Genomic DNA, 57,671 nt, shown 5'->3' with positions numbered 1-57,671 from the left:
CATTCCAGAACCTCGAACAACCTGGCTAAAGTATTATTGAAATTCTACTGGAAAAAGGAAGTTGAGTTTACAACAGATCCTGCCGTACCAACTGATGCTTTTGTTTTGATTGGTGACAGGACCTTTGGTAAAAAAGAAGATTTTGCCTACGCTTACGATATGGGCGAGGAATGGAAAAACTTTACCGGACTGCCATTTATGTATGCCGCCTGGGTGGCCAATAAAGAAATTCCGAAAGAATTTAAAGACGAATTTAATACCGCTTTAAAATTTGGTTTAGACCATAGAAAAGAAGTATTGCAGGAGTTGCCGGCATCTCCAAATTTTGACCTGGAAGACTATTTGTACCACAAACTCCAGTTTGAGGTAACGGACGACCGTAAAAAAGCATTAAATCTGTTCCTTACTTATATTGACGAACTTGAAAAAGTTACTTTGTAACCCAAAAGCAATCTAATGAGATTGCTTTTTTAGTTATTAAGATGCTGAACCCCTTTTAGTATCTTAATAACGATTAAAAAGTGCCCATTTATTATTATATATGTTTAATTGAGTCTATAAAATAGATATTTCTTTAATATTTTACTTTTGTAGATCTTATAAGCATGTCTTTTTTGGCAATCGTTACAAGCACAGTCGTCTGCTGGATGTACGCAATGGCAGCCCTTTGCGCAACCATCTGGATATCTATTGTATAACATGTTTATTTCCCATTGATTTGGTGTTCTCATTACTGCAATTTTTAGTTAATCGGCTCGATATATATTTGTTTCCCCCAAAGCTGTAAATCTGCAACCGGTAGATAAGGATGTTCAAAAAGCAGGTCAATTTCTTTTCTTATTTCCCGAATGGCATTTACATCGGTTGTTCTGATTCGGGTTTCATGATTAAATTGAGTACCGCTCTGGGTAAAGTTTAATGAGCCCATATATGCAATCTGATCATCAATTAAGTAAATTTTACTGTGAATTAAAGATGTTTTTTCGTCGGCTACGTATACCTTAAATGGAAATAACTGTGTGTAATAATAGGAGTATATTCGGAGCTTTTTTATTTTGGTTTTGTATAATCTTCGGATTAAGAAAATGATAATAATAGGTGTAAAACCAAAAAACACATTAACATCCCTGAAATAATAGGTCAAGATAATTAATAGGGCTATTAAACTAAAGCCAATATAATAAAGACGGTTTGTAAAATTAATCCACTTATCTCTAATTTTTTGTTTCTGAACGTCCGTATTACGATTTTGAATAATCAGTTTATAGATATTTTTTTCACGATCGCCATAAAAATCTTCTATGTTATTTGTCGTAATTAATTTGATATCAATGTTGTTGTCTTTTAGGTAAATCAACTCTGAAATCAAATAAGGTGATAAAAAAGGTGAAACGATCTTGATTGAACGCTTTGCAGCTTTCATATCATTCATAAGCTTTTTGCCCGCACCGCTTCCAATATAGACATCACAAAGAGCATTATTGTAAAACATATCAAAAATGAGGGGTAGTTTGATCAGATTAATTAATTTACAGCCCTCGAAAAATAAATTTAAGAAAATTTCCTTGATTTTATTAAAAGTCCAATTTTAGATGTTTAAGCGTGCCTTTAGAAACAGGCCCATTGTTCATAAACCTGATTGAAGTGGTAGCTCCCGATTGAAAAGAGGGACTACAAGCAAAAAGCAGGGCTGTAGTACCCGAAATGTTCAGGACCCTTCATTTCCAAAAAATGGTTAACTGTATAAACTGGAGCAGAGGGGGCAATTGTTCAGATTGGCTTACCGTGATAGCTTACGATTAACCGATTTAAACAGTTAACCGATTAACCTTTCTATTTTAAACAATTTCTCAACTTTTCAACAAAACAGCCATAGAATGCTTATTCGTATTATCTTTATGGCTTTTGTAAATTAATTTCAGTTTTGGCTAAAGACACGAATAAAGAAACCCCGTTAATGCAACAATACAACGCCATTAAAGCGAAGTATCCGGGTGCACTTTTACTATTTAGGGTTGGCGATTTTTATGAAACCTTTGGCGAAGATGCCATTAAAACGGCACAGATTTTAGGTATAGTGCTCACCCGAAGGGGTACAGGGCCTAATGGCGGCGCATTGGAACTGGCAGGTTTTCCGCACCATTCGCTGGATAATTACCTTTCTAAACTGGTTAGGGCAGGTCAGCGGGTTGCCATATGCGATCAGCTCGAAGATCCTAAAAGTACTAAAACTATTGTTAAACGTGGTGTAACCGAGTTAGTTACCCCTGGCGTGGCCTATGGCGATAATATTGTCAATCAGAAATCGAATAATTTTTTGGCCTGCGTTTTCTTTGACAAAACACAACTGGGCATTTCATTTTTAGATATTTCAACCGGCGAATTTTTAATTGCACAGGGCAATAGCGATTATATTGATAAACTTTTACAGGGCTTTAAACCTACAGAGGTTATTTTTCAAAAATCGAAACGGCAGGCTTTTACAGAAAATTTCGGCGATCGTTTTTATACTTTTGGTTTAGACGAATGGCCTTTTACTGCCGATTTCGGTAACGAAACCTTGATGAAACACTTTGAGGTTTCGTCTTTAAAAGGTTTTGGGGTGGAGCGCTTGCAGAGTGGAATTGTTGCCGCTGGTGTTATTTTACATTATTTGGGCGAAACTGAGCACCGTAACCTGCAGCACATCAGTTCGATAAGCCGCATTGAAGAAGATCGTTACATGTGGTTAGACCGCTTTACCATCCGTAACCTGGAGCTGGTGAATTCGGCAAACGATAATGCGGTAACTCTTTTTGATATTTTGGACCACACCTGTACCCCAATGGGTGCGCGTTTGCTGCAAAAATGGATTATCATGCCTTTAAAAGAACTTAAACCCATCCAGGAACGCCTTGGGATGGTAGAGTATTTTGTTGGTCATGAAGAACTGCAGGGTGAATTTTTAAATAATATTAAACAGATCGGCGATTTAGAGCGGCTGATCTCAAAAGTAGGCCTGCAGCGTGTGGGGCCAAGGGAACTTGTGGCCTTAAAGCGTGCATTGTACCATATCGAAGCCGTTAAAAAATTAGCTGCCGATTCTAAAAACCCTTTCCTGATTAAAATAGCAGATCAGTTGAACCCCTGTTTGGCAATCAGGGAAAGAATTGAGCGGGAATTGCAGGCCGAACCCCCAGCTTTGCTGATTAAAGGGAATGTAATCGCCGACGGTGTTGATGAGGAATTAGACCGTTTGCGTAAAATTGCGTTCGGTGGGAAAGATTACCTGGTGCAGATACAGAAGCGTGAAGCAGAAGCCACTGGTATCCCGTCCTTAAAAATAGCTTTTAATAATGTTTTTGGGTATTATTTAGAGGTTACCCATACCCATAAGGATAAAGTACCGGATGGATGGATCCGCAAACAGACGCTGGTAAATGCCGAACGTTATATTACACCTGAACTTAAAGAATATGAAGACCAGATTTTAGGTGCTGAAGAAAAAATACAGGCCATTGAAATCCGGCTATATAACGAATTGATGTACGAAACGGCCAGTTACATCAAGCCTATACAACTCAATTCTTTTTTAATTGCCCAGCTGGATTGTTTATTGTGTTTTGCACAACTGGCTGCTAAAAACCATTATAACAAACCAAAAGTTACCGAAAATAAGGTGCTTGATATTAAAGGCGGTCGACACCCGGTAATTGAAAAACAGTTGCCCGTGGGGCAGGAGTACATCACCAATGATGTATACCTGGATACCGATAGTCAGCAGATTATTATGATCACCGGCCCCAACATGGCGGGTAAATCGGCTATTTTAAGGCAAACGGCCTTAATCGTGCTGATGGCACAAATGGGGTCATTTGTACCTGCAAAAGATGCTGAAGTAGGCCTGGTAGATAAAATTTTTACCCGCGTAGGTGCTTCTGATAATATATCGTCAGGAGAAAGTACCTTCATGGTGGAAATGAATGAAACAGCAAGCATATTAAACAATATTTCAGATAACAGTTTAATTTTACTGGATGAAATTGGCCGTGGAACCAGCACTTACGATGGTATTTCAATTGCGTGGGCCATTGCAGAGTTTTTGCACCAACACCCTACATCGCGACCGAAAACGCTTTTTGCTACCCACTACCATGAACTGAACGAGCTGGCTAACACCATGCCACGTATTAAAAACTTTAATGTTTCGGTAAAGGAGATGGCCAATAAAGTAATCTTTTTACGTAAACTGGTTCCGGGCGGAAGCGAGCATAGTTTTGGTATACATGTAGCAAAAATGGCAGGTATGCCGCCAAAACTGATCGGCCGTGCCAATGAAATACTGAAAAAACTGGAGATAGACCGTACAGAAGGACAAAGTATAAAAGACAGCATCAAAAAAGTACAGAATCAGGCTTATCAGTTACAGATGTTCGCTATTGACGATCCTATCCTGGTGAAAATCCGCGATACATTGAACAATCTGGATGTAAATGCATTGACACCGGTAGAAGCACTGTTAAAACTGGATGAGATACAGAGATTGATTAAGAATTAGAAAGGTTGTAGGGGGGAGGGTTTAAGGCATAAGGTTTTAAATCTTACCACATACAACGATTATACTATACGATGGAAAGAACTTTAAACCTTACGCCTTTTACCTTACGCCTCCAAAGGAATATATTCTTTTTAATAGTAATTGTATTTTTCCTTTCATCCTGCGGAACAAGAAAATATACCGTTAAAAGTGATACCAAAGCCTCTAAAGCGGCCGATGCAATGGCCAATTTAAGAAGCAAAGCGCTTTACCGATTTATTAATGAGTGGACAGGAGTGAAGTACCGTTTCGGTGGATTGGATAAAAATGGTATTGATTGTTCGGGTTTTGCCTTTTTATTGGAAAAAGAAATATATGGGGTTACAATTCCCCGCATTTCGCGCGAGCAGGCCAATGTGGTGAGGCGTAAAAATTTCGATAATTTAAAGGAAGGAGACCTGGTGTTTTTCTCTTTTGGCGGTAATGATGTTGATCATGTAGGTGTTTACCTCAACAGTGGTTTTTTCGTACATGCCAGCACTACAAGGGGCGTAATTGTTGATGACCTGACTTTACCTGCCTATCAGCGGGTACTGGTTAAATCGGGATCGGTTAATTAATATTTGTTTGTTCATGTCATTCTGAATGTAATGAAGAATCTTTCCTTTTAGAGTAATTTAGAGTAAAGAAAAGATTCTTCGCTTTGCTATCAATGATGTTATTTTGTAGTCGCCTATTAATGAGTGAATTGTGGTGTTGTGTGTTTCCGTGTAGCTAGGCCATAATACAGTACTCCGGCTAGGACTAATAAAACACCCCGTCCTGCGGACACCCCTCTGAAAGAGGGGAATTGCATATCGCATAAGACCAATAATTAAATGTCACTTATATTGATTTTTATACAATAAATTATCCCTCAGAATGACAAAGAACAATAAAACAAATCTTTTCATTTTTCGTTATCTCTTTATGCGTATATTTCTTTTAATCTGCTTATCTTTAATAAGTTATTCGTTAAGTGCGCAGGTAAAACTGCTTACACTTGATGAACTGGATAAACGCTTAACTGCCGGAAAAGATACTACCTATGTCGTTAACTTCTGGGCCACCTGGTGTTCGCCGTGCGTAGCAGAGTTGCCGAATTTCGAGAAATTGCGCCTGTCCAATTTAAAAAAACCGGTTAAGGTGCTTTTGGTAAGCCTTGATTTTAAATCAAAATTGCAAAAAGAGGTCATCCCATTTGTACAGCGCAATAAGATTAATGCTGAAGTATTTCTACTGAATGAGCCCGATCAGCAAGCATATATAGAAAGAATTGACAAAAAATGGTCGGGTGCAATTCCTGCTACCTTGTTTGTAAACAAGAAAACCAGGCATTTTTACGAGAAAGAATTTACAGAAAAGGAACTGGAAAATACTTTGCTAAACTTAAAATAGATCGTGATGAAAAGATTGATTTTAATAGCTTTTATGCTAATTTCAGGAGTTGTATTGGCTCAAACTGAGGGTTATCAAGTGGGTGATGTGGTAAAAGATTTCTCGTTGAAGAATATAAACAACAAAAATGTTTCACTCGCCGATTATAATGATGCCAAGGGGTATATTATCGTTTTTACCTGTAATACCTGTCCGGTTGCAAAAGCCTATCAGGATCGTATTGCGGCATTAAATGCCACTTATGCAGCTAAGGGTTATCCTGTTGTAGCCATCAATCCAAACGATGCAGGAGCCGTTCCGGCAGAAAGTTTTGAAAAGATGCAGGCTTTGGCAGCTGAAAAGAAATTCAATTTCCCTTACTTACTAGATCCCGGTCATGTGGTTACCAAGCAGTTTGGTGCAACCAGAACGCCACACGTTTTTGTGCTGAATAAAACCAATAAGGGAAATGTAGTTGAATACATCGGTGCAATAGATAATGATCCTGAAGAGGCAAATGCGACAAAAATCGAATATGTTAAAAATGCAATAAACGAATTATCGACAGGTAAAAAGCCTACAGTTACCGCAACCAAGGCTGTTGGCTGTACCATTAAATGGAAAAAGGGTTAAACATACCTTAACCACCATTGCCGGTGTGTTTGCTTATATTGCTTAAACCATCTACACGGAAGATATAGGGAAGCTACCACACTAAACCATATTAAATATACAATAGGCAAACTAAAGCCAAATGTTGCCGGTCTGAACATAAAGGGTACCTGAACAATTTCTTTAGTACCATGCCCTGTAGCAAAAAATACAATTACGAGTAGAGTATGTAACAGGTAAAAGTGCAGTACGTAGTAGAAAAACGGAACAGCACCATATACCGAAGTTACTTTGGTAAACCAATTGTTTACCTTTTCTGTAACCGCCAAAAAGAGCATGGCAGGACCTAGGGTCATGCATGCATACTGTAAAGAGGGAGGGTATTTGCTTACGTTGAAAAAAGCTAATAAATTCTTGAACAGGTCGTGATATTCCTTTCTCGGAACAGGGTTGCCGTATACATTGATCAACCTGAGCGAGATAAATACCAATATAGCGAACAAACCTGCAATGAATAAATTGCGCTGTCTTCGCTCTGCAGCATAGCCTTTTTTATACCAGGCACCAACTCCATAACCGATGAACATGATACCCGTCCATGGAAAGATGGCGTAAAACACGTATATAAAGTGGTTGCCAGAAAGTGGGACAACAGTTCCAGATGCTGTAAAAAATATTTTTAATAGCAAACCGCCATTCGAATCTGCGGGCGCAGGAAATAAGTTGAAAAGGTTATGTCCGAAAACCAGTAGCAAGCCAACCACCAGTACTATTTTATAGGACAGTCGACTGAAAATTGCCAAAAAAATCATACTTGTGCCTATAGCCCAGATGACCTGCAGGATAATAAAATTGTAGCCAGGGTTAAAGGTTAGCCCTAAAGTGATTATGGCAAGCTCCACAAAAACGAGCCACAGGCCACGTTTCAGCAAAAATGAACTGGCCAAGCCTGGTGTTTTGCCCTGAGCTGATAAATAGGCAGATAAGCCTGACAGAAAAACAAAAGTAGGAGCGCAAAAGTGGGTAATCCAGCGGGTAAAAAATAACATTCCGGTGGTGGTATCCGGGTTTAATGGATCGCCTGTCATGGCGTCGATATGGAAAAAATCGCGGGTATGATCTAAAGCCATAATGATCATGACCAAGCCGCGAAGGATATCAATAGATAAAATGCGTTTTGATAGTGTAGTTTGTGCTGCATCCATAGCAAGAAGTTTGGTTAATAAAGATACAAATTCCATTGATTTCCACCTTGTTCAGACTTCTTATTATGGGCGATTTGGATGTTCCGTTTTGCCGACCAAGAAAATCGATTTAGGAGTGTCTTAATAGACAATTCCAATTTTGATCTTCAAAAAATTATAATAATATTTGTTAAATGCTAACCGAATAATCCCTATCATTAAAACAGACCATGTACCAACGATAGCTGAGTACCGTTTGGCAAAGCTAAAAAGACTATAACATCATAATGAATAGAAGAACATTTATACAGAACACAGGTTTGCTTGGAGCAGGCGTAGTAGCTTCCAAATTCTCTTTTGCTGTTAATCCCGCACCAGAATTTCCTGTAGTTCGTGTAGCTACGGCAAAACGACATTTTCGAAGTACAGCTGTAGATGCTGCAATCAAAACTTTCCAGGCAAATGTTAAAAACCCCGAATTAGCCTGGCTATTCGAAAACTGTTTCCCAAATACTTTAGATACTACGGTTTATCATTCAGAGAAAGATGGCAGGCCAGATACTTATGTAATTACCGGTGATATTGATGCCATGTGGTTACGCGATAGTTCGGCACAGGTTTGGCCTTACCTGCAATTTGTAAATGAAGACGAGCCGCTTAAAAAACTGATTGCCGGTGTAATTATCCATCAGACCAAATGCATTTTAAAAGACCCTTATGCCAATGCTTTTTATGGAGATGCCAGCAAAGTAGGAGAATGGAAAACCGATAAAACAGCTATGCAGCCTGGTGTGCACGAACGCAAATGGGAAATCGACTCGTTATGTTATCCTATTCGTTTAGCCTATCATTACTGGAAAAAAACTGGCGATAAAACACCTTTTGATGCCGATTGGAAAAAAGGAATCGAAGCCACTTTAAAAACATTTAAAGAGCAACAGCGAAAAACGGATAAAGGACCATACCACTTTCAGCGGGAAACTACACAACCTACAGACTCGTTGCCAATGGCGGGTTATGGATTTCCGGTAAATCCGGTTGGCTTAATTTGTTCGGCTTTCCGCCCGAGTGACGATGCCACCATTTTCCCGTTCCTGGTGCCCTCTAATTTCTTCGCTGTATCGAGTTTAAGACAGGCGGCTGAAATGATTAAGGCCTTAAACAGCGATCAGGCACTCGAAAGCAGTTTGTTAAATCTTGCAGATGAGGTAAATGCCGCCCTTCAGAAACACGCCATTGTAAACCATCCGAAATACGGTAAAATTTATGCTTTTGAGGTGGATGGATTTGGAAGTTCTTATTTAATGGACGATTCTAATGTGCCTAGTTTGTTGGGTTTACCTTATTTGGGTGCTATGAAAATTGAAGATCCCATTTATCAGAATACCAGAAAATTTGCGCTTTCGAAAGATAACCCGTATTTCTTTAAGGGAACTGCGGCAGAAGGAATCGGTGGTCCGCATGCCGGCCAGGATATGATTTGGCCGATGAGCATCACCATGCGGGCATTAACCTCTAAAGATGATGCTGAAATTAAAGCTTGTATAGAAAGTTTACGTAAAACACATGCTGGCAAAGGTTTTATGCACGAATCGTTCCATAAAGATAACCCGGCTAATTTTACCAGGGCCTGGTTTGCCTGGTCGAATACCTTATTTGGTGAGCTGCTCTGGAAAACTTACCACGAGAAACCCGCTTTATTAAAGCCATAATCAGAAAAACCGTGTTGGTATTGATGGTCTTGTTTAACCTGACAATTGATATAAACACGGTTTTCTTTTGTTCAACATAAGCTTAACCGCATTTTAACCTGTAAATTGCAACTTTATACCGATTGTAATATGGCCAGCATTTTTGTAAGCGATAAACTCCCCACTTCGACACTTTTAGAATTAAAAGTTGGCGATTTGATTAACAACAACCAAGATCTATCCGGTACTATTCAAAAGATTGAAATCGGCGAAACCGATGAATTTTTAATGTTCCGCTTTGTATTGGCCGATGGTGAAATTGAAGTAAGAAAGCTTAAACAGGTTTGTTAGTTATAAAATCGGTCTCGGATCGAAGATCACCTGAAACGATTGGATCTTTTCATCTCTCAGTTTATACCAGCCACAGGCAAAAATAGTTTTGGGCCCCATATTAATGTCGTACCAAAGGCAAACCTCTTCTCCATCTACAAATACCTTTTTAACATCGTATTTGAATTTCATCTTTTTCATATCCCCGATATAGACATCGGCACCGTTTCTTTCACCCATAACGCCCTTAAAATGCAGATCATCATGTAGTTGCTGCCGTGCCAGGTCAAAATCTTCGGCATTTAAGGCGCTTAAAAAATCCTGTACTACAACTTTAGCATTGTGACCGGCAAGTAATGTATTGGAGGTGCTCATATTTAAATCTATTTGTATTTAAACGAAAATGAAAAGGTAATGTTTTGTAAAGTGAGCGATTGAATTTTTAATGAAACGGCATTTAATAATCCGGACTTGTTATGATTACGCAAAAACTTCCCATTGCTACTTATTTTGTTAATTGTTGATCAAATCATCGTTATTTACCCCTCTCTTTTTCGAAAGATTTTCTTTTAACTTTCCAAAGTTATAAGTGAAACCGATATAAGTTACCCGGTATGGAGAGGTATTAGTTGATTGAATCTTAAAATTGGCATCCTCGGTAAACGACCTGTTTGTTCTCCATTTGTTAAAAAACTTATTAAAATTGATTGTTGTGCTCAGTTTTTCATTAAAGAATTTATATCCGAAGTTGATCTGATAAAAAGGAAAAGTATTAAAGGTATTGATCAGGCTGTACGCTGGTTTATCTATCCCTCCGTTGCCACTGATAGAAAACGACTTAATCACTTTATAATTGAAATACATTGCAACTTGCCAGCTAAAACCCTGTTCCATTTGGGTCGAAATAATGGTGTTTTCAATTTTATTGTAGCGGAGTATCGAGTTTATACCACCGCCAAACTTTTTTGAGGAGGTAGATAGCGTAAGCAGCGCACTTACTTCTCTATTTTTACCAATATTGCCATACTGAGTTGTACTTACTCCGCTCAACTCGTTAAAAGTGGTATATTGTACAATCATATTTCCGGAATAAGATGCGCTTAAACCGAATGTGATAAAATTAGCGCCTTTAAGTAAACGGTTTTGAAAGGATAACGTGTGAATAGTCTGTGCGCTTAAATCAGGGTTACCATAAGAAATATTTAAGGGATCATTATTGTTTACGAAAGGGTTTAAGGTATTGATATAAGGACGTTGCAAACGTTTGGTATAACTCAATACAACAGTGTAATTTTTCCCCAATTTGGTATTTGCAGAGAAATCAGGGATCAGGGTAGTATAATTTTGCCTTACCTCGGTGTTTGAGCTAAAGAAATTGCCATTTACACTCGTATTTTCTAAACGTATGCCTGTACGGAAATTTAACTTTTTGAGTGTAAATGACAAAGAGCCATAGCCGCTGTATACCTGTTGTTGGTAAGCAAAGTTATCGGAGTTAAAATAATCAGGTTCGAACGGCAGATTTTCATCTGTTTTGCGCAGGCTTAAATAGTTGGCTTTTGCATTTCTGAAAACAAATTTTACTCCGGTTTCCAATTTCATTAATTTGGTAAATGGCTGAATGAAATCAGTTTGAATAGTGTATTCCCGGTTTTTTGAATAGCTTTCATTCTGCATAAACAGGTCTGAATTAGCAGTATTCATTAAACTATTATTTAAACCATCGTTTTTACTGAACTGACCATTAAACCTAAAGCTCAGCTCTTTATCCGGATTGCCTATAAATTTTTTAATAAAATCGCTCCCAATACCAAAAGAGGGGAAATTATTCCTGATGTTTTGGTCAAATACATCGTATTGTGTAGCTGCGCCTGCAAAGCTTGTGGTAATATTTTGGACCAGTTTGCTCTTATTGTTGCCTCCGCTAACGTTTGCATAGGCCACGATAGTTTGCAAACTGTCTATGCTGTAACTTGTTTCTAAAAGGCCGTTATTTGAAAAACGGTTGGCAATACGCGCTCCGTCTAATAATCTCTTTTGGTAAGCTGTCGGCTTTAAGGGGGTAGTTTCACTTGTTATCTGCGATTTGTTATTGTAATTTCCGCTTAAGAAATAGGTTCCTGTAATGGCAAATTTGCCCGATTGGATACTAAAATTGCTGCTGCTTTGGTAGTTGATATTTGAATAATAAGCATTTAAATAGCCATTATAACCTAAAATAGTTTTTTTGGTAATGATGTTGATCAGGCCCCCAATACCTTCAGCATCATATTTGGCGGAGGGGGCAGTAATGACTTCAATTTTTGAAATTACAGCCCCAGGGAAGCCCCTGAGCGCATCTTTGACATTCAGTGCAAACATGGCAGTTTCGCGTCCGTTGAGTAATACTTTATAATTAGTCTGGCCATTCAATTGTATATTCCCTTCGCCATCTACACTCAGCATTGGGATTTTTCTGAAAATGTCGGTTAAGTTTTCACTTTTGGCGGAGGGGTCTTGGTCTACATTATAAATAAGTTTGTCTTTATCCTGGGTAATCAAAGCTTTTTGGGCAGTAATATTGATTTGTTCTAACTGGTTAACAGAAGGTTTCATCAGAAATAAATTTATATCTGGAGGCATACCGTGATAAAACTTTAAGTTGTTGTTTAGCGAAGTATAGCCAAAAAAAGTAATCGAAAGTAGATAGATGCCTGTATCTGCATTGATGGTAAATTGCCCGTTAGTATCTGAATAAGAACTAAATACGACAGTTTTAGCCTCGTTGTTCTTAATGAGACGAATGGTAGCATAGGGGATGGGCTGCTGATTGGTAATGTCTTTTACCATACCATTGAATTTCACCTTCTCTTGTGCTTTTACCGTAAAAAAAGGAAAAGACAATAGTATTGTAAAAAGTACGAAGATCTTCGTATATTTGTTGCCTCGTATAAAATTGTCGTTAATTACATATTTCATTTTTTACCTGAGTTTATTGAATTTTTTTAAACAGACCGACTATTAAGTCGCATCTGATTATTAGATTACGGGAATATTTTTCTGACCAACGCAAAAACAGTCAAACTTAAATTAAATAATTAACATTGGCAATGACGAGAAATAGCTATTTTTTACCTGGGCTCAGACAGCCAAAAAGCGGTTGGCACTACATTTTGTTAAACTTACAGTTCTACCCACTTTTTTAACTTCAATCTTGAAATTATTTATTCAATCCTTCAAACTGATATGTTTTTCCTGTTTGTGTTACAAAACTATACTTAAAATCATTTTCAGGTTTTTCCATTTTAATTCCATTTAAATTTGCTTTTAGTGCATTTGGACTTCTTATGATGCAGTTTTCGCCAGATAATGATTTAATGGAGAGTTTTACAATTTTACCATCTTTCCATTGCAGATCCGTAATTTCGAAATTCCCCCTGGCCCTTAAGCCCTGGATACTTCCTGTGGCCCATTGGTCAGGTAAGGCCGGTAAAAACTGTAGTTCGCCGGTTTGGCTTTGCAGCAACATTTCTGAGATACCGGCAGTATAACCAAAATTGCCGTCAATCTGAAAGGGTGGGTGTGCACAGAACAGGTTGGTATAAATTCCACCACCTTTGTTATAATCGGTACCTGAACCACCAACAGGCGTGATAAAGTTTTGTAAGATTTTATAAGCATGGTTGCCATCCTGCAAACGTGCCCAGAAATTCATTTTCCAGGCCATAGACCAACCGGTTGATTCATCGCCACGGGCCGTTAGCGTAACCTTAGCCGCTTTTGCCAATTCCGGCGTTTTAATGGTGCTGATTTGCCTGCCTGGGTGTAAACCAAATAAATGGGAAATATGCCTGTGCTGATCTTTCGGGTCGTCACGATCGGTTTCCCATTCCTGCAATTGTCCCCATTTTCCGATTTTTGGTTTCAGTAAGTGTGCTTTAAGATCTGCAATATGGTTTTTGTAGCCGGCATCAATACCTAAAGCTTCAGCAGCTTCTATATAATTGGTAAACAGGTCAAATACGATCTGTTGGTCGTGCGTTACCCCATCTTCGGTTGGGCCATGTTCCGGCGACCAGCCCAATGGCGAAACCAATGTTCCGTCGGGTCTTCTTTTCAAATGATCATCCCAAAATTCAGCGATTTCCTTTATAATCGGGTAGGCGAAATTCTTGAGATAATTTTTATCTTTTGTAAAGGCATAATGCTCCCAGAGCGCTTGTGCATACCAGGCACTGCCAGGGGTATTCCAAAGGAAGCTCATGCCACCAAAAATATTGTTTTCGGTTTTTACTGTCCAGCCCCTGGTATTAGGATATTGCTTGCGGGTAGCTTCGGCACTCACTTTCCGCATGCTATTGATATAATCGAGGTATGGGACCTGACATTCAGAAAGATTGGTCGGCTCGGCCAGCCAATAGTTCATCTGGATATTGATGTTGGAGTGATAATCGCTTCCCCAGGGTGGGGTATTACTTTCGTTCCAAAGCCCTTGCAGGTTTGCCGGTAAACCACCTGGCCTTGATGAGCTGATTAACAAATACCGGCCATATTGAAAAATTAAAGCTTCGAGCGCCGGGTCGGCTATTTTTTTATAATTGATCAGTCTTTGATGGGTAGGCAGCTTTTGGCTGGCTGCATTGCCTGTTCCAAGATTTATGGAAAGGCGGTTATACAAGCGGCGGTAATCCCCGATGTGTGTTTTTAAAAGATCACTGTAGCTTTTGGATTTAACCGCGTTTAAAACCCGTTCAATTTTAGGTGCAGGTTCTTCACCTTTCCAGTGTTGTTCGCGTTTATTGAGGTAATTGGTTGCCGCCGTAAAAATAAGCGTAAGCGCATCTGCATTTGTTATTTTTAATTTTTCTTTATCACCTTCTGTTACTGCTTCAAGCTTTCCGCCTTCTACTTTAACTACAGCAGTGGCCTGGTAAGCCATGCCGTTGGGTAGTTTACCGGTAATACTGATGGTATTTTTGCTAACGTTTATGATTCCCTGATGTGCATCTTTTAAACTAATGACTGCTGAGTAAGCTTTTTTCTGGTTGGCCGTGAACCGCAGTACCATTACTTTATCCGGAAAGCTGCAAAAATAGTCTCGCTTAAATTCGGTGCCGTTTTGGGTGTAATTAATGGTATGAACCGCTTTGGTAATATCCAATTTGCGGCTGTAGTTTGTGAATGATTCATCTTTATTGTCAAAATCGATAAACAGATCGCCAAAAGCCTGGTACATGCCACGGTCATGTTCATCTCCTGTCCAAAGCGTATTATCATTGAACTGGATATGTTCCTGATTTACACCACCGAAAATCATCCCGCCAATGCGGCCGTTACCAATAGGGTAGGCCTCGGTCATCCATTTTGTTGCAGGTTTATCGTCCCAAAGCAATAAGGATGGTTTTTCTTTCTCTTGAGCAAGAACAGGTGCGGAAAAGCCAAAGGCTAAAAATGAGATTAAGGCGCAGAAGATAGCTGGCTTACGATTAAAAAACATGTAGGTTATTTGATTAGTGTGTAAACCAAAGATATATAAAATAGAATAGGAGGCACGAAAAGTCAGGTAATAAAGCATCCCGATATTTGGCAAAATATTCAGCCATTTAAGCATATTATTTTACCACATTCTTTAAATTAAATTGGTAACTATTGTGATAGTTTATTGCCATGGCAGATAGATTTTATATATTTACTAAAACGTTTTATTTGAAATGAAATCACTAACCAAATTGTTAAACATATTCCTGTTTCTGAGTATTACGGGGCTGTACCAAACTCAGGCGCAAACCAAATTAACGAAATACGTAAATACCTTTATTGGTACTGCACCCTTAACTGATCCCAAAATTTTAGGGTATGAGTTACCACAGGGGTGGCGATCGTGGGCAGGTTTAACTTTTCCAGGTAGCTCGCTGCCGAATGCCATGGTGCAATTAAGTCCTATTACAGAATTTGGCTCTGGTGCCGGCTATGAGTACGAAGATGACACCATTTACGGTTTTGCGCATACCAATAAGGGCCACTGGAACCTCTGCAATATTCCAATTTTACCGCTTTCTAATCCAACAGACAAGTTTGGATCAAAATTTTCGCATAAAAATGAAAGTTCTGCGCCAGGTTATTATCAGGTTTACCTGGATGATTATGAGGTAAATGTGAAACTCACTTCAACTTTAAGGACAGGATTTCATCAATATGAATACAAAAATAACCACGACCGACAAATACTTTTTTTAATGGGTAAAGCCAATAGCGGTGTTTCTACCTGGAATATCGAACAAGTGGGTACCTCGGCTGTACAGGGTTTTCAGGGTGGTGAAAATATTTATTTCTATGCTACCGTAAATGGCAAAATAGTTAAACTCGATCAAAAAGATGCCGGCAAACGCTCAGGTTATGCCATTATGCATCTGGCTGATGGAGGCAAAGGACCGGTAGAATTAAAAATAGGCCTTTCTTTTGTGAGTACGGCCAACGCCAAAGAAAATTTAGAAAAGGAGATAGGTGCTAAAACCTTTACGCAGGTACGGGATGAAGCTACTGCACAATGGGAAGCGCTATTATCCAATATCCGGGTAAAAGGTGGTACGGAGAAACAAAAACAGCTGTTATATTCGTGCCTGTACCGCTCATTTTTATGGCCAGCTTTGAGGAGCGATGTGAATGGTGAATTTAAAGATGCAAAACACAGTGTCGTTAAAGCCAATTTTAACTATTATACTGAGCCGTCGCTTTGGGATACCTACCGCAATAAAGATGTACTTTTAGGTTTGATTACGCCTAAGGTTACTTTGGATGTGATCAAATCAATGAAAGATGTGGGCGATAAAACCGGGTTTATTCCGACTTTTTTTCACGGCGATCACGGTGCATCGTCTATCGCCGGTTCTTACTTAAGGGGGATAAATGATTTCGACATTAAAGGTACTTATCAGCTCTTATTACGTAATGCCAATGTGGATGGTGGCGCCCGTCCGTTTGTGAAAGAATATATCGAGAAAGGTTATATCTCTGATCCTGATGTGAAAAATCCACATGTGGAAACTAAAGCGAAAGCGGGTGTTTCTAAAACGTTAGAGTATTCTTACGATGATTATTCGCTGGCACAGATCGCGAAGAAACTGGGCGACAGCAGTAATTACCGGATTTTAATGGCCAGGTCTAAAAATTATAAAAACATGTTTGATCCAGTTACCCGTTTTATGAGGGGGCGATTGGATAATGGCGACTGGATTAAACCTTTTAACCCGCAATATCCTTATTATGAATACATGTACAGGGAAGCCAATGCCTGGCAGGTTTCGTTTTATGCTCCCCACGATATGAAAGGGTTAATCGAACTATACGGTGGTGCAAAAGAATTCGAATCCAAACTCGATTCATTATTCACTGTGCCCTGGAACCCTAAATATATTGCGCGTAATGTTGAAACCATGATCGGACAATATTGCCAGGGCAATCAGCCTGATCATGAAGCGCCTTTTGCTTATACCATTATCGGTAAACCCGAAAAATCGCAAAAAATTATTGATAAAATCTTAAACGAACTGTATGGTATAGGGAACGAAGGTTTAGCACTTTCGGGCATGGATGATGCCGGCGAAATGTCGGCCTGGTATGTATTTAGTTCGCTAGGATTATATCCGTTCTCGGCAACCGATCCAAATTACATCATTACTGCCCCACTTTTTGACGAGGTAAAATGGAAAACCAGCAGCGGTAAAGTGTTAACCATTAGCAAGCCTGGCAAGGGCAGGGGTATTACCGAAATTAAAGTAAATGGAAAAATTAACACTGGCTATTTTATTTCTCATGATCTGTTCCGCAACGGAGGTAAGGTAGAAATTAATACTAGATAAAAACTTTCAGAAAGCTAAATATTTATTGCTCGTTTGTTACAAATTCACCTTTTTCTGATACGATCTGATTTCCCCACACGGTGATGGTCTCTAAAATGGGTATAAATGTTTTTCCAAAATCGGTCAGACCATAAACAACCTTAATCGGTGGCTTTTCGCCATATACTTTTCTGGATACCAGGCCATCTTTTTCCAGCTGTTTTAACTGTAAACTCAATGTCATTTCGGTGATATGCGGCATCTCTTTTCGAAGTTCATTGTAACGCTTTTCAGTATCTTTTAAATGATAAAGGATTACGGCTTTCCATTTTCCACCGATCAGATCCATTGCCAGACTTACTGTACATGGATAAATTTTCCCTTTTAGTTTCACGTAATCAGCTATACATTCTGTTTTCATCTGTATTTCTTTTTTGACCTATCGTTTTGGATAGTTATTGCAAATCTATTTAACTAAAAATAGTTTTGCAACTATAATTTTTATAGTTAAAATATAATAGATATGAAATCAGACTTAAATGCTGCTGAGGCAATAAGAACACAAGAGAAACCTTTAATTACTATTGTGGGTGTTTTAGGAAAACAGGGACTGAGTACAGCACGTACACTCTTAGAAAGCGGACGTTACCGGGTGCGCGGGATTACCAGACGGATTGATTCGTCTGAGGCGCAGCATTTGGCCGGGCTGGGAGCTGAACTGATAGGCATACCGCTTGATCTCGGTTATAAAAAAGATTTTGTGGAAGCATTCCGGGGATCATATGGTGTTTTCATGATGACCCCAAGCATTGCTCCGCCGCAAACACATGAAATGGAATTGGGCATCCAGTTAGCAGATGCTGCAGTTGAAGCAGGTGTTCAGCATCTTATTTTCAGTAGCCTTGAAAATGTAGATAAAATTACAGAGGGCAAGAAATTTGCCCCTCATTTCACTGACAAAGCCAAGATTGAAGAATATATACGTACACTTCCGATTACTAGCTCATTTATCTATATGGCTTTTTTCTATACCAACCTTATGGAGTTTTATCTTCCCCGTATGGATGGCGATACACTGGTGTTTCCTATTTACTTACCAAAAGATTTTCGCGCACCTTTTGTAGACCCTCTTACGGCTACCGGGTCAGCTGTACTGGAAATTTTTTCAAATCCTGAATATTATGCAGGTAAATCATTGCCGGTGATTGGCGATATGATCTCCCCAAAGGAAATGGTTGATACTTTCGCAAAGGTTACGGGAAAAAAGGCTGCCTATAGTTCGGCGTTTACCCGGGAGGAGATGCTTCACCATTTTCCTGAATTTAGCACTAATGAACTTTTGGTCAGTGAGATTCTGGGAATGGCAGAATACGCGGTTGAATATGGTTATTTTAAAGAAGATCGTGATTTGCAATGGAGCAGAAAGATCAATGCGAATAGCCTGACCTGGGAAGAGTTTCTGCGCAACTCAGGCTGGCAAGGTGAAAAGCTGGCATTTTAATTAACTTTTGCCTGCTGAAAAGTGATCATTCTGGTTATGTACGGTGTTTTATTCTTTATTCCTGGTATTTTCATCCAAGAAAAGTATATTTTTTCTAGGACAAAAAAGCACTGTACATAATACCTTTATCTATAAAAATGAATGGTGATGCAACCTTCGATCAATCTTGATCGTCTTTCCTCAAAACATAATTAATATATAGCTGTAGCACCAAACCATTTTAACATGAAAAAATCTATCTACCTTTTTATTTTTGCCCTTTGCGTTCTTGCAAGTTCTTGCACGATGATGGTTAAGGGATTTGCTAAACTCCTGGTTAAAAATTATAACGACTATACCAGTACTCATATTTCTGATATACAGATTGTAGATTTGAAGGGAAAGCATCAAACTTTTGGCGATTTATACAATGGAAAAACAGTTTATCTATATGTTTGGAAGGATAAGAAACTGTCTGCTGAGCACGAAAAAGAATACCTTTTATTAAAAGAGCGTTTTGCTAAATATCCCGACGTAGTGTTTGCCAATCTTTGTGTAGGTTCAGATACTTCTGCAAATGTTAACAGGCTGGTTGATAATGATTCATCAGCCGAATTCAGGAAGATTCTGAAAATTAGTGATCCCGCACCATTTATTATTGGAAAAGACGGTGCAATATTATCTTACAAGGGACCGAAACCTGAAGACAAAATTATAGTTGATTATGTGATTTGCCAAGCCATGAAGGGCGAAGATGGAACCAAATCTGCCAAACGGTTCATTAGAGGTGTGAATGGGAACAGTCAGTTTAAGTCTGTTAAACTCATTGAATGGTATACTGACCATTTTGGCAAAGCTCCTTCAAATAAACTTTCCATGTCTTTATCTTCTACAAACTAAATTTTAATCCTATGGGTTAATTTTAGTTTGTAGAAATATTAGCAAAGGCGTGTACTGATTGATCGGTGTAAAATGAAAAAACTTGAACTTAACATCAGGCGCTTTTTCTATATATCCAGTACAGGGTACGGACCTTCTGTAAAGGTTTCTGAATGATAACCTTTTATTCCTACATCAAGAGATAGTTGACTGCGAAAGTCTTTGCCTGCAGCAATACAGTCTAATACATAACCAAAGTCATACTTAGGTTTCCAGCCTAATTCATGTCTTGCTTTTTTATTTACATAAACACGATCAATCTTTGGCAGCATTGTCCAGCCTTTCTTCACGAATAATTTTTTGAAGTCAGGAAATATTTTTTCAATCACTGCGCTGGCATCAGTGTGGAGTTCCATTAAATGCTCCTGCTCAAATGGTGAGGTTGAACTGATGATATATTTACCAAAGCCAATTTCCTGTACTTTGTCAATAGCTAACAAGTGAGCCGTTACCACGTCTTCTACATCGACCCTGCGATACAAGTATTCAGTGGCCTTGATGTTCAGGTCCTGATAATTTTCCCTGATTGCTTTCTTGTCATCTTCTTCGGGAAAGAAACGCGATGTTTTTAAAACCAGGCAAGGTAATTTATGGTTGCGGTAAAATATTTGGCAAAGATCTTCAGCTGCACTCTTTGTAACACCATAAATGTTCTTTGGAACGCCAATTGTTTTTTCGGTTATCCAAATTGCTGGTTCATTTGGCTTAGGTGTTAGCGTATCGCCAAAAGTACTCGTTGTGCTCGTATAAATAAAGCCTTTTATGTTTGCTTTTCGTGCTGCTTCCAATAATGTGAGTGTGCCGGTGATATTGGTATCTATAAAATCCTGGTTGGAATGTGTGCCAACATGAGGTTTATGAAGTGTTGCGGTGTGAATGATAAAATCAACTTTCCCAACCAGGCTGTTTACAAGTTCTCCGTCGGTAATTGATCCTGTATGAGTAGTGAATTCTGATGGATTAATATCAAGCCCAATATAATCGAGTTTATTTGCTTTTAATTGCCTGGCTATTGCTTCCCCTAAATGTCCGCTTGTTCCTGTTATAAGTATCTTCATTTATTGAAGTTTAAAATTAGTGTTACCGTCAGAAAAACTGTCTATGCAAAGGTATCTTTTGGTATTTTATCTACCCAAAGCCGTTACGTATTAAAGATACAAAAGTTCATTATTTATTCTGTAACCCAATTAGAATGATTGGTTTTGGATGAATGTTGTTGCCAACAGCGTGATAAGGAAAGATTCATTCGTCTCGTTAAGCCTTTTCAAATCCGTGTCGGTTTAAGGAAGAAAATCTGAGAACAAAATTATACTTTTGAACGGTCTGAAAAACAGAGGAGCTGACCTCTATAAACTTATTAAATGTATGCCGACACCAAAAGAGATTCAACAGATTTTTGCTCCGTATTATAATGCAGATATTAATATCTGGGAAGCATTCTCAAAGAAAATCTCAGTAAGGCAATTTCTTAAGAATGAAATTGTCAAAGACTACAATGAAATCGAGAGGTATCTGAATATCGTAGTGTCAGGTTCTTTAGCACTTTTTGTCTGGAATGGCAAAAAAGACATCTGTATAAATTTACTGTACGAAAAGAACTTCATGAGCGACTACCTATCTTTTCTTAAACAGGCCAAGTCTGGAATTAAAACAATGGCATTGGAAGACTGTACCCTATGGTCTATCAGTTATCCTGACCTAAATGAACTCTACGCCCGCAATGAGACCGGATTACGCATTGGCAAAGCTGTTTCTGATATCCTGTTTCTAAGGAAACAACAAGAGCAAATCAATCTTCTGACCCTCACTCCTGATGAACGTTATCTTGGGCTGATAAAGGAAAGGCCTGAAATCTTCCAGCGAACCCCGCTTAAAATCATTGCTTCGTATCTAGGACTAACAGCGGAGAGCCTAAGCCGGTTAAGGAAAAGGCTTGCTGCAAAGTAAAACTTACCCATCGTCAATTTTTTACAGGGTATTTATCAATAGATTTGAAAATTAAAATTCACAAACAATCTATGGATAAAAAATTTCATTATAAGGGACTCTTGATATTTTACCTCGTTGCTATATTTTTCCGTTTTCTTGCCGTTAAAACTACTGTATACAGCAGTATTGATAATGAATACCTGCTGATTCTGCTTCGTGGAATTGGTCCGGCAGTAGGAGCTTTCATAGCCATTAAATTCGTGCAGATTCCGGTAAGCTTTTCCTTAAAGGGAAACTACCGAAGCCTGTTTTTGCCCCTGACGGTCTTCTGGGCGTTTCCTGTAATACTCATCGGGGCTGTATCCTATATACAACATGGAAGCTTTCCTTTTTTATTGCTGTTTACCGTTTTACTATATGGTTTATTGGAAGAAATCGGGTGGCGCGGATTTTTACAGGAGCAGTTAAAACATTTGCCAAAGCTGCAATCTGTAATCCTTATCACTGTTCTTTGGTTTGTGTGGCATCTGAACTTTGAGCTCACGACCTCCAACCTGATTTTTTTTGCTGTGCTGTTTTTCGGAACCTGGGGGATTGGCAAGGTATACAGCAGTACACATTCTTTATTGGCAGTGGCAGGTTTCCATTCCCTGAATAATTTTTTCAGAAACGGTTTGCACGGAACAGAACTTGTTTTAATTGCCATTCTACTGGCCTGCTGGATTGGGTTTATGCTTTGGTATAAGCAGAAATATCGTCAGGAACAGGAAGTTCGGGAAATTAACATGAATCTTCAAAAAGCCGGTTCTGAAAAAATGGTACCTGGCAACAATTAAATGAAAAAAGCAATAATTATCGATACACATGAAAAATATCTTTTTAATAATCACCTGCATGCTAATGATCAGCTGTGCATCCCGTAAAATGACGGTCTCGCAAAAGGAAACGGTTTTAAAAGAACTCAAATACATTTACGACATCGATCAGAAGTTTGCCGGACTTCCACCAAAGGGACTTATAGATCAGTATGGCAATAAAAAAGGGTGGGAGATTTTTCTTGCACAACGAGACAGCGTGGGCAACGATAACCAGAAAAGAATTAAACAATTATACCAGCAATATGGCTATCTTGGACTTAATCAGGTAGGAGAAAAGGAAACTGATTTCTGGATTTCCATACAGCATGCCGATAATGATATTGCTTTTCAGAAACAAATGCTTAAAGTACTGAAAAAAGAAATCAGAAAAAACAATGCACCTAAAATACACTATGCTATGCTGGAAGACCGTATTGCAGTTAATTTAAAGCAAAAGCAACGGTTCGGCTCGCAGGTAACCTATAACAAAATCGGTCAGGCTATCCCTAAAATCGGACTTATCGATAGTGTCAACGTTGAAAAACTGAGAAAAGAATATGATATGCCTTCGTTCAAAAAGTATTATAATGATATGACCATTATGCATTTTGAAATGAATAAGGAACAACTTAAAAAAAATGGTATTAATGAACCTCAGTTATATAAATAATGATGATGATTAAAGGGGCATAGAGACTGTTTTCAGCAATATGGACAAACAGGGTTCTGATATCTGCACGATAAGTTTGGATCATATAATTTACGATAGCACAGATAAAGCATGATGGATGGATCATGTGTACGACCAGGTACTAGTCAGGATAACAATTGACCAGGCGCTCAGCAGAAATCATTCATATGATCATCATAGTCCTATGCGATCAAATCCACCCGCTGTCTGAAATGATCAATATCAAAAGGTTTGCTGATAAAATCAGCATTACAGCCATACTCATCAATATCTCTTCTGGTTTTATTGGCAGACATCATTAAAACAGGAATAGCAGAAGTAACCTCATTATTTCGCAGCTGTTTACAAATATCCAGGCCATTGCCGTCGGGGAGTAGTATGTCCAGGATAATGATATCAGGTAAGTGCTCCGAAACAGCTGCATTGAACAGCGCAGCCGTTCCATATTCTTTTATATCATAACCGGCCTCTGTAAGGATAAAAGCGACTATTTCTCTTATATCCGGATCGTCTTCCAGTATATAGACCAATTTTGCCCTCATATATTCAACGTATCAATTAGTATATCTTCATTTTTATGTGGAATGGTAAAAATAAAAGTTGCGCCTTTTCCACGCTCGCTCTCCACCCAAATGCGCCCCTTATGCCGCTCTACAATTTCTTTTGTGATAAAAAGACCCAGGCCTAAGCCTGAAACATGCTGATCCCTGTCGCGAACCCTGTAAAACTGGCTAAATATATTTTGCTGATCTGCTTTACTAATCCCTATGCCGTAATCGGTAACGGAAATTACATTTTCAGTATGATTTTTTACCGCCAGGATATTTACCTGAGAAGAGTTAGGGGCATATTTAACTGCATTATTGATGAGATTAATGATCACCTGTTCAAGTCGCATTTTGTCGCCATAAATTAAAAGATCATTTTCTAAGTTGCAGGCAAAAGTACGTCCAGGCATGGATTGCCTGAATGTATCGCAAACTTCCTCGAGTAATTCTCCAAGATCAAAATGTTCGAAGAAAAACTGCATTTTTCCTGCCTGTACTTTTGAAATATCGAAAAGATCATTAACCAGGCGGTTTAGTTTTTCGAGCTGATGTATCGATTTTTCTAAGAACTTTTTGCCAAGCCCTTCAGTAACCATCGTCTTTTGTAATATTTGCAAGAACCCACTCATCGAGGTTAAGGGTGTTTTGAGTTCATGCGACGCAAGAGCTATAAACTCATCTTTTTTCCTGCTCAGCGCAGATACTTCTTCAAAGAGTTTTGAATTGTCGAGGGCTATAGCCGCTTGCGATGCTATGCTGACCACAATATCTTCATGTTCTTCTAAAAAAACACCTGGCTCGGGATGCCCAAAAAAGAGGCCACCGGTTACTGCACCTGAGGCCGATATAACCGGAACAGCCAGGTAGCTACGCACGGGCAGATGGCCTTCGGGCATTCCAAAATGCGGGGCCATTTTACCATACCTGGGATCTGTGGTAACATCGTCAACCCTAACCACGCCTAATCCACTAAAGGTAGGATGGAACAGTGCAGTGTTCTTGGGCATACCAAATTTTTCAAATGCTTCTCGTTGTGCCCCTGAAAGGGTAAAGAGCATATAAGATTCACGGTTCTCATCCAATTTATTATAAAAGAAAGCGCCAAATGCTGCTCCGGTGAGCTTTGTAGTGGCATCTGTAACTTTTTGTAAAATAACATTCACATCCATTTGTTCACTGATGCTTTTCCCGATAGAGTTCAGCAGCAATAATTTTTGCGAATTGTTTTCCATGGCAATTTCTGCTTCACGGGCAGCAGTGATATCCCGCACAATTTTTGAGGCGCCAATAACGGTGCCATCTGAACTGAGAATAGGGGACACGGTGAGTGCTATTGGTATTTCTTTGCCATCTTTCCGGATGCGGATGGTTTGGTAATGGTCTATTTTTTTTCCGCTCCTGATGCTGCTTATGATACGGTCTTCTTCATCAAGTCGGTTATTTGGGATCAGAATCGAAATGTGGCAACCAACGGCCTCGTTTTCCGTGTAGCCGAAAATATGCTCAGCGGCCTTATTCCAGGTGATGATAATACCTTCAAGCGTCTTACTGATAATAGCGTCATCGGAGCTCTCAACAATTGCAGCAAGTGTAGCCCGCTTTTCATCGGCCAGTTTTTGGGCGGTAATGTTGCGGGCAATTTTGCTGGTGCCAATAACATCACCGTTTTTGTTTCGTACCGGTGAAACTGTAAGGGATACCGGAATAAGCGCACCATTTTTGGCAATGTGGACAGTTTGAAAATGTTCCGTTTTATTATCCCGGCTCACCTTGCTGTTAATCATATCTTCTTCATGCCGGCGATCAGCAGGCAGCAGCAGGGCCATATGTCTTCCGATTACTTCGGATGGGGCATACCCGAATATAGCTTGCGCACCCTTGTTCCAACTGGTAATGATGCCACCCACAGTTGTAGAGATTATTGCATCATCCGATCCTTCTATAATCGCAGCTAATGTAGCCTGCTGCTGCTCAGCAATAATTTCCCTGGAGATATCGCGAATAATCTGGGAAGCACCAGCTATGTTTCCATCTTCGTCCGAAATCGGAGAAATGGTGATGGCCACATGAATATCTTTTCCAGTGCGGGTTTTCCTAACCGAATGAAAGTTGTCTATTTTAACGCCTTTTAAAATCTCATTGATCATCTGATGCTGCTCTTCAAAATAACCGGCATCCATGATGATGTTCATGCTTGCTCCATCTGCTTCAATACTGTTATAACCAAAAAGGATTTCAGCTGCGGGATTCCAATGGGTGATGGAGAAATCAAGATCGTGGCAGATGACCGCGTCTTCCATTCCGTCAAAAATTGACTTGAATGTGAATAGCTGCTTTGAATACTCCATATTTCAGTTTAGGGTTTGGCGATATCCATATAAAACAGCATTGATTTTAAATTGTTTTTAATAGCATTTTGTTATTTATTCAGTCTCCCTCAAACAGTTTGCTGAAAATGGTTCTTTGCCAATGGTTCTATGTATGCCGGATTGAGGGTATGATAAGTAAATCCTGAGTTTTCTAAGCGAATTAACTGTCTTTTGTTCTAAAATTCCAATAAATAACAAGCCGCATTTATGTGTTTTATTCTTAGCTTTAAATCCAAACAACAATGAAAGAAAATTATATTACACAAAGACTTATACTAAGTAGATTAGGATTGCCTGATGCGGATTTTATTTTTGAACTATTAAATTCACCCGAGTGGATAGAGTTTATTGGCGACAGGGGGATCACGAGCAGAGCAGCGGCAGAGGAGTATATCAAAAAGATAACCAATGATCCGGCCTGTAATTTTTGGGTAGTAAAAATTAAAGACCTGGAAACGCCAATTGGTATTATAACCTTTATTAAACGGGATTACCTGGACGATTATGATATTGGTTTTGCATTTCTTAATAAATATTCAAAAAAAGGTTACGCAATGGAAGCTTCAGCAGCTTTTTTAATGGATCAGATAAAAATAGACGGACGTTCCAATATCTTGGCGATAACTACAAAAGCAAATTCTGATTCTATCCAACTTTTAGAAAAATTAGGTATGCAATTTTCAAAAGAATTGGATCGTGAAAATAGCTCGCTGCTGGTTTATTCGCTAATGGTCGATAAATTTCTGCTCAATGAATTAACCAGGCAATTTTTTGATGTTTTTACAAATGCCAATCAACGTGAGCCTGATTGGGAGCGCATTTATAATATCTGTTTACCCGAAACCTTAATTATCAGAAAGAGCAACGTATCCAGCGATATTTACAATTTAAGCTCTTTTATTGAGCCCAGAAAGACAATGCTTTCGGATGGTACGTTGACCGGATTTGAAGAAAGGGAAACTTTTGCCGAGACAAAAATAATTGGAAATATCGCGCAGCGGCATTCAGGATATCAGAAAGAAGGCTATATTAACGGCGTTTATTTTAAAGGTAAGGGAAACAAATTTTTCCAATTTATCAGAACAGAGGGCTGCTGGAAAATAAACTCAGTAATTTGGGAAGACGAGTGAACCGCCTGTGAACCTCTGTCTATAGCCTTGTATGAATCGGATTGATAGGGACGCGACGGATTATCATCCGATTTTGATTGTTTAGCCTTTAATCGCATCGATCTATCTGCAATTTTTTTATCTAAAAATTTTCTTTAATTTTTCGTTTATGTGTCTTCCCCCAATCTGAAAGGGCAATGATGACAGGTTTTAGCGTTCTGCTATAATCCGTTGAGATATATTCTACAACCACAGGAGTTTGATCTGCATGAACAACTCTTTTTACAAAACCATTCAATTCAAGGTCTTTTAATTCGTTGGAAAGAACTCTTGCAGAAATCCCAGGAATACTTCTTTGCAGTTCATTGAACCTTATATTCCCATTTTCCTGAAGAACAATAATAATTTTCAGTTTCCATTTTCCACCGATTACATAGATTGAGTCTTCAACGAAGGAAAGATTCTCAGAACATTTTTGAGCAGTGATAGGCTCTTCAAAAACTACAGTATTTTCCATAAGTCTCCATTTTAACTAACCTAAAGGTTACTACTAACCTTTTGTTTACTACTTACTTTTAATAAGCTAATGTACATAATTTTGCTGAAGAAATTTTAATCACTAAAAAAATGAAAAATATACTTCACATTATTTCAAGTCCGAGAGCGGAAATTTCGGCAAGCAGAAAATTAGGAAATGCAGTTGTAGAAAAAATTAAAGCTAAATATTCTGGTGCTGTTGTAAAAGAGCGCGACCTTACGAAAAACCCGGTACCACTTTTAGAAGAAAAGCACATTAATACTTTCTTTTCACCCGCTGAAAGTTACTCTTCTGAACAGGTAGAAATTAACGAATATTCAACAGGATTAATTGCAGAATTACAAGAAGCCGATATTATCGTTGTTGATTCTCCTATGTATAATTTCTCTGTTCCTGCAACTTTAAGAGCGTATTTTGATTTCACTTCAAGAGCCGGTTATACTTTTAAATATGACGAAAACGGGCCAAAAGGATTGCTGAATAACAATAAGAAACTGTACATTGCTTTTACTTCCGGAAATATTTATTCGGAAGGCCCTTATCAAATTTACGACTCGAATGTACCTTACATCAAAAACGTTTTTGGATTCTACGGTGTTTCAGATGCAAGCGTTTTCCGTGCAGAAGGTTTGGCAATTCCGGGGATTATGGAAACTTCATTGGAAAAGGCAATTGAAGCAATTACTATTGATTAATTTTTTTAGATACAAGTGTCAGAAAACGAAGCCTTCCGATTTTAGGGAGGCTTCGTTTTTTATTTCGGCTTTAATTATTGTTCTCTCGCAGGCTTGCCTGATTATGCAAATCTTTTTACCCAATTACGAGAGAAATAAAAGGGTTCCATTTTTTTGAGCTGTTTTGCTTTGTTTTAACTGGTTTTTTACGCTCAATAGAGATGAGCAAATCCTGGGTTCCAAATAAACTTTGAAAGTTATTCTTCATGAGTTATCATGCGCAAATGACCTTACAAATTGTCGCCTCTGCACCCGACCGGTACTTACTAAAAGCCATAGCTTTGGTAAATAATCTCTAACTAAAATATAAAGGCATGAATGTGAAACAAAAAATCTGGGCAAACTTCAGCGTCAGCAATGTCGAGAATACCAGTCGGTTCTACACACAAATTGGTATCAAGACAAATGGGATAAACAAAGACTTGAAATTGGTGAGCTTTCTTTTTGGTGCGGATAACTTCGTGATCCATTTTTTTGAGCATGGCTCACAAATAGATGAATTCCTGGCAAATGGATTAGGAGCTAAAAAAGAAATAATTTTCACACTTTCAGCAGAAACAGAACAAGAAGTCAATGAATTTGCAGATAAAGTAAAAAGCGCAGGTGGCAGGATTTTAAAGGAAGTCAGACGAGACGAAGCAGGTTATTATGGATTTGCCTTTGCTGACCCTGATGGTCATCAGTTCAACATGATAGTCATGGACAATCTTTAGCGGTTTTATTTGATCGTCATCAGATTCTCTCACAAGCTAGCGCATGTGTGTCGCCTGTGAGCCACCCAGCTAGAAACTATTTCCTCTTAACACAAAAGCCCCACATTTCTGTGAGGCTTCTCTGTGATTTGCACCTAGTGCAAAAATCAGGGTTAAATAGTATTTAATGTGGATTTCGATTTTGACTCACCTAATCGCTCACCATTTTATTTGTACGTTTTTAACTGCATTGCTATATTAAAATATACAATTAATCTCCTGATTAAATCAATGAGGTATTATTAATTTCAGCGTTTTTTTAAAATTTTGAAACCATGGTTAGTTATGTATATTTGAGAAGGAGCCACAATTTTATAAAATAACAAATCAAAATGGAAGGAATTGAAAATCAAATTTCGAAAGACAAAAATATACTCATTGTTTTGTTTGAAAAGAAAGAGCTACACTTAGATATTAGCTATCTGATTGAGAATTTCTGCGGGAAAGTAGTGAATTCACTCCCGGAAGCACAGTCCACAATAGGTAAAAGACTCTATATCTGTGGAGACCTGAGCGACATCAAGTTGGATAAAATACAAATATATATTATAAGAGAATTTTCAAGTAATTACAATAATTTGGTCAATGATGACAATATACATGTGGTTGAACTTGGAGAAGTTCCTATTATAGTTAGTAATGCCGGGGTTTATTTTAGAAGTTTATTTCATGGTGATTATTTTTATAACATCAAAACTGAGCATGAATTTCAGGAATTAACGGAATCAACAAAGGAGTCAAAATCATTTAGAAAAGGAATATATCTGACGGAGATTTTGAAAGAAGAAACAAGTGAGAAAGACGAAATATTCCATTTTAGACTATTGAGATGCTCAAGTAATTTAACTGGGCCAACAGACAACTTTCGCAATACAGACCGTAAAATAATTGATCTTTTAAATGATTCTGCAAAATATGTTTTTGAGAATGAAACGAAATTGAATCACGTATTAGCGCAGATCTACGAGAACCAAAGGAAAGAAAATCAGAAAGAAATAAAATCGAAAATTAATGCGCATTCTGACAAAACGAAAGATATGCCTAAAGATGGACTCATTGCTTTTTGCACTTTCTATGACATGTCAAGTGCGGACAAGATAAAACCTTCCAAAACTGATAGATATGATTGGTGTTATAAGGAAACAAGTGCTTTGACAAGACTTCACTTCAAGCTAAAAAAATCAGTTGAAGATCACACTTTGACCAAAGAATTTAGTGTAACTCTATATCCTAATTCAGTCTTTATTATTCCTCTTTCAACAAACAGATTATATACTCATGAAATAAAACCATCTATGTTAAGCATTGATCAAATGCCTACAAGAATGGGATACGTGGTACGTTGTTCTAATCTGGAAGCCATATATATAAATGATCAAACGTATATTAAGGAGAATAATAATATCATCAAACTTGAGGATATGACTGTCGAAATGCTTGAAGATTTACGAAATTCTTATTACCAGGAAAATACAACTAAAAGTATAATCGATTATGGTAGAATTCATTTTAGTATGAATTCTGGTGATTATAAAAGGCCCATATACTAACATAATTTATTGAATAATTATGAATTCCAGATTTCAAAAATTCGCACTTTCATTTAATGCAAATTTATATGAAGAATTAATTAATTCTGTTGATTTTGAAAATGTCGGCAAAGGGAGAATGGGGAATCATCTGGTAAAGGTCGGAGAAAAGGGTGTACCAATCGTTAGAACCACAACTGCATATCATATAGCTGCACAAAATTTCTGTAGTATTCACGATTTTATAATTGAAAATATAAATCTTGTAATTAAAAATAATGAATTGAATGATTTTTCATCTGTTGATTTCAATAATGCTTTAATTGAAGTTTATGATTTTAATTATTCCAAAATGAATTATCATTCTGACCAAAATCTTGATTTGGATGCTAATTCATATATTGGACTTTTTTCTTGTTATAAAAATCCGGAAGAATTGTCCGACAATCAGCTGAGAAAATTAATTGTAAAAGAAAAAGGTGGTAATGAAGAGCTTGAAATTCTATTGACACATAATTCAGTGATTTTGTTTTCCGTGGGAACGAACAACAAGTTTCTTCATAAAATTGTATTAGATCAGATCTCCCATCAAAAATCCTTGCAATCAGGTAATAAATGGCTAGGTATAACATTTAGAAAATCAAAAACATTCATTGAATTTAAGGATAACTTAGCTTATTTTTCTAATGGACAATTATTAGAGTTGGCCACTGAGGAACAAAAAACAGAATTCTTTAAGCTTCGTGGACAGGAAAATCGCCTTTTAGATTTCGTTTATCCTAAACTGTCGTATACATTAAGTATATCAGACAGATTAATCCCCATTAATAATAATTTGAAAATTTGATGATTCTATCTTTTGATTCGTATTACTACGATAATAAAGCGAAAACAGTATGTCTGGCTTTTGAAAACTGGACAACGACGAATGATTTCTCGGTTTATTATGAAATTCTTGAAGACATTGAGGAATATATTCCTGGTGAATTTTACAAGAGGGAATTACCTTGCATTCTAAGTTTATTAAAAAAAATCAAGTTCAAAAAAATAGATGTAATTGTGGTAGACGGATTCGTTTTTTTAGATGACAATAATAGATTGGGCTTAGGAGGTCATTTATATAAACAATTAGAAGAAAAGGTACCAATAATAGGGGTTGCTAAAACTAATTTTGCATCACTTGTAAATAACAAAAGAGAATTAAAGAGAGGTGAAAGTAAAAATCCTCTTTTCATAACCTCAATAGGTCTTGATCCTGATAAAGCAGTTGAATACATCGGTAGTATGGCTGGAGATTATAGAATTCCGAAATTATTACAACATCTTGATTCACTTACTAAACAAAAAAACTGTGACTAATACCGGTCGGTTAGCAGCGTTAACCGATTAGTATATATCTCTTTAATGAAAAATGCCTCAATTTGGATTGAGGCATTTTGTGATCCCGCTGGGATTCGAACCCAGGACCACTACATTAAAAGTGTAATGCTCTACCAGCTGAGCTACGGAATCATTTCCTTTTGTTTAAGGAGGTGCAAATATAGGGATTTATCGTTTTGTTGCAAATATTTTTTTTGAAAATATTTTGATGTTTTTTTGCTGCTCAAAACAGGCTATGTTAACTGCCCGCTTTTAAATGTTGTAGGCATAAAATAATTCTAAAATTTATTTTATGCTGCAACAATTCTTTAGTCCCTTATTTACTTGTTTTAGGTATAAAATTTAAAAACGACTGGAATTGTGCCTTGTGTTTATTTTTATCCAGTTTAAAATAAAAAGCCCCGCGGCGCGAACTCGATTTATCCTTATCGCTCTGTTTGATCAATAGTCCGCTGGCGGTAATTTTGCGTATAAAGTTCCGGTTATCTATCGGCGAATCGTAAACTTGTTCGTATAAAGTCTGTAATTGCGGTATGGTAAACCGTTTTGGTAAAAGCTCAAATAAAATAGGATGGAGGGCTGCCTGATAACGGATTTTATCCATGGCGGCCTTAACCATCACATTGTGGTCGAAAATTAATTCCGGAACTTCTTTTAGTTTAAACCACTCTGCATGGTACTGATCATTGATCTGTTTACTGTATTTATGAATATCGATAAGAGCAAAGTAGACTACAGAAACGGTACGTTCAATAGGATCACGGTCTGGGCTACCATAAGCATGAAGCTGTTCCAGGTAAACATCGTGTAATCCTGTCAATTCCAATAAAATCCTTTTAGCTGCGCCATCAAGATCTTCATTTTCGCCAATAAACCCCCCCATTAAACTCCATTTGTCTTTAATCGGTTCTATCGCTCTTTTTATGACCAAAAGTTTTAACTGATCGCCATCGTATCCAAAAATAATGCAGTCTACTGCAACAAGAACAGGTTTTTGATTTAAATATTTTCCCATGTTAAAATAGCGTATTTAATTTAGCATCGTTATAATCTGCAATATAACCTAAGATATTCGGATAATGTTCAAATTCTTCGATTGTATGTGTTGTGGTTAATACTAAACAGGGCATACCTGCATTTAAAGCCGATTCGACACCCTTGGGCGCATCCTCAAAAACCAGACAGTCGGCCGGAACAATACCCAATGCCTGGGCGGCCTTTAAAAAGGTTTCGGGATCGGGCTTACTCGTATGCACATCGTCGGCACTTACAATGGCCTTCAGATAATGTCGGATATTTAACCCATCTATTACGAAATCAATATTGAAAGGAATTGCTGCCGAGCCAATCGCCATTGGAATCTGTGCAGCCTTTGCCCGCTCCAAAAAGTTATCTAACCCATCTATCAAAGCTAAATGAGGTAAATAACCAGCCTGGTAACGTTTTTCTTTATCTGCCGAAAGGCGCTCAATTTGGGCCGGGCTAAACTTATCTTTGCCAAAAACACGCTCAAGCACTTCGTGGTTTTTGCCGTACATTTCCTTTTTTACACTTTCATAATCCAGTGCAGCGCCTAAATCTTCGGTCATAATGCTATGCCAGGCTAAGGTATGGTACTCCATGTCGTTAATCATGGTTCCGTTTAAATCAAAAAGAAAAGCTTTTGGCCTGAAATTTAAATTATGCATATACTTGCTAAATTATGTGATTTTTTTTGATGTAGGGAATGATCGTGAATATTAACAGAAATAATATTATAATCGTTAAGCTGACGTTAATAATTTTTCATACATTAGCCTTAACCAAAAATAAATCTATATGCAAGCATCAGGTGTTTATCATGTAAAATCCACCATTGCTTCATCAACTTTAAAACAATAATAACTGATGAAAAAACAATTTCTTAGGGCATTACCGCTGGCTACCTTATGTTTAGCCCTCGCTTTCAGTTCGTGCAACTCTGGAACCGATAAAAGTGCAGCAAAGGGCACACAACAAGATTCTTTAAAGTACAGCACAACCATTGATGGTAAGGCAGTTAAACTTTATACGCTAAAAAATAAAAAAGGCGCTTCGGTATCGATTACCAACTACGGTGGCAGGGTAATTTCTCTTTTAGTTCCTGACAAAAACAATAAATTAACCGATGTGGTTTTAGGTTATGATAGCATAGGTGCGTACCGTAAAAAAGGCGAACCATTTTTCGGCGCCTTAATTGGCCGGTATGGAAACCGCATTGGCAAAGGAAAATTTACCTTAGAGGGCAAAGAATATCAGCTACAGCTTAACGATGGTGTAAATACCCTGCACGGCGGTACCGATGGTTTTTATGGTAAAGTGTGGGATGCCAAACAACTGGATAGCACCAAGCTTGAGCTGAGCTATGTATCGAAAGATGGCGAAGCAGGTTATCCTGGTAAGCTGGATGTGAAGGTAATTTATACTTTAACAGAGGACAATGCCCTGCAAATTGATTATCAGGCAACCACTGATAAAACAACTATTGTAAACTTAACCAACCATGCTTATTTTAACTTGAACGGTGAAGGAGACAGTACTATTTTAGATCACGAGCTGACCATTGATGCAAATGCTTATACACCGGTAGATTCAACCTTAATCCCAACCGGAAAATTACAACCTGTTGCCGGCACTGCTTTCGACTTTACCAAAGCCAAACTTATTGGCAAACAAATTGGCGATGCCGACGAGCAATTGAAATTTGGTAAAGGTTACGATCACAATTTTGCCTTAACACATCACGATGGTAAAACGCCGGTGGCCGTGGTAAAAAGCCCTAAAACAGGTATTATTTTATCGATTATTACCACTGAACCTGGCTTACAGTTTTACAGTGGCAATTTCTTAACCGGAGCTGATAAAGATGGTAAAGGTGGTAAATCTTACCCGCACCGTTCTGCTTTCTGTTTAGAAACACAACATTTCCCTGATGCACCAAACCATCCGAATTTTGCATCAACAGTGCTTAAACCTGGCGAAACGTATAAAACGAGTACAACCTACAAGTTTTCGAAGTAAGTTTATTCGTCGAAAAAGGTTAACTGGATAATTGTTTAAAAATTGGTTAACTGCAAGTGAAAGATAGACCTCGCTGGTTTTTAAAACCAGCGAGGTTTTTTTATCATAACAGACTTCCGGATAAACTTAGGTTTATGATACAGCCAGTTTTATACTGTTAATAACCTCTCCGGGAATTGCGAAATTTTTTCTATCGTGACCTGTTGCATAATCTGGTACAGATGGGTTTTAAACATATTAATGGTATGCTCTCCGCCTTCATCCCCCAATGCGCCAACGCCATACATAAACGGACGGCCCATAAAGTTGAACTCAGAGCCTACAGCATGAGCCCTTGCCAAATCAACACCCGAACGGATTCCTCCATCCAACATGATCTTGAGCTTTGATTTATATGCTTCGTTTCCGGCGAGTTTGATTAAAGAATTGATTGATGATTCACCAGCATCGATTTGTCTTCCACCATGATTTGAAACAATAACCCCGTCAACGCCAATCTGTATGGCTGCCTGCATATCTTCATCGGTAGCTATGCCTTTTAATACCAACGGACCTTTCCAGATTTCACGAATGGCTGAAACCTTTTCAACATCTACTTTTCCTGTAAATGTTCGGTTCATAAACTGCCCCAGCTGTGACATGTCCATGCCTTTTTCCATATAAGGTTTTAAGGTGGCAAATGAAGGGATGCCATGCTGTAGTGTTTTAATCCCCCATAATGGTCTTGCGAATGCCTGTAAAATATTGCTTACCGACATTTTAGGTGGTATAGAAAGGCCGCTTTTAATTTCCTTATACCTTAATCCGAAGGCGGGAACATCTACCAATACGACCAATACCGGGCACTCAACCGCTTTTAAACGGGATAAAATATCATCCCTTAGTTTGTTTTCTGTAGGGTGATAAAGCTGAAACCAGGCTTTCCCTTCCGAAACTTCTGCAATGCGTTCGATGCTGCTGGTAGATACCGTACTTAGTGTGTATGGAATGTCGTGCTTAGCTGCTGCCTTGGCCAGAATTTCAGGTGCGTTGGGCCACATTAGACCTTGCAAACCAATAGGGGAAATGCCAAAAGGGGCACTATATTTACGGCCAAAAAGCTCAACCGACATATCAATATCTCCACCTGAGCGTAAATAGTTTGGCTTTAGGTATATATTATCGAAATCTGTTTCGTTACGGACCAGATTCAACCCTTCGTTGCAACCGCCTTCCAAATAATCGAATGCAAATTTAGGTATTCTTCTTTTTGCTTTACGTCTAAGGTCAGCTACCGAAGGGTACTGAGGGTGATAAGGAAAGGTAATTTTTTTACTCATTATTTAATTTATTGTCTTGGTCGCAGGCGTTAAAAATCGAAAACTAACACAATATATCGTGATTTCCATCCTGTACTATCGGCTCTGCATGGTTTATACCGATTAAGGTACCGACCAACAGCACCAAACCTATCAAAAAGCTTTTTATAGCTTGTAGAAAGCTTTAGCATTATCAGAAAAAATCAATTTCCTTTCTTCAGCGGTAAATTGTTCTGTGTATTTATTTACCAGGTTAAACCAGTCCTGGTAAGGTCTGCTGATCAGCATTACGGGCCAATCGCTGCCGTACATGATTCTTGCTGTACCAAATTGTTCAAATACCACATCAAAGCAGTTAAAAAGTTCTTTCTCAGTCCAGTTTTTCCAATCGGCCTCGGCTAGTAAGCCCGATACTTTGCAACGTACATTAGGGTTGGAAGCCAGTATTTTGATATTGGTTGCCCAGTCAGCCAAATCCTGACTTTTCACGTCTGGTTTGCCACAATGATCCAATACCAATGGTTGATCGGGAATTTGATCAACCATTTCTATAATGTCTTTCAACTGATTGTGGTAACACAATAAATCGTAAGTATAATTATATTTTTTTAACTGTTTAACCCCTGTAATGAAAGCTGGATTAAGGATAAAATCACGGTTTTCTGCCTGCAGTACATGTCGCCAGCCTTTAATGGTCTTATAATTGTGCCAATAGCTTAAACGTTCATCCAGATTAGGGTTAAGGAGGTCTACCCAACCTACAATGCCTTTTATAATTTCATTTTGCCCGGCGAGAGTCAGTAGAAAATGATTTTCTTCTTCTGACTGATTTGCCTGTACCGCAATGCAACCGGTAATCTGAAGATCGTTATAAACACTCAAAAGGTTCTCCGGAGCAAAATCTTTCCGGATAGCCATCATATCTTCACTGATCCAGCTATCTCTAACCGGATCAAAATTCCAAAAATGAACGTGTGTATCAATCATAAAAAAGGATTAAAGTTTAAAAATCTGGTCCATTAAAATCCATTTCTCACCTGGTTTTGCACATGGCAATGCCTGTTGGAATTTCCACATTAAAGTTTCCCATTCCTGTACTTTTGGATTGGCCAAATCAGCTTTTGCCTTTTCATCAAAAGAGAAGTTTTCGTTAACTTCCATGATCATAAATAGCCGGTTACCAAGCAGATATATCTCCATGTTTTCGATACCCGAAGAACTTATGCTTTCCTTAATCTCCGGCCATACCGATTGATGATAATGTTTATATTCTTCTATCAGCTTTTCATCATTTATAAGATCTAATGCCAGGCAGTATCTTTTCATATTAATTTTCGCTGTAGGCTTTAACTGTTTGTTTACTTGAGCCCAAACCATCAATTCCCAGTTCAACTACATCACCGGCTTTTAAGTACCAGGGCTCAGGTTTCTGGCCCAAACCTACACCGGCAGGCGTTCCTGTGGTAATCACATCACCAGGTAAAAGGGTCATAAACTGGCTGATGTATGAGATCATAAACGGTACATTAAAAATCAGGTTGGAAGTATTTCCATCCTGTAATGTTTTTCCGTTTACGGTTAACCACAGGCGAAGATTGTGTACGTCGGCAATTTCATCCTGCGTAGCAATAAAAGGCCCGATTGGTGCAAAAGTATCGCAGCTTTTTCCTTTTACCCATTGGCCATTTCTTTCGATCTGAAATTCACGTTCGCTGTAGTCGTTGTGCAATACATAACCTGCAATGTGTTCTAAAGCATTTTCTTCTGAAACATAACTCGCTTTTTTGCCCACAACAATGGCTAATTCTACTTCCCAGTCGGTTTTTTTGCTGTTTTTTGGGATAATGAGGTCATCATTCGGACCAACTATTGCAGACGTGGCCTTGAAGAATAAAATCGGTTCTGTAGGGATAGGCGCATTGGTTTCTGCAGCATGGTCTTTATAATTTAAGCCCACACAGATAATTTTGGAAGGACGTGCCAAAGCAGGACCAAGGCGTACACCTTTATCAACCTGGGGCAGATCGGCAGATTCAATATCCTTTTCAAGTTTCGCTAAGCCATCACCACCAAAAAAATCTTCATTGTAATCTTTCACAAATGCTGAAACATCAAAATAATTATCGTTTATAATTACTCCTGGTTTTTCAGCTCCCGCTTCGCCAAATCGTATTAATTTCATTATATTATATTTAAAATTTTGTATTAATTATTTAAGGTAGTAAATCCGCCATCAATTGGGTAATCGCAGCCTGTAATAAAAGAAGCTTCATCGCTGCACAGGTATAAAGCCAGCGCACCTATCTCTTCGGGTTTCGCCATTCTGCCTATAGGTTGTGTTTTGGAAAGTTTCTCGAACATTTCAGGGATATTATCCGGATAGTTTTTCTGTAAAAAGCCATCTACAAAAGGGGTATGTACCCTTGCCGGAGAGATGGAATTACACCTGATGTTCTCGTCTATATAATCTTTAGCCACACTCATCGTAATGGCTTTTACTGCACCTTTTGCTGCGCTGTACACAAAACGGTCGGGTAGGCCGACCAATGCAGCAATTGATGCCATATTGATAATTACACCGCCACCCGCTAAACGTAGTTTTGGAATGGCCGCATGCAGACAATTGTAAACGCCTTTGACATTTACATTCATTACGCGGTCAAAATCGGATTCCGGAGTAGTATCAGCTTTTCCGATATGTGCAATCCCCGCATTATTAATCAGAATATTGACCGGTCCAATCTGGTTAAAAACTTCGTGGACAGCCTGATGATTGGAGACATCGCAACCGTAGCTGAATGCTGTGCCGCCATTTTCCTTAATTTCATTAATCGTATCCTGTGCCTGTTCAGTACCCAGTTCAATAATGTGAACTTCGGCGCCCTGCTTAGCTAAAATAGTTGCAATAGCTTTTCCAATGCCACTTCCTCCGCCCGTAACTATTGCTTTTTTATTTTTTAATGAAAACATGTATGTGATTGGTTATAAATTATAATTGATTAGAATACAAATAAAATAAATATTCCTGATTAAAAATTTTATCTTCTTGTCTAAATATTAACAGATATTGTCAATAACCAGTTTGGGTTACGGAACATTATTATCTTGCCTGAAAAACACTTAAAATTCTTGATTTGCACTTGAATGTCGCCTTTATAAGGCGATGATTATATTACTGCATTTACTGCCAATGGGTAACGAAATGTGAGGTACATCTGAAACCGTGCTACTATTTCGAAATACGAACCTGTTTGCTAATATCCTGTAATGAAACCAAAAAAATTGGTATGTATCAGGATATGGTTAAAAAAACACTGCTTTTTTAAAAGATAAATAAGAAAGCTATTTATCCATCAGCAAATTAACCAATTCTTTAAGTTCCTGTACTTCAGACTCCAGTTTTTCGATGCGGTTTTCCAGTTCGGTGGTGTTTAAAGCTGGTGCTGTAATGTTTTCCGTCTCCGTGGTCATTTCTACCTGTTCGCCCAAAAGGTGCACAAAACGGGCCTCTTTTTGTCCGGCTTTTTTGGCCAGCTGTTTTACGAAAGCGGGCTCATCATCCGATAATTTTTGGAGTTGCTCCAGCACTTCTTCTATGCTTTCAAATTCATATAACCGGCCCGAATTGCTATTGATTTCGCCAGGTGTTAACGGTCCGCGTAAAAGCAAAAGGCAGATAATGGCCAGTTCCGATGGCAATAAAGGATAAACTATCGCCAGGTTATGCTTGTATTTTGTAGCACGGCTCGATCCGCCCGTTGCAGTTGAGATGAGGCCTTTTATTTTAAGCTGGTTTAGGGTAAGCGTAACGGTTTCTTCATCGTAGTTTACTACAGGATTTCTTGAACTTTTTTGGTTACAGGCAGCTGTTAAGCTGTTCAATGTCATGGGGTAATAATCGGGCGTGGTGCGGCTTTTTTCAATTAATGAGCCTAAAACGCGTTGTTCTTCTGCTGATAAATCGGGTAGTGGTTTTACATTGTCCATTTTATAAAAGTATAAATTGGATGAACATTTTGGAAATTATTTTGTTAATGTTTTACTTACAGGGAGTTATATAAAGTATTGCTCTGTAGAACAATTCTAAATTTCTGATTTAATACCATTTAAAATTTAGAATGCCGAACTTAGAAGAACATCCTAAAGCTAATCCCATCCAAATATGAGACCTTCTGATAAAAAGCCTGATCAGGGCGATAGCAGACGCGATTTCCTTAAAAAGAGTTCTGTGATTACGGCGATAGCCTTAACACCGGGCATTGCGGTCAAAGCAGCTGAAAATAATGTAGATGAGCGTTTTGCCGAACTTTTCGAGAAAATCCCATTAAACCTTACCGTAAATAATAAAGCATATAAAGCATCAGTTGAGCCAAGGGTAACACTTTTGGATTACCTGCGTGAAGAACTGCATTTAACCGGAACCAAAAAAGGTTGCGATCATGGTCAGTGCGGTGCATGTACGGTACATGTAGACGGGCAAAGGGTAAACTCCTGTTTAAGTTTGGCGGTGATGAACGAAGGAAAGAAAATTACCACGATAGAAGGTTTGGCCGATGGTGATAAATTACATCCTATGCAGGCAGCTTTTATCAAACATGATGGTTTTCAATGTGGTTATTGTACATCCGGGCAGATTATGTCGGCGGTGGCCTGTATCCGGGAAGGGCATGCAGGTTCGAGGGCAGAAATCAGTGAATACATGAGTGGAAACATCTGCAGGTGTGGAGCTTATCCGAATATTGTTGATGCCATTGTTGATGTGAAGGAAGGAGGGGCAACAGTATGATCAATTTCCAGTATTTAAGAACGAGCTCGGCAAAATCGGCCATTTCATTACTGCTAAAGGATAAAAATGCCAAATTTCTGGCTGGCGGTACCAACCTGATCGACCTGATGAAGAGAGGGGTTATCGCACCTGAAAAACTGATCGATATCAATCATGTTCCCTTAAAACAGATCGAATTGGTTGGAAGTAAAATCCATATTGGGGCTCTGGCTACCAATACTGCGGTTGCAGAACATGCTTTGATCAAAGAAAAATTGCCCCTGCTTTCGTGGGCGCTGCAGGCCGGTGCTTCTGCCCAGCTGCGTAATGTAGCCACAGTGGGCGGCAACATTATGCAGCGTACCCGTTGCGGTTATTTTTATGATACCGAAATGCCCTGTAATAAACGCCAGCCCGGTACCGGTTGCGGTGCTATGGAAGGTTTTAACCGCATGCATGCCATTTTTGGTACTTCCGAAAAATGTATTGCCGTACATCCCAGCGATATGTGTGTTGCCTTAGCTGCCCTCAATGCCGAGGTGGTGCTGGCCAGTAACAAAGGCGAGCGTAAAATGGCTTTTAAAGATTTTCACCGCCTGGCGGGAGATACACCGCAGCTGGACAATAATCTAAAGGCAGATGAAATGATTATCCGCCTGGAAATCCCGGTAAATAATCTCGCTAAAAACTACCACTATTTAAAAGTGCGCGATCGTGCTTCTTATGCTTTTGCGCTCGTTTCGGTGGCAGCAGCGTTTGAGCTGAACAATAATAAAATTACCGATGTCCGTTTGGCAATGGGAGGCGTGGCGCATAAACCATGGCGCTTAACGGCGTCTGAGGATTTCCTTATCGGAAAAGAAGCTTCCTTATCAAATTTTGAAAAGGCGGCAGAATTGGCCATGAAAGGCGCCAAGGGCTTTGGCGAAAATAATTTCAAGCTTAAACTGGCCCCTAATACAATTATCGAAGCGTTAAATCTTGCAAAATCGAAAGCTTAGTTATGGAAAAGCGCATGTTAAAAGAAGATACGGATAGGGTAGATGGAATTCTAAAAGTTACCGGAAAGGCTAAATATTTTGCAGAATACGAACTCCCTAGCCTAACCTATGGTGTATTGGTAACAAGCACCATTACCAAAGGAAAAATTACTGCACTTGATACAAAAGCAGCGGAAAAAGCGCCAGGCGTAATTGCTGTGGTTTCGCATTTAAATAAACCATCTGTAACAGCTTACGAGCGGGAGGGTGGGCCGCAGATGAAGATTTTTTATACGGATAAAATATTTTACAATGGACAACCAATTGCTATGGTTGTGGCCAATACTTTCGAAAGGGCAACATATGCAGCTTCTTTGGTAAAGGCAACTTATGCAAAGGAAGAGTTTAACACCGATTTTGCAAAAGCCTTGAAAGACCCAAAAGCAAAAAAACTTCAAGGGCAGGCCGATTATAAACGGGGTATAGAAAATGCCTATAAAACAGCTGAGGTAAAACTCGAAGAAAGGTATTTTCTGCCGATAGAAACACATAATCCAATGGAACTGCATGGCATGATTGCCGATTGGCGGCCAAATAACCAGCTTACCGTTTATGCTAAAACGCAGGGTGTAAAATCGACCCAGGGTACCATTGCAAACGTTTTTAAAATCCCATTGGAAAATATACAGGTAAATTCGGAGTTTGTGGGCGGTGGCTTCGGGATGGCTTTACGTACCTGGCCACTCGAAATTGCAACGGTAATGGCTTCCAAACACATTGGTAAACCGGTAAAGGTAGTGATTACGCGCGCCCAGATGTTTACCATGGTGGGCAACCGGCCTGCCGCTATCCAAACCATAGGCTTAGGAGCAGATAAGGATGGTAAATTAACTGGCATTACACACCGTGCCTATGGTGAAACATCAACATACGAGAACTTTACCGAAGGCGTGGTGAACATGGCCAAATTTATGTACCAGTGCGATAATGTGAATACTTCTTATGCCATTGTTCCGGTAGATCTTGGTGTACCGATTTGGATGCGTGGCCCGGGCGAGGCAACCGGAGCTTTTGCCCTGGAAAGTGCCATCGATGAAATGGCGCATGCTTTGGATATGGATCCCCTGGATTTTAGGATTAAGAATGATCCTGAAACGGATCAACAGAAAAACAAGCCTTTTTCAAGCAAGAATATTAAAGAAGCCTATAAAATCGGTGCCGAAAAAATAGGCTGGAGCAACCGTAAAAATAAACCCGGTAGTTTGGTTGAAGGACAATGGCAAACCGGATATGGGGTAAGTGTTGGTGTATTTAATGCCAATAGGGGAAAGGCCAGCGTTAAAGGAATTTTAAAGGCCGATGGGTCTTTGCTATTACAAAGTGCAACAAGCGATATCGGTCCCGGAACAGGCACAGGCATGACCTTAATTGCCCATAAACTGATGAAAATCCCGGTGGATAAAATTACGTTCGAACTGGGCGATTCTTCTTTACCTCCTGCACCCAGCCAGGGTGGTTCTGCTACTTTATCTACTGTCGGATCGGCTGTAAATGACGTTTGTGAGGCTTTAAAATCGACTATTTCCGAACTTGCAATTCACTCGGGGATGGATCCAGCTGCGAATTTTGTTGAGGTATTGAAGAAGAATAACCTCCCTGCTGTAGAAGCTACCAAAGAGAGCCAGGGTGGAAAGGAAAGGGATAATTATTCGATGTATTCTTTTTCAATCCACTTTGTACAGGTAAAAGTTCATGCGTTGACCGGAGTGGTAAAAGTAAGTAAAATTGTTTCTGTGGGCGATTCTGGTACAATCGTAAGCCCAAAAACTGCTCGTAGCCAAATGCTGGGTGGTGCTGTTGGTGGTATTGGTATGGCTTTAACAGAAGAAGCGGTTATCGACCATCGTTATGGCCGGTATATTAACAACAATTTTGCCGATTACCATGTTCCGGTAAATGCCGATGTGCCCGAAATAGATGTGAACTTTATCAACAAACCCGATCCTTATATTAACCCAATGGGGGCCAAAGGTATGGGAGAAATTGCACTGATCGGTTTTTCTGCGGCAGTAGCCAATGCCGTTTTCAATGCAACAGGAAAAAGGATCAGAACTTTGCCGATTACGCCTGATAAGGTATTGGCTTAACTGAATTTAATGAGGATCCGACAGGCTTAATAATGCAGAAAATATGGGCTTTGGTAAGCTGCTCTATTGACGGGTTTAAGAAATTTCGTCATTGCGAAAGGCTTTGTTATTCCCTTTCGCAATGACGATTTTACGGAGCCTGCCTCTTTTTTGCAGGGGCAGGTTGTTTAAAAACAATTATATTTTTACTTGGCAGTAGCTTTACCTGAGTAGGTAGCAGCCAGTTTTAATGCATTGTATGCGTTAACAATACCACCGCTGATGCAAAGGTCAGAGAATGGAACCGATACTTTCTCGGCATCTGGCTCTTCGCCTTTAGCGTAAGTTACATTGTGGTTTACCTTGGTAACCGATTTAACAATAATTTCTTTTACCTGTGCAGCCGTTAATTTTGGGTAATAAGAACGGATTAAACCCGCTAAGCCGGCAACTACTGGAGAAGCCATGCTGGTTCCATCTAACTTTTTATATTTAGAACCCGGTACGGTAGAATAAATCTGAACACCGGGAGCAAAAACATCTACCTGCGTTTTACCAAAGTTTGAGAAACTGGCTTTTAATGTTTCGTCATCAGTAGGACCTGAAGCGCCAACGGTAATCCACGATGAAATGGTTTTCTCATCTAAATCTTTGTGGTTAGGGAAATTGTTTTCCACATCGATATTTTTGTTTTCGTTACCGGCTGCCTGTACAATTAATACATCTTTTGAAGCCGCATATTTCATGGCTTCGTTAACTATTTCTTTGTTCCAGCTGTAGGCCTTACCAAAACTCATGTTAATTACTTTAGCACCATTATCAACCGCGTAACGGATGGCATTTGCAACATCTTTGTCTCTTTCGTCGCCATTTGGTGTACAGCGTACTCCCATAATAGCTACATTATCGGCCACACCTAAAATACCAAGTTTATTGGTTCTATCGGCTGCAATAATTCCTGCTACGTGTGTACCGTGCATTGCATCCGGACCGGCTACATCGTTATTGCCATAAAATTTTTCGTTTACATTGTTTGGGTCGTCACCAACAATCGAACGTGGATCATAGTCAAGGTTTAAATTGTAATTTGCCTGGCGCGTATAATAATCCAAGCCTTCTACAATCTGATCTTCGTAAAAATCTTTAAAGCTTCCTTTTTCAAGTTGCTGTGTCAATACATTCTGTATCCTGCCTTCAACTTGTGTAGTAGGTTTAAAGTTTTTAAAATCCTCCAGTGTAGGATTTTCTTTTCCTATTTTTTTCACTACTGCGTCTAAAGCATTTTTGAAACCGGTAATGCCTGCGAGATTTTCTTTTGCTTCTGCCAATTGTTTCTCAAGGTCTGCGCGTTCCGCTTTAAATGCTTCCCAGTCTTTTTTATCCTTTTCAGCAACGTTTGCGTCTGTAGTATTCGCAAAACGTGCCTGATCACGGCGAACCAAACGTGTTAATTCTAAGGTTTCGAAATTGATAGATTCTTTAGGACCACCGATAAAGTTCCAGCCATTTATATCGTCGATATAACCGTTTTTATCATCGTCTTTGCCATTACCAGCTATCTCTTTCGTATTTACCCACATCACTCGTTTTAAATCTTCGTGGGTAGCTTCTACACCGCCATCATTAACCGCTACAATAACTTTAACCGATTTTTTACCTTTTAAAAGTTCTTTATATGCTTTTTCGGTACTGATTCCGAATGTACTATCACTTTTAAGATCAAGATTTTGCCAATTCGCTTTTTGGGCGTTGGCCAAAGTAGGCAGTGCAGCTACGAGCGCAGCACTAAAAAGTGCCTTAAAAATTCTATTTGTATTCATTTATCTACTTTTGTTTTTAACGGTGAAAGTTAATTTTAATTTTTTTATTCAAAGAAATTGTAACAAAAAATAATGTTTTTAACACATTTTAACTAAAGTACTATTATTCTGTATTGATCTAATTACGAGGGAAAATATAAAGCCTGGTGGTACAAAAAATCCCGAAATAATTATTTCGGGATTTTAAATTTTATTGAAGCTCATTCAATTATTTTAAATTGGCCATGACCTTTTTTGCCATTTCATCATGCGATTCGATCACTTTCAGCGTGTTGTTGGCCCATGCCTTAACACTTTGATCGCGGTTTTCAGCCCCAGTTTTAAACAAAGCTACTGTTTTATAATGATCCGTAACCATCATCTCCATATAATGTTTATCAAAGGCGGCACCGGTTATTTTTTTCATTTCATCCAGGTGGATCTGCTGGTCAGCTGGCAAAACATCAGGCGTAATTACCTTCTTGCTTTGAGCCAAAGCTTTTAGTTCGCCGTTGGCTTTCGTATGATCGGTAAGCATCTTGGCTGCAAAATCTTTTACTTCTGCGCTTTTTGCATTATTCGCTGCAATTTTAGCGGCTTCAACTTCCATAATCCCACCTACAGTTGCTTTTCTTAAAAAAGTTGCACCAGCTTCATCAATACCCGATTCGGTACTCTCAGATCCCATATTATGGGTACCGTTAACCATTGAAGTATCACCAGAAACACTGTCTTTGGTAGTTGCTGATTTTTTATCTGCAGTTTGGCAGGCACCCAATGAAAGTACCAATGCAAAAGCTGCAGGTAATAAGAATATCTTTTTCATGTTTTCTTATACTTGATGTGTACTAAAAACAAGGGAAACTGAAAAAGGTTTTTTGTCTATTCTGCACTTCTGCTGTAAATATCGGGAATAACAATCCCCATTAGCCTTTCCGGGTTCTCGATTACCGAAAAACCGAATTGCTCATACAGGCCATGTGCATCTAAAGTGGCTAACTGGTAACGGCGAAGGCCTTGCAGATCGGGGTGGAAGATCATAAATGACATCAATTTCTTTGATAGGCCCAAACCTCGGTAGCTTTCTTTTATATATACATCGCTGAGCCATGCAAAAGTGGCCTTATCGGTTATCCACCGGGCAAAACCTACCTGTTCATGGCCTTTGTAAATGCCAAAGCAAAGCGAATGTTCAATAGATCGTTTTACAATATCAAACGGGATATTTTTAGCCCAGTAAGACTCTGTACTCAAATAATGGTGGATAGCCTCAATATCTAAAAGTTCCTTTTTATCTGAAAATATAAAACCGTTTTCGCTGATTTCCATTGTTTAACTGGTTAATGGTAAGGTTGTTTAATCGGTTAGTTGTACAAATTGGTTAAGTGTACGTTCGTTCGTAAACTGACGACAAACAGGTAGTCAATTAACCAATTTAAACAGTTAACCCTATTAGTTACGCATATTAATGTATTGCAATGGCTGTCCGAAATCTTCGCTTCGGCACAAACTGATTACTGCTTGTAAATCGTCGATTTTTTTTGCGGTTACCCGTACCTGATCGTCCATGATTGAAGGTTGTACTTTTAACCCGCTGGCTTTGATCTTAGCCACCACTTTTTTAGCCGCGTCTTTATCAAGGCCCTCTTTAATGCTGATCTCTTTCCGGATCATATTGCCCGAGGCCTGTTGTTCATCGCCAAAATCCAAACTTTTAGGATCAAGGTTCTGTTTCATCATTCTCGAAATGATCGAACCTTCTATGGCTTTTAAACGCATATCATCTTCAGTAACAATGGTAATGATGTTTGTTTTTTTATCCAGATCGATCGTACTTTTCGAGCCGTTAAAATCGTAACGGTTAAGGATTTCCTTTTTTGCATTGTTAACCGCATTGTCTAACGTTTGCGCATCAACTTTACTTACTATATCAAAAGAAGGCATGGTTTTAGCTTTAGAGTAAAAAAATAAGTAGATTTAGTAGAAATTAATCTTACCTCACAAAAAAACGAAAAATAATATGAAAACCACTAAACCAAAGTCTCAAAAAAAGATCACCAAAAAGGAAGTCAAAAAACAATTGGAGCAATCTATCACCGATAAATTTTTAGATGTAATCAAAAGTTTAGGACATGATGTATCTGAAATCAGTACAGAGGTTGGAAAGGCAAGTAAACGTGTGGCAAAAAAACTGACTAAGAAATTTACCATCGTAAAAGCTGATGTAGGACAAAAAATTGACGAATTACTGAAAACATCAAAAGAAAAGGCAAAAACAGCTAAAAAACCAGTTGAAAAGGCCGTGAGCAAATCAGAAAAGACAGCTAAAAAGGTGGTTAAAAAAGCAGTGGCAAAAGCCAAACCAGTAGTACAGAGTGTTAAAGTAGCTGCAATAGAAACCGAAGAAAAAGCAGAAAAAGTTTTGGCTAAACCTGTTGCCGCAACTAAAAAAGCTGTAGCAGAAACGGCCAAAGTGGTTAAAAAAGCAGTAGCTCCTGTTGCAAAAGCACCGGCAAAGGCGGCAACAACCGTTAAAAAAGCAACAGCCCCGGCAGCAGAAGCAAAAAAGACGGAACCGGTTGTTAAAAACACAGTGGCAAAAGCAGCAACTGCGGTTAAGAAAGTGGTTAAAACACCTACCAAAAAATAAATTTGTTAACGTTAATGTGCAAATGAATTAACATCGATTTAACAAATTAATATGCAGATTTGAGCATCCCTGTTTTTGACAGGGATTTTTTATTTTTTTAAATGAGCAATAAGAAAATTCCCTTTTTTAACCGTGAAATCAGCTGGCTTTATTTTAACGAGCGTGTATTGCAGGAAGCCGCAGACGAAACTGTGCCACTGATTGAACGTATTAAATTTCTATCCATATTTTCTTCCAACTTAGAGGAATTTTATCGCGTTAGGGTAGCCACTATGAGCAGGCTTACCAACCTGAACGATAAAGCAAAAGCACTTTTAGGGTTTAATCCAAAGAAAATCCTTAACGAGATTAAAAACATTGTGGTAAAGCAGGAAAGGAAGTTTGACCAGCTTTTCCAGGCCACTTTGATTAACGAGCTTGCGCAAAACAGGATTTTTATTTTAAACGATACCCAGCTCAATGTAAGCAGGGGTGAGTTTGTGAAAAACCATTTCAGGGATAAGATCCTGTCTAACCTGGTTCCGATTATGCTGGATATGGACAAACCTTTTCCTGAGTTAAAGGATAGGTACCTGTATTTTTTCGTTAAGCTTTCGAAAAAAGATACCAAAGTAAGGGAGAAGTATGCAATTATTGAGATTCCGCCAAATTTACCCCGGTTTTTGGTACTTCCTGAAACAAATGATCTCAAATTTATCATCCTTGCAGAAGATATTATCAGGTACTGTTTGAATGACATTTTCTACATTTTTACCTACGATAGCTTAGAGGCTTATTCGATCCAGCTCACACGCGATGCAGAACTGGATATCGATAAAAATGTGAGCGATAAATTTATAGAGGATTTAAAAAACAGTTTAGAAAAACGCAAGAAGGGAAAGCCCATGCGTTTGCTTTACGATTCGGCCATGCCTTTAGGCATGCTCACTGTTTTGGTGAACAAACTGAAACTGGAAGCCGAAAGCCTCATCCCTGGTAACCGTTATCATAAATTTGGCGATTTCATTGCTTTTCCCAATGTGGGCAAAAAGGAGTTGGAGTATGCACCGAATGTACCACTTAAAGTTCATGATCTGCACCGCACACAAAGCATGTTCGCTAAAGTTGCACAACGCGATTACCTGGTTAATTTACCTTACCAATCGTACGATTACATTATTTTATTTTTACGCGAGGCGGCGATAGATCCAAAAGTTACCGAGATACAAATTACCCTGTACCGTTTGGCCGAAAACTCTAAAGTAATCAATGCTTTAATCAACGCGGCCAAAAATGGTAAAACGGTTTCTGTTTTACTCGAACTTAAAGCCCGGTTTGATGAACAGGCCAATATTTTCTGGACTACCCGTTTAATGGAAGAGGGGGTAAAAGTGAATTATGGTTTAACCGATTATAAAGTACACTCTAAAATTTGCCTGGTTAAACGGATAGAAAAAGATAAACCTGTTTACTACGCCAATTTAGCGACCGGTAACTTTAACGAAAAAACTGCTGGCTTATATTGCGATCATAGCATTTTTACCACCAGAAAAGAAATTACCAATGATCTGGTAAAGCTTTTTGATGCTTTGAACAAGCGAACGGTAACCAAAGGATTTAAGCACCTGATTGTTTCGCCTTTAGAAAGCCGTTCTAAGCTGGTTAGTTTTATAAACCGCGAAATCAGGAATGCCAAACAGGGTAAACTGGCCTATATTATGCTAAAAGTAAACAGCCTGGCCGATGAAGCCATTATTTCTAAACTTTACGATGCGAGTAATGCGGGGGTTAAAATCCAGTTGATTGTACGTGGCATCTGCTGTTTAGTGCCGGGTGTAAAGGGTTTCAGCGAAAACATTACAGCCATCAGCATTATTGATAAGTTTTTGGAACATGCCCGTGTTTATATTTTCGGTAACAATGGCAAAAACGACATGTACCTTTCCTCAGCCGATTTAATGAGCCGTAATTTTGAGCACCGGGTAGAGGTAGGATTCCCGGTTTTGGATAAGGATGTGAAACAGGAAATACAGGATATAATCGATCTGCAACTGCAGGATAATACCAAATCGAGGCAAATTAATGCTTTGAATAATAATAAATACCATAAAAACAGATTAAGCAAAAAGATAAGGGCACAGGTAGACATCTACAACTATTTAAAAACCAAGCATCAATCATAATGTTAAGATACGCAGCTATAGATATCGGTTCGAACGCGGTGAGGCTACTCATTGCTGATATCAGTAAACAAGACGGAAAATATAGATACAAAAAGAATACGTTAATCCGTGTGCCATTACGTTTAGGTGATGATGCATTTTTAGATCAACATATTTCGGAGAAAAAATCAGCCGATCTGGTTAAAACGATGGCAGCCTTTAAAAACCTTATGGATGTTTATCATGTATCTGAATACCTTGCCTGTGCTACTTCAGCCATGCGCGAAGCCCATAATGGACAGGATATTGTAAAGCTGATTAAAAAAGAAACAGACCTTACTTTGGAGATTATAGAGGGACAAAGGGAGGCAAATATTATCTATGCCAATCATATAGAGGAGCAACTCGATGAAAATAAGACATACCTTTATATTGATGTGGGTGGAGGTAGTACGGAACTTTCTGTTTTTGTAAAAGGGGCGCCTCAGGCATCGAGGTCTTTTAATATCGGTACCATCAGGATGCTAGATAACCAGGATAAGGAAGAAACCTGGGAAGAAATGAAAGATTGGGTAAAAGAACATACCAAAGCTTACAAGCATCTTGCAGGTATTGGCACAGGTGGTAATATCAACAAACTTTTCCGCATGTCAGATGAGAAGGAAAATGCGCCTTTATCTTTGCAGAAGCTGAATTCGATGTACAATAAACTTACCAGTTATTCTTTGAAAGAGCGGATCCATACCCTGGGCTTAAATCCTGACCGTGCAGATGTAATTATCCCGGCCTGCGAAATTTACCTTACTCTAATGAAATGGACAGGAATTAAACAGATTTATGTACCTAAAGTGGGTATGGCCGATGGAATTATTAAGTTATTGATTGAGGAGAAACTGGATTAAGAAAATTTTCGTGTTACTGCTCCTTACAGGGCTGTCATTTCGACTGTGGTGGAGAAATCTGTATGCATAGATTACTCCACTACGTTTTGCTTGGTCCTATAACTATCAGATCGAATCAAGAGTTTAGTGAAAGATCCTTCTGTACTCTGTGGTAAAAATGCATCAGCTCATTGCCAGCCTTAAATAACTTTTCACTTCTTCGTTTATATCTTCCTTAAAATAAATCCTTAAATGATGGTTAAACTGATTGGTTCCGGGTACCTGTGCAATTTTGGTGAAGCACAGGTTATCTTCATAGGCCTGATTGAAAGGGATAACCACATGCACAAAATTTTTGCCTAATTGGGTAATGTATGCGAAAGTGCTTTTAGATTCAATAGCAATCATCGATTTGGTTGCACGGAGGTTAATTTCGCCCATTTCAGACAATTGAGCCATAAAAAAACGGAACAACCCTAAGGTATATTCCGTTTTTCCGTTTAAAAAGTCTGACAATTGTTTTTCTTCAGACATCATTTTTTAATCTTCTAATAATTTTGTTGCGGCCTCATCGGTAAACCAGGTTAATTTACCGTCAATAGGATCAATTAATTGAGAAGGGTATAAGTCGACATTTTTTTCAGTATCGCCGATTACGTGTTTCAATGCTTCTGCTTTGTTTTCTCCAAATACCAGAAAGGCAACATTATCTGCTTTGTTAATTAAGGGGGCGGTAAAACTGATGCGGTAGGTATCGAGTTTCTCTACATAAACTGCAGCTACATTCACCTCTTCATCCTTAACTAAGGTGGTATGGGGGAAGATTGAAGCCGTGTGCGCATCATCGCCCATACCCAAAAGAATCAGATCGAATACGATATCTTCGCCCTTAAAATGCTGATCAATTGCTTTTTTATACTCAATAGCGGCTTTTTCCGGAGCCAATGTGGTATTTACATAAAAAATGTGATCTTCTTTAATGCCCAATGGATCTAAAATGGTCTTTTTTGCCATTAAGCCATTGTAGTTATCATCATCGGCCGGGACGTTACGCTCATCGCCAAAAAAGAAATAAACTTTATCCCAGTCAATGCGGTGTTTACCTTCGGTTGCCAGGTAATGGTAAAGTGCTTTAGGAGAACTGCCACCCGTAAGTACAAAATTGAAACGGTCGTTCTGTTCGATAGACATTTCTGCAATTTTAATTACATAATCTGCCAGATCGTGGTTAAGTTCTTCTAATGTTTTGTATATGAGTAGATTCATTTTTATATGTTAAATAATGTCATGTTGAGCCTGTCGAAACACCTAGTGTAAGTTCTTCGACAAGCTCAGAATGACAATTTGCTTATGGCCATGAGACTATTTGTCCATGAACCATCAACTTAATTATTCCTTATTCTTCAATGGCAGGTTAAACCAGTGGAAACCATCCCTTGCAATTAAAGCTTCAGCTTCTTCTGGCCCCCAGCTATCTGCAGGGTAATTAGGGAAATTGATAGATTTTTTACTTTCCCAGGTATTCAGGATCGGCATCACCAGCTCCCATGCAGCCTCTACCTGGTCGCCACGCATAAACAGCGTCTGATCGCCCATCATGGCATCCAACAACAAGGTTTCGTAAGCCTCTGGCGTATCGCCTTCATAAGTTCCCTTGTAGTCAAAAACCATATCAACAGGGTTCAACACCATGTCCAAACCTGGTCTTTTAGCCTGAACCTGCATACGGATACTCATTTCGGGCTGGATGCTGATTACCAGGCGGTTCTGTTGCCAGTTTTCGGTTACACCTGAAGAGAAGATCTGATGAGGTACATCTCTGAACTGGATGGTGATTAACGACGAAGTTTGGTTTAAGCGTTTTCCTGTTCTTAGATAGAAAGGAATGCCTTGCCATCTCCAGTTATCAATATGGAATTTAACAGCAGCAAAAGTTTCGGTATTTGAATGTGGATCTACACCTTTTTCCTGGCGGTAACCCGGCACTTCTTTACCTTCAACCCAACCTTTGCTGTATTGGCCGCGAACCGTGTGGAAACGGATGTCTTCGGCAGAGAAAGGACGCATGGCCTTTAAAACCTCTACCTTACGGTTCCTGATCTCATCAGCATCGAAATTGATAGGGGCTTCCATACCGATTAAACAAAGCAATTGTAAGAGGTGGTTTTGGATCATATCCCTCAGCGCACCCGAACCTTCGTAATAACCGCCACGATCGCCAACTCCCAACTGCTCGGTTACCGAAATCTGTACATGATCGATATAAGATCTGTTCCACAAAGGTTCGAAAAGGGCGTTTGCAAAACGGAAAGCCATCATGTTCTGAACGGTTTCTTTACCCAGGTAGTGATCGATACGGTAGATCTGTTTTTCGGTAAAAATAGTGCTTAAAAGGGCATTAAGCTCTTTTGCTGATTCTAAATCGTGACCGAAAGGTTTTTCGATAACGATGCGGCTGTTATCTTCATCCTGCGTCAGTTTATATTTCTGTAAACACTCGGCAATAATAGGAAAGAAGTTTGGCGCAACCGCGAGGTAGAAGATTACCTGGGTACCCGCACCAAATTCCTTTTGATATTTTTCTACTGCTCCCTTAAGATTTTCGAAGGTTTTTGGCTGCGCAAAATCTGTCGGACAATAATGCATGGTACTGGCAAAATTGTCCCATTTTTCTTTTTTTACTTTTCCGCTGCGCGAAAACTGGTTTACAGCATCTTCTAAAGCAGCTTTATAGCTATCGTCGGTAAATTCGGTTCTACCCGTACCAATAACCGCAAACTTATTTGGCATGTAACCCTCTATAAATAAGTTATATAGGGCAGGTGCTAACTTTCTTTTGTTTAAATCACCTGTTCCACCAAATATTACAAAAATGGTAGGGTTTAATGCGGTTTTGCTTTTCATTTTATCTTGTTGTTCGTGAATTAAAATAGGTTATGATAATTTATTCCAGTCGGCATGGAAAATGCCTTCTTTATCTATACGCTCAAAAGTATGTGCTCCGAAGAAATCCCTTTGTGCCTGGATAAGGTTGGAAGGCATTCTGCCAGTGGTAATGGTATCAAAATAGGTTAGGGTAGATGCAAATGCAGGGATACCTAAACCCGATGCGATAGCTGCACAGATACTTTTACGTGTGCCCCCCAAAGTGCTTTTAATGATATTCTGGATACCTGCATCGCCGAATAAATGCTCCAATGAATGGTTTTTATCATAGGCCTGATAGATGTCTTCCAAAAATTTAGCCCTGATGATACAGCCACCACGCCAGATTTTGGCAATTTCCTGCAGTTGCAGATCGTATTTATATTCTTTAGAGGCCTGAACCAATAAATGCATACCCTGTGCATAGGCACTGATCATTGAGAAGTAAAATGCATTTTCCAATTCATCAACGGTAATGTCAATTTTAGTATCTTTTTTACCAAAAGCCTCTTCTAAAGAAACCCTTAAGGCTTTAAATTTAGATAAATCGCGGTTGGAAACAGCTTCGTTAATGGTAGGCACTGGTAGTTGAAGTTCCATTGAAACTTCCGATGTCCATTTTCCGGTACCTTTTGAGCGGGCTTCATCTTTAATCTGATCTAGCAGGTCATTTTGTGTTTCGGTGTCTTTAAACAGGAAAATTTCAGCAGTGATCTCCAATAAGAAAGATTGAAGTCTGCCTTCGTTCCATTTTTTGAAGACTTTATAAATCTCACTATTTGAATAGCCCAGACCGTTTTTAAGGATTCCGTAAACTTCGGCAATCAGTTCCATAATGGCATATTCGATACCATTGTGCACCATTTTAACGAAGTGACCGGAAGCGCCCGGGCCAATGTAGGTAACGCAAGGATCGGTACCTACTTTTGCAGCTACCGCATCGAAAACATCTTTTACCACATTATAGGCCTGTTTATCACCGCCCGGCATCATACTCGGACCAAAACGTGCTCCTTCTTCGCCACCCGAAATACCCATACCGAAGAAATGCAGTCCGTCTTTTTCCAGCTCATCTACACGGCGGTTTGTATCGGTAAAATGAGAGTTACCGCTATCTATAATGATATCGCCTTTGCTTAAAAGCGGTTTTAATTCTGCAATAACACTATCTACAATTGGTCCGGCAGGTACCAGCAAAATCAGTGTACGGGGTGTTTGTAAACTTGCAATAAAGCTTTTAATATCATCAAACCCTTCTAAATTATGCTTTTTGCCTTCTTCTTCAAGCTTAGAGATCATCTTGCGGTCCTTGTCGTAACCGGTTACCGAGAAACCTTTATCAGCCATGTTCAATAATAGGTTACGGCCCATAGTGCCTAAACCGATCATTCCCAATTTATATTTTTTCGAATCGTTATTTGCCATTTTTTATTTTTTAGAATGCACCCAAAATTAGGGTTTACAAATTAATATTGCAGCTATTGTTGTTAAAAGATTGTAATAAAAGGTCAATTATTTTTTAGGTTCAACCGTAAAGATATTATACTTATCGGCGAGTTTCCAAAGCTTGGCACCGCCTTTAATTCCATCCCTGTTGGTTACGATCCTGATATTGTCTTCGAGTTTAAAATCAATCTGTTTCGAATTACCACCACCTATATATAAGGTGTCATAATTAAAAACCGTTTTATAGATTTCGATTACTTTTTTAAGTCTTTTGTTCCAGCGTTCCGTACCTATTTTTTCGAAGGCCCTATTGCCGATGTAATCATCGTAATCTTCTTCTTTGTTGATCGGGAAATGTGCCAGTTCGAGGTGTGGCAGCAGTTCTCCATCAAATAACAAAGCTGTACCAAACCCGGTGCCTACAGTAAAAACAATTTCAAAGCCTTTCCCATCAACTACACCCAAACCCTGCTGATCGGCATCGTTCACCAAACGTACCGGTTTGCCCAGTTCATTGGCCACACGCTGGGCAAGGTCTACATCGGCCCATTTGTTTTTGGCGAGGTTGGGGGCTGTTTTTACAATACCATTTTTTACGTAACCGGGAAATCCGATCGATACGCGGTTATAGCTGTCAGGAAAAGGCTTAATCAATTCTACAATACCCGTTACAATATCTTTTGGGGTGGCTTCTGCCGGGGTTTTGCTTTTTAAGTATTCGGTAAGCATATTTCCGCTTTCATCCAAAAGAACGGTTTTTATACTGGTGCCGCCAATATCGATTGATAATATGTTGTTGTTTTCAGCTTTTTTCTTTGTAGCCATAATTCTGTATTTATAAATCCGAAGTTCTGCAAATAAATTAAAACCACAAACATAAAATCGATAAGGAAGTAATTTATGTGCAATAAAATTATCTATAAAATCTATGTATTTTGTAGAATATAATTATGTTTGTTCCGTTAACATATAAAAGACCACGATTGTTATGACGGTAAATTACCTAGCATTTGCTATACCAGCATTTTTTATTTTTGTATATATAGAGTTTAAAATCGCTCAGCAACAAAAAAAAGCGAGAATTTTTAAATACGAAAGCACGGTTGCAAATTTCAGTGTAGGTATTGCCGAAAGGTTATTGAATCTTTTTATAGCTGCAAGTTTTTACCAGCTATACCAATGGGTTTATACAAACTATGC

Annotated in this window: 54 protein-coding genes and 1 tRNA gene (2 of these 55 cut by a window edge); 27 read left to right on the top strand and 28 right to left on the bottom strand. The window is 38.8% G+C overall.

Annotated elements, in window-relative coordinates; all coding sequences use genetic code 11:
* A protein-coding gene (locus ACFSR6_RS05665) for a menaquinone biosynthetic enzyme MqnA/MqnD family protein (RefSeq protein WP_379076130.1) crosses the window boundary here: on the top strand, positions 1–441 show its 3' portion. Its footprint begins 300 nt before the window's first position; 441 of the gene's 741 nt are visible here — the last part of the coding sequence; its start codon lies beyond the left edge, outside the window; it ends in the stop codon at positions 439–441.
* A gap of 301 nt (positions 442–742) precedes the next feature.
* Here ACFSR6_RS05665 and ACFSR6_RS05660 read toward each other — a convergent pair whose 3' ends face one another.
* A complete protein-coding gene (locus ACFSR6_RS05660; RefSeq protein ID WP_379076127.1) occupies positions 743–1,492 on the bottom strand; it encodes a phospholipase D-like domain-containing protein in 750 nt (249 codons plus the stop codon).
* A gap of 465 nt (positions 1,493–1,957) precedes the next feature.
* Between ACFSR6_RS05660 and mutS the strand changes: the two genes are divergently transcribed.
* The 4 genes from mutS to ACFSR6_RS05640 all read left to right on the top strand — a co-directional run bounded on the left by mutS (position 1,958) and on the right by ACFSR6_RS05640 (position 6,565).
* Entirely contained in the window at positions 1,958–4,537 is a 2,580-nt protein-coding gene (gene mutS, locus ACFSR6_RS05655) for a DNA mismatch repair protein MutS (protein WP_379076124.1), read from the top strand.
* A 71-nt stretch (positions 4,538–4,608) separates the two neighbouring features.
* Positions 4,609–5,136 (top strand): C40 family peptidase, encoded by a 528-nt coding sequence (locus ACFSR6_RS05650; RefSeq protein ID WP_379076122.1) that lies wholly within the window; start codon positions 4,609–4,611, stop codon positions 5,134–5,136.
* A 301-nt stretch (positions 5,137–5,437) separates the two neighbouring features.
* Positions 5,438–5,953, top strand: a complete 516-nt coding sequence (locus ACFSR6_RS05645; RefSeq protein ID WP_379076119.1) for a TlpA disulfide reductase family protein — start codon at positions 5,438–5,440, stop codon at positions 5,951–5,953.
* Between the two features lie 6 nt (positions 5,954–5,959).
* Entirely contained in the window at positions 5,960–6,565 is a 606-nt protein-coding gene (locus ACFSR6_RS05640) for a thioredoxin family protein (RefSeq protein ID WP_379076117.1), read from the top strand.
* Here ACFSR6_RS05640 and ACFSR6_RS05635 read toward each other — a convergent pair.
* Positions 6,562–7,785 carry a DUF1624 domain-containing protein gene (locus ACFSR6_RS05635; RefSeq protein WP_379076114.1) on the bottom strand — a complete coding sequence of 408 codons (1,224 nt, stop codon included), beginning with the start codon at positions 7,783–7,785 and terminating at the stop codon, positions 6,562–6,564. The genes ACFSR6_RS05640 and ACFSR6_RS05635 overlap by 4 nt on opposite strands.
* 230 nt (positions 7,786–8,015) lie before the next feature.
* Here ACFSR6_RS05635 and ACFSR6_RS05630 point away from each other — a divergent pair, with 230 nt between their 5' ends.
* Positions 8,016–9,440, top strand: coding sequence for a glycoside hydrolase family 125 protein (locus tag ACFSR6_RS05630; RefSeq protein ID WP_379076112.1), 1,425 nt, complete (start codon positions 8,016–8,018; stop codon positions 9,438–9,440).
* A 129-nt stretch (positions 9,441–9,569) separates the two neighbouring features.
* Positions 9,570–9,770, top strand: a complete 201-nt coding sequence (locus ACFSR6_RS05625) for a hypothetical protein (protein WP_379076109.1) — start codon at positions 9,570–9,572, stop codon at positions 9,768–9,770.
* Here ACFSR6_RS05625 and ACFSR6_RS05620 read toward each other — a convergent pair whose 3' ends face one another.
* The 3 genes from ACFSR6_RS05620 to ACFSR6_RS05610 all read right to left on the bottom strand — a co-directional run bounded on the left by ACFSR6_RS05620 (position 9,771) and on the right by ACFSR6_RS05610 (position 15,225).
* Positions 9,771–10,124, bottom strand: coding sequence for a nuclear transport factor 2 family protein (locus tag ACFSR6_RS05620; protein ID WP_379076106.1), 354 nt, complete (start codon positions 10,122–10,124; stop codon positions 9,771–9,773).
* A 138-nt stretch (positions 10,125–10,262) separates the two neighbouring features.
* Positions 10,263–12,707 (bottom strand): outer membrane beta-barrel protein, encoded by a 2,445-nt coding sequence (locus tag ACFSR6_RS05615; protein ID WP_379076103.1) that lies wholly within the window; start codon positions 12,705–12,707, stop codon positions 10,263–10,265.
* A gap of 241 nt (positions 12,708–12,948) precedes the next feature.
* On the bottom strand, positions 12,949–15,225 hold the full coding sequence (locus ACFSR6_RS05610; RefSeq protein ID WP_379076100.1) for a glycoside hydrolase family 95 protein: 2,277 nt from the start codon (positions 15,223–15,225) through the stop codon (positions 12,949–12,951).
* Positions 15,226–15,439: 214 nt separating this feature from the next.
* Between ACFSR6_RS05610 and ACFSR6_RS05605 the strand changes: the two genes are divergently transcribed.
* Positions 15,440–17,587, top strand: a complete 2,148-nt coding sequence (locus ACFSR6_RS05605) for a GH92 family glycosyl hydrolase (protein WP_379076097.1) — start codon at positions 15,440–15,442, stop codon at positions 17,585–17,587.
* A gap of 22 nt (positions 17,588–17,609) precedes the next feature.
* Here the strand turns inward: ACFSR6_RS05605 and ACFSR6_RS05600 are convergent, their stop codons facing one another.
* Positions 17,610–17,987, bottom strand: a complete 378-nt coding sequence (locus ACFSR6_RS05600) for a winged helix-turn-helix transcriptional regulator (protein WP_379076094.1) — start codon at positions 17,985–17,987, stop codon at positions 17,610–17,612.
* A 102-nt stretch (positions 17,988–18,089) separates the two neighbouring features.
* Between ACFSR6_RS05600 and ACFSR6_RS05595 the strand changes: the two genes are divergently transcribed.
* Together ACFSR6_RS05595 and ACFSR6_RS05590 are read left to right on the top strand one after the other, a co-directional pair.
* Positions 18,090–19,067, top strand: coding sequence for an NmrA/HSCARG family protein (locus tag ACFSR6_RS05595; RefSeq protein ID WP_379076091.1), 978 nt, complete (start codon positions 18,090–18,092; stop codon positions 19,065–19,067).
* Between the two features lie 225 nt (positions 19,068–19,292).
* Complete coding sequence (locus ACFSR6_RS05590; RefSeq protein WP_379076088.1) at positions 19,293–19,946, top strand: hypothetical protein; 654 nt, start codon at positions 19,293–19,295, stop codon at positions 19,944–19,946.
* A 107-nt stretch (positions 19,947–20,053) separates the two neighbouring features.
* Here ACFSR6_RS05590 and ACFSR6_RS05585 read toward each other — a convergent pair whose 3' ends face one another.
* Positions 20,054–21,043, bottom strand: coding sequence for an NAD-dependent epimerase/dehydratase family protein (locus ACFSR6_RS05585; protein WP_379076085.1), 990 nt, complete (start codon positions 21,041–21,043; stop codon positions 20,054–20,056).
* Between the two features lie 307 nt (positions 21,044–21,350).
* On the opposite strand from ACFSR6_RS05585, the gene ACFSR6_RS05580 reads away from it, so the two are divergent.
* From ACFSR6_RS05580 to ACFSR6_RS05570, 3 genes are all read left to right on the top strand, one after another.
* Positions 21,351–21,932: a Crp/Fnr family transcriptional regulator gene (locus tag ACFSR6_RS05580; protein WP_379076082.1), complete on the top strand. Its 582-nt coding sequence runs from the start codon at positions 21,351–21,353 to the stop codon at positions 21,930–21,932.
* Positions 21,933–22,003: 71 nt separating this feature from the next.
* On the top strand, positions 22,004–22,750 hold the full coding sequence (locus tag ACFSR6_RS05575; RefSeq protein ID WP_379076079.1) for a CPBP family intramembrane glutamic endopeptidase: 747 nt from the start codon (positions 22,004–22,006) through the stop codon (positions 22,748–22,750).
* Between the two features lie 28 nt (positions 22,751–22,778).
* Positions 22,779–23,441, top strand: a complete 663-nt coding sequence (locus ACFSR6_RS05570; protein WP_379076076.1) for a DUF6624 domain-containing protein — start codon at positions 22,779–22,781, stop codon at positions 23,439–23,441.
* Between the two features lie 203 nt (positions 23,442–23,644).
* Here ACFSR6_RS05570 and ACFSR6_RS05565 read toward each other — a convergent pair whose 3' ends face one another.
* The gene (locus tag ACFSR6_RS05565; RefSeq protein ID WP_379076073.1) at positions 23,645–24,004 is read right to left on the bottom strand and encodes a response regulator; all 360 of its coding nucleotides are present in this window, start codon (positions 24,002–24,004) and stop codon (positions 23,645–23,647) included.
* The gene (locus ACFSR6_RS05560; RefSeq protein WP_379076071.1) at positions 24,001–26,358 is read right to left on the bottom strand and encodes a sensor histidine kinase; all 2,358 of its coding nucleotides are present in this window, start codon (positions 26,356–26,358) and stop codon (positions 24,001–24,003) included. The genes ACFSR6_RS05565 and ACFSR6_RS05560 overlap by 4 nt, the downstream gene beginning before the upstream one ends.
* 263 nt (positions 26,359–26,621) lie before the next feature.
* Between ACFSR6_RS05560 and ACFSR6_RS05555 the strand changes: the two genes are divergently transcribed.
* On the top strand, positions 26,622–27,509 hold the full coding sequence (locus ACFSR6_RS05555) for a GNAT family N-acetyltransferase (RefSeq protein WP_379076068.1): 888 nt from the start codon (positions 26,622–26,624) through the stop codon (positions 27,507–27,509).
* 121 nt (positions 27,510–27,630) lie between these two features.
* Here ACFSR6_RS05555 and ACFSR6_RS05550 read toward each other — a convergent pair whose 3' ends face one another.
* A complete protein-coding gene (locus ACFSR6_RS05550; protein ID WP_379076065.1) occupies positions 27,631–28,005 on the bottom strand; it encodes a winged helix-turn-helix transcriptional regulator in 375 nt (124 codons plus the stop codon).
* A gap of 110 nt (positions 28,006–28,115) precedes the next feature.
* Here ACFSR6_RS05550 and ACFSR6_RS05545 point away from each other — a divergent pair, with 110 nt between their 5' ends.
* The 5 genes from ACFSR6_RS05545 (at position 28,116) to ACFSR6_RS05525 (ending at position 32,400) form a co-directional block, all read left to right on the top strand.
* Positions 28,116–28,721 (top strand): FMN-dependent NADH-azoreductase, encoded by a 606-nt coding sequence (locus ACFSR6_RS05545; RefSeq protein WP_379076063.1) that lies wholly within the window; start codon positions 28,116–28,118, stop codon positions 28,719–28,721.
* A 353-nt stretch (positions 28,722–29,074) separates the two neighbouring features.
* Positions 29,075–29,473 (top strand): VOC family protein, encoded by a 399-nt coding sequence (locus ACFSR6_RS05540; RefSeq protein ID WP_379076060.1) that lies wholly within the window; start codon positions 29,075–29,077, stop codon positions 29,471–29,473.
* A 371-nt stretch (positions 29,474–29,844) separates the two neighbouring features.
* Positions 29,845–31,062, top strand: a complete 1,218-nt coding sequence (locus tag ACFSR6_RS05535; RefSeq protein ID WP_379076057.1) for a hypothetical protein — start codon at positions 29,845–29,847, stop codon at positions 31,060–31,062.
* A gap of 19 nt (positions 31,063–31,081) precedes the next feature.
* On the top strand, positions 31,082–31,888 hold the full coding sequence (locus ACFSR6_RS05530; protein WP_379076054.1) for a hypothetical protein: 807 nt from the start codon (positions 31,082–31,084) through the stop codon (positions 31,886–31,888).
* On the top strand, positions 31,888–32,400 hold the full coding sequence (locus ACFSR6_RS05525) for an endonuclease V (protein ID WP_379076051.1): 513 nt from the start codon (positions 31,888–31,890) through the stop codon (positions 32,398–32,400). Before ACFSR6_RS05530 ends, ACFSR6_RS05525 begins: the two co-directional genes overlap by 1 nt.
* Positions 32,401–32,480: 80 nt before the next feature.
* Here ACFSR6_RS05525 and ACFSR6_RS05520 read toward each other — a convergent pair.
* From ACFSR6_RS05520 to ACFSR6_RS05510, 3 genes are all read right to left on the bottom strand, one after another.
* A tRNA-Lys gene (locus ACFSR6_RS05520) sits at positions 32,481–32,553 on the bottom strand.
* Between the two features lie 184 nt (positions 32,554–32,737).
* Complete coding sequence (locus ACFSR6_RS05515; protein WP_379076048.1) at positions 32,738–33,436, bottom strand: NUDIX hydrolase; 699 nt, start codon at positions 33,434–33,436, stop codon at positions 32,738–32,740.
* A 1-nt stretch (position 33,437) separates the two neighbouring features.
* On the bottom strand, positions 33,438–34,109 hold the full coding sequence (locus tag ACFSR6_RS05510; RefSeq protein WP_379076045.1) for an HAD family hydrolase: 672 nt from the start codon (positions 34,107–34,109) through the stop codon (positions 33,438–33,440).
* A 199-nt stretch (positions 34,110–34,308) separates the two neighbouring features.
* Between ACFSR6_RS05510 and ACFSR6_RS05505 the strand changes: the two genes are divergently transcribed.
* A complete protein-coding gene (locus tag ACFSR6_RS05505; protein ID WP_379076042.1) occupies positions 34,309–35,460 on the top strand; it encodes an aldose epimerase family protein in 1,152 nt (383 codons plus the stop codon).
* A 149-nt stretch (positions 35,461–35,609) separates the two neighbouring features.
* Here ACFSR6_RS05505 and ACFSR6_RS05500 read toward each other — a convergent pair whose 3' ends face one another.
* From ACFSR6_RS05500 to ACFSR6_RS05475, 6 genes are all read right to left on the bottom strand, one after another.
* Positions 35,610–36,779 (bottom strand): alpha-hydroxy acid oxidase, encoded by a 1,170-nt coding sequence (locus ACFSR6_RS05500; protein WP_379076039.1) that lies wholly within the window; start codon positions 36,777–36,779, stop codon positions 35,610–35,612.
* Between the two features lie 144 nt (positions 36,780–36,923).
* Positions 36,924–37,745, bottom strand: a complete 822-nt coding sequence (locus ACFSR6_RS05495) for an amidohydrolase family protein (RefSeq protein ID WP_379076037.1) — start codon at positions 37,743–37,745, stop codon at positions 36,924–36,926.
* Between the two features lie 9 nt (positions 37,746–37,754).
* Entirely contained in the window at positions 37,755–38,084 is a 330-nt protein-coding gene (locus tag ACFSR6_RS05490; protein ID WP_379076034.1) for an L-rhamnose mutarotase, read from the bottom strand.
* A gap of 1 nt (position 38,085) precedes the next feature.
* Positions 38,086–38,940: a fumarylacetoacetate hydrolase family protein gene (locus tag ACFSR6_RS05485; RefSeq protein ID WP_379076031.1), complete on the bottom strand. Its 855-nt coding sequence runs from the start codon at positions 38,938–38,940 to the stop codon at positions 38,086–38,088.
* 23 nt (positions 38,941–38,963) lie between these two features.
* Positions 38,964–39,728 carry an SDR family NAD(P)-dependent oxidoreductase gene (locus ACFSR6_RS05480; protein WP_379076029.1) on the bottom strand — a complete coding sequence of 255 codons (765 nt, stop codon included), beginning with the start codon at positions 39,726–39,728 and terminating at the stop codon, positions 38,964–38,966.
* A gap of 372 nt (positions 39,729–40,100) precedes the next feature.
* Positions 40,101–40,745: a YceH family protein gene (locus tag ACFSR6_RS05475; RefSeq protein WP_379076026.1), complete on the bottom strand. Its 645-nt coding sequence runs from the start codon at positions 40,743–40,745 to the stop codon at positions 40,101–40,103.
* Between the two features lie 175 nt (positions 40,746–40,920).
* Here ACFSR6_RS05475 and ACFSR6_RS05470 point away from each other — a divergent pair, with 175 nt between their 5' ends.
* Genes ACFSR6_RS05470 through ACFSR6_RS05460 form a run of 3 tightly spaced genes read left to right on the top strand, consistent with a single transcriptional unit; the run spans position 40,921 to position 44,650 of the window.
* Positions 40,921–41,544 (top strand): (2Fe-2S)-binding protein, encoded by a 624-nt coding sequence (locus ACFSR6_RS05470; RefSeq protein ID WP_379076023.1) that lies wholly within the window; start codon positions 40,921–40,923, stop codon positions 41,542–41,544.
* Entirely contained in the window at positions 41,541–42,524 is a 984-nt protein-coding gene (locus ACFSR6_RS05465; protein WP_379076020.1) for an FAD binding domain-containing protein, read from the top strand. Before ACFSR6_RS05470 ends, ACFSR6_RS05465 begins: the two co-directional genes overlap by 4 nt.
* A 2-nt stretch (positions 42,525–42,526) precedes the next feature.
* Positions 42,527–44,650: a xanthine dehydrogenase family protein molybdopterin-binding subunit gene (locus ACFSR6_RS05460; protein ID WP_379076017.1), complete on the top strand. Its 2,124-nt coding sequence runs from the start codon at positions 42,527–42,529 to the stop codon at positions 44,648–44,650.
* A gap of 185 nt (positions 44,651–44,835) precedes the next feature.
* Here ACFSR6_RS05460 and ACFSR6_RS05455 read toward each other — a convergent pair whose 3' ends face one another.
* The 4 genes from ACFSR6_RS05455 to ACFSR6_RS05440 all read right to left on the bottom strand — a co-directional run bounded on the left by ACFSR6_RS05455 (position 44,836) and on the right by ACFSR6_RS05440 (position 48,372).
* Positions 44,836–46,449: a S8 family peptidase gene (locus tag ACFSR6_RS05455; protein WP_379076014.1), complete on the bottom strand. Its 1,614-nt coding sequence runs from the start codon at positions 46,447–46,449 to the stop codon at positions 44,836–44,838.
* 208 nt (positions 46,450–46,657) lie between these two features.
* On the bottom strand, positions 46,658–47,254 hold the full coding sequence (locus tag ACFSR6_RS05450; RefSeq protein ID WP_379076011.1) for a DUF4142 domain-containing protein: 597 nt from the start codon (positions 47,252–47,254) through the stop codon (positions 46,658–46,660).
* A 56-nt stretch (positions 47,255–47,310) separates the two neighbouring features.
* Positions 47,311–47,757 (bottom strand): GNAT family N-acetyltransferase, encoded by a 447-nt coding sequence (locus ACFSR6_RS05445; protein ID WP_379076008.1) that lies wholly within the window; start codon positions 47,755–47,757, stop codon positions 47,311–47,313.
* Between the two features lie 123 nt (positions 47,758–47,880).
* The gene (locus tag ACFSR6_RS05440) at positions 47,881–48,372 is read right to left on the bottom strand and encodes a YajQ family cyclic di-GMP-binding protein (protein WP_379076005.1); all 492 of its coding nucleotides are present in this window, start codon (positions 48,370–48,372) and stop codon (positions 47,881–47,883) included.
* Between the two features lie 76 nt (positions 48,373–48,448).
* On the opposite strand from ACFSR6_RS05440, the gene ACFSR6_RS05435 reads away from it, so the two are divergent.
* The 3 genes from ACFSR6_RS05435 (at position 48,449) to ACFSR6_RS05425 (ending at position 52,121) form a co-directional block, all read left to right on the top strand.
* Positions 48,449–49,078, top strand: a complete 630-nt coding sequence (locus ACFSR6_RS05435) for a hypothetical protein (RefSeq protein WP_379076004.1) — start codon at positions 48,449–48,451, stop codon at positions 49,076–49,078.
* Positions 49,079–49,179: 101 nt separating this feature from the next.
* Positions 49,180–51,240, top strand: a complete 2,061-nt coding sequence (gene ppk1, locus ACFSR6_RS05430; protein WP_379076001.1) for a polyphosphate kinase 1 — start codon at positions 49,180–49,182, stop codon at positions 51,238–51,240.
* On the top strand, positions 51,240–52,121 hold the full coding sequence (locus ACFSR6_RS05425) for a Ppx/GppA phosphatase family protein (RefSeq protein ID WP_379075998.1): 882 nt from the start codon (positions 51,240–51,242) through the stop codon (positions 52,119–52,121). The genes ppk1 and ACFSR6_RS05425 overlap by 1 nt, the downstream gene beginning before the upstream one ends.
* A 162-nt stretch (positions 52,122–52,283) precedes the next feature.
* Here the strand turns inward: ACFSR6_RS05425 and ACFSR6_RS05420 are convergent, their stop codons facing one another.
* From ACFSR6_RS05420 to ACFSR6_RS05400, 5 genes are all read right to left on the bottom strand, one after another.
* Positions 52,284–52,637 (bottom strand): DUF5655 domain-containing protein, encoded by a 354-nt coding sequence (locus ACFSR6_RS05420; protein ID WP_379075996.1) that lies wholly within the window; start codon positions 52,635–52,637, stop codon positions 52,284–52,286.
* Between the two features lie 3 nt (positions 52,638–52,640).
* On the bottom strand, positions 52,641–53,366 hold the full coding sequence (gene pgl / locus ACFSR6_RS05415; RefSeq protein ID WP_379075993.1) for a 6-phosphogluconolactonase: 726 nt from the start codon (positions 53,364–53,366) through the stop codon (positions 52,641–52,643).
* Between the two features lie 123 nt (positions 53,367–53,489).
* A complete protein-coding gene (zwf, locus tag ACFSR6_RS05410) occupies positions 53,490–55,004 on the bottom strand; it encodes a glucose-6-phosphate dehydrogenase (protein ID WP_183760251.1) in 1,515 nt (504 codons plus the stop codon).
* Between the two features lie 30 nt (positions 55,005–55,034).
* Complete coding sequence (gene gndA, locus ACFSR6_RS05405) at positions 55,035–56,450, bottom strand: NADP-dependent phosphogluconate dehydrogenase (RefSeq protein WP_379075990.1); 1,416 nt, start codon at positions 56,448–56,450, stop codon at positions 55,035–55,037.
* Between the two features lie 87 nt (positions 56,451–56,537).
* On the bottom strand, positions 56,538–57,296 hold the full coding sequence (locus tag ACFSR6_RS05400; protein WP_379075987.1) for an ROK family protein: 759 nt from the start codon (positions 57,294–57,296) through the stop codon (positions 56,538–56,540).
* A 163-nt stretch (positions 57,297–57,459) separates the two neighbouring features.
* Here ACFSR6_RS05400 and ACFSR6_RS05395 point away from each other — a divergent pair, with 163 nt between their 5' ends.
* Positions 57,460–57,671, top strand: partial view of a sterol desaturase family protein gene (locus ACFSR6_RS05395; RefSeq protein ID WP_379075984.1) — the start only. 1,027 nt of this gene lie beyond the right edge of the window; the window shows 212 of its 1,239 coding nt (coding positions 1–212); the start codon lies at positions 57,460–57,462; its stop codon lies beyond the right edge, outside the window.

The organism is Pedobacter vanadiisoli (assembly GCF_042684385.1).
GTDB lineage: Bacteria > Bacteroidota > Bacteroidia > Sphingobacteriales > Sphingobacteriaceae > Pedobacter > Pedobacter vanadiisoli.
This window is presented reverse-complemented; position numbering and strand designations above follow the sequence as displayed.

Bases quoted from the DNA above. Each gene is read 5' to 3' on its own strand.
- ACFSR6_RS05595 (WP_379076091.1), top strand. From the start codon at position 18,090: ATGAAATCAGACTTAAATGCTGCTGAGGCAATAAGAACACAAGAGAAA.
- ACFSR6_RS05585 (WP_379076085.1), bottom strand. From the start codon at position 21,043: ATGAAGATACTTATAACAGGAACAAGCGGACATTTAGGGGAAGCAATA.
- ACFSR6_RS05465 (WP_379076020.1), top strand. From the start codon at position 41,541: ATGATCAATTTCCAGTATTTAAGAACGAGCTCGGCAAAATCGGCCATT.
- ACFSR6_RS05500 (WP_379076039.1), bottom strand. From the start codon at position 36,779: ATGAGTAAAAAAATTACCTTTCCTTATCACCCTCAGTACCCTTCGGTA.
- ACFSR6_RS05590 (WP_379076088.1), top strand. From the start codon at position 19,293: ATGAAAAAATCTATCTACCTTTTTATTTTTGCCCTTTGCGTTCTTGCA.
- ACFSR6_RS05565 (WP_379076073.1), bottom strand. From the start codon at position 24,004: ATGAGGGCAAAATTGGTCTATATACTGGAAGACGATCCGGATATAAGA.
- ACFSR6_RS05495 (WP_379076037.1), bottom strand. From the start codon at position 37,745: ATGATTGATACACACGTTCATTTTTGGAATTTTGATCCGGTTAGAGAT.
- ACFSR6_RS05580 (WP_379076082.1), top strand. From the start codon at position 21,351: ATGCCGACACCAAAAGAGATTCAACAGATTTTTGCTCCGTATTATAAT.
- pgl (WP_379075993.1), bottom strand. From the start codon at position 53,366: ATGAATCTACTCATATACAAAACATTAGAAGAACTTAACCACGATCTG.
- ACFSR6_RS05445 (WP_379076008.1), bottom strand. From the start codon at position 47,757: ATGGAAATCAGCGAAAACGGTTTTATATTTTCAGATAAAAAGGAACTT.
- ACFSR6_RS05440 (WP_379076005.1), bottom strand. From the start codon at position 48,372: ATGCCTTCTTTTGATATAGTAAGTAAAGTTGATGCGCAAACGTTAGAC.
- ACFSR6_RS05650 (WP_379076122.1), top strand. From the start codon at position 4,609: ATGGAAAGAACTTTAAACCTTACGCCTTTTACCTTACGCCTCCAAAGG.
- ACFSR6_RS05490 (WP_379076034.1), bottom strand. From the start codon at position 38,084: ATGAAAAGATACTGCCTGGCATTAGATCTTATAAATGATGAAAAGCTG.
- ACFSR6_RS05480 (WP_379076029.1), bottom strand. From the start codon at position 39,728: ATGTTTTCATTAAAAAATAAAAAAGCAATAGTTACGGGCGGAGGAAGT.
- ACFSR6_RS05450 (WP_379076011.1), bottom strand. From the start codon at position 47,254: ATGAAAAAGATATTCTTATTACCTGCAGCTTTTGCATTGGTACTTTCA.
- ACFSR6_RS05420 (WP_379075996.1), bottom strand. From the start codon at position 52,637: ATGATGTCTGAAGAAAAACAATTGTCAGACTTTTTAAACGGAAAAACG.
- ACFSR6_RS05535 (WP_379076057.1), top strand. From the start codon at position 29,845: ATGGAAGGAATTGAAAATCAAATTTCGAAAGACAAAAATATACTCATT.
- ACFSR6_RS05635 (WP_379076114.1), bottom strand. From the start codon at position 7,785: ATGGAATTTGTATCTTTATTAACCAAACTTCTTGCTATGGATGCAGCA.
- ACFSR6_RS05645 (WP_379076119.1), top strand. From the start codon at position 5,438: ATGACAAAGAACAATAAAACAAATCTTTTCATTTTTCGTTATCTCTTT.
- zwf (WP_183760251.1), bottom strand. From the start codon at position 55,004: ATGAAAAGCAAAACCGCATTAAACCCTACCATTTTTGTAATATTTGGT.
- ACFSR6_RS05555 (WP_379076068.1), top strand. From the start codon at position 26,622: ATGAAAGAAAATTATATTACACAAAGACTTATACTAAGTAGATTAGGA.
- gndA (WP_379075990.1), bottom strand. From the start codon at position 56,450: ATGGCAAATAACGATTCGAAAAAATATAAATTGGGAATGATCGGTTTA.
- ACFSR6_RS05610 (WP_379076100.1), bottom strand. From the start codon at position 15,225: ATGTTTTTTAATCGTAAGCCAGCTATCTTCTGCGCCTTAATCTCATTT.
- ACFSR6_RS05560 (WP_379076071.1), bottom strand. From the start codon at position 26,358: ATGGAGTATTCAAAGCAGCTATTCACATTCAAGTCAATTTTTGACGGA.
- ACFSR6_RS05640 (WP_379076117.1), top strand. From the start codon at position 5,960: ATGAAAAGATTGATTTTAATAGCTTTTATGCTAATTTCAGGAGTTGTA.
- ACFSR6_RS05615 (WP_379076103.1), bottom strand. From the start codon at position 12,707: ATGAAATATGTAATTAACGACAATTTTATACGAGGCAACAAATATACG.
- ppk1 (WP_379076001.1), top strand. From the start codon at position 49,180: ATGAGCAATAAGAAAATTCCCTTTTTTAACCGTGAAATCAGCTGGCTT.
- ACFSR6_RS05620 (WP_379076106.1), bottom strand. From the start codon at position 10,124: ATGAGCACCTCCAATACATTACTTGCCGGTCACAATGCTAAAGTTGTA.
- ACFSR6_RS05550 (WP_379076065.1), bottom strand. From the start codon at position 28,005: ATGGAAAATACTGTAGTTTTTGAAGAGCCTATCACTGCTCAAAAATGT.
- ACFSR6_RS05525 (WP_379076051.1), top strand. From the start codon at position 31,888: ATGATTCTATCTTTTGATTCGTATTACTACGATAATAAAGCGAAAACA.
- ACFSR6_RS05485 (WP_379076031.1), bottom strand. From the start codon at position 38,940: ATGAAATTAATACGATTTGGCGAAGCGGGAGCTGAAAAACCAGGAGTA.
- ACFSR6_RS05530 (WP_379076054.1), top strand. From the start codon at position 31,082: ATGAATTCCAGATTTCAAAAATTCGCACTTTCATTTAATGCAAATTTA.
- ACFSR6_RS05455 (WP_379076014.1), bottom strand. From the start codon at position 46,449: ATGAATACAAATAGAATTTTTAAGGCACTTTTTAGTGCTGCGCTCGTA.
- ACFSR6_RS05460 (WP_379076017.1), top strand. From the start codon at position 42,527: ATGGAAAAGCGCATGTTAAAAGAAGATACGGATAGGGTAGATGGAATT.
- ACFSR6_RS05425 (WP_379075998.1), top strand. From the start codon at position 51,240: ATGTTAAGATACGCAGCTATAGATATCGGTTCGAACGCGGTGAGGCTA.
- ACFSR6_RS05540 (WP_379076060.1), top strand. From the start codon at position 29,075: ATGAATGTGAAACAAAAAATCTGGGCAAACTTCAGCGTCAGCAATGTC.
- ACFSR6_RS05470 (WP_379076023.1), top strand. From the start codon at position 40,921: ATGAGACCTTCTGATAAAAAGCCTGATCAGGGCGATAGCAGACGCGAT.
- mutS (WP_379076124.1), top strand. From the start codon at position 1,958: ATGCAACAATACAACGCCATTAAAGCGAAGTATCCGGGTGCACTTTTA.
- ACFSR6_RS05510 (WP_379076045.1), bottom strand. From the start codon at position 34,109: ATGCATAATTTAAATTTCAGGCCAAAAGCTTTTCTTTTTGATTTAAAC.
- ACFSR6_RS05400 (WP_379075987.1), bottom strand. From the start codon at position 57,296: ATGGCTACAAAGAAAAAAGCTGAAAACAACAACATATTATCAATCGAT.
- ACFSR6_RS05435 (WP_379076004.1), top strand. From the start codon at position 48,449: ATGAAAACCACTAAACCAAAGTCTCAAAAAAAGATCACCAAAAAGGAA.
- ACFSR6_RS05630 (WP_379076112.1), top strand. From the start codon at position 8,016: ATGAATAGAAGAACATTTATACAGAACACAGGTTTGCTTGGAGCAGGC.
- ACFSR6_RS05505 (WP_379076042.1), top strand. From the start codon at position 34,309: ATGAAAAAACAATTTCTTAGGGCATTACCGCTGGCTACCTTATGTTTA.
- ACFSR6_RS05600 (WP_379076094.1), bottom strand. From the start codon at position 17,987: ATGAAAACAGAATGTATAGCTGATTACGTGAAACTAAAAGGGAAAATT.
- ACFSR6_RS05515 (WP_379076048.1), bottom strand. From the start codon at position 33,436: ATGGGAAAATATTTAAATCAAAAACCTGTTCTTGTTGCAGTAGACTGC.
- ACFSR6_RS05545 (WP_379076063.1), top strand. From the start codon at position 28,116: ATGAAAAATATACTTCACATTATTTCAAGTCCGAGAGCGGAAATTTCG.
- ACFSR6_RS05625 (WP_379076109.1), top strand. From the start codon at position 9,570: ATGGCCAGCATTTTTGTAAGCGATAAACTCCCCACTTCGACACTTTTA.
- ACFSR6_RS05570 (WP_379076076.1), top strand. From the start codon at position 22,779: ATGAAAAATATCTTTTTAATAATCACCTGCATGCTAATGATCAGCTGT.
- ACFSR6_RS05605 (WP_379076097.1), top strand. From the start codon at position 15,440: ATGAAATCACTAACCAAATTGTTAAACATATTCCTGTTTCTGAGTATT.
- ACFSR6_RS05475 (WP_379076026.1), bottom strand. From the start codon at position 40,745: ATGGACAATGTAAAACCACTACCCGATTTATCAGCAGAAGAACAACGC.
- ACFSR6_RS05660 (WP_379076127.1), bottom strand. From the start codon at position 1,492: ATGTTTTACAATAATGCTCTTTGTGATGTCTATATTGGAAGCGGTGCG.
- ACFSR6_RS05575 (WP_379076079.1), top strand. From the start codon at position 22,004: ATGGATAAAAAATTTCATTATAAGGGACTCTTGATATTTTACCTCGTT.